Genomic DNA, 57184 nt, shown 5'->3' with positions numbered 1-57184 from the left:
CGGTCAGAAAAGCCAGTGAAGCCGGGGGCCACCCAGCACCCCGGCAAACGGGAGCGGTCTGTGAGCGGGGCAAGCGAACAGACTCTGGCGGTGGGTATGTGCAAAACTCCGTCTCTTCTGCTGCATATATCCCCGCCTTGTTTCTGTTGAAGATTTCTGGACTCTCCTTTATGATCCCCCTGTTCTATCGTTGTCGATGACAACAGCCAATGCTTCAGCGCAAGGAGTGCGCAGGTGATCTGAGAGAAGCGCCCTAGGGTGATCACATAGCCAAAGTCATATGGAGAGAAGCGTGGTCTGAGACTGACGCTTTCGAGCGACCACAGCCAATGCGACCTTAACCTGAAAGGACGCGCTTTAGAGCGGTAACCCCCCTGAACCTTTGAGAGCGGGGATCGCGGTCCACTGCGATGAAGGTGCACTTATCCACTCACAGACAGTCAGTTTCATCACGACAACTGACACCCCAGCGGGAAACTTCCCGGCGGGGTCGTTTCTCCATTACCAGGAGAACATCACGTCTACGCCCCTATCTTTTTGGACCGACGTCCAGCAATCCCGGCAACATTTGCGGCGTTCTGCTATGCCAATTGGAACATTTGGCATCTGCAGAAGCAGCATTTGGCGCGGGAGTTGCGCAGCGCGTCACTTGTGTAATTGCGAAGCATATACCAAGTGACGCGCAAAGCGCATAACGGACAAACCCACGTAATACGGGCTTTACCAACGTCTTCTACGCTCTGACCGACACGTAGTACCCTGGCCGAACCACGGACTATGGACCATTCAGCGCATGTAAAATGACATTTTTTTTAACCATCGCGTCGTAAAAACGGGATAACCCATGAAGGCGCTTATTTATGAAATGAAGGAGAACAATCGACTCGGTAACGATGGCAACATCAGCGAAAGCTGATGGATGGAGGTGACCTGGCAGTAGTCAGGTACCGGCGCAAGCCGCAAGCAGCTCAGCGAGCTGTGGATACCTCACAAGAACTCAACATTTTGCCACCCCGATGCACAGTTACCAGTCGAGCCGCAGGAAGCGCAAATCATACCGTGTCGTCGGGGCCAGGATGTATCACCATCATGCTGAACGTTGTTCAGACTTATTGCGTACATCAAAAATGCAGTTCGGTACGTCCTTCATCCTTCGGGACGAAGGCGGTAATGTCGTGCGTTTTTCAGGACGAAAGGAGGGAGGGATGTCGAGAGCCAATAAGCAGTTAAGTAAGCAATTAATCACACTGGCCCGAAAATCAGGCGGGAGTTTTAAAACTGTTTCAGATCGCGCCAGAATAGCGTCGCGTTTCGCCGATAGTATGTTGAAGTTAAATATCCAAATTCGCGATATCAGTAATATAAAAACCAATCATGTTGAGCTGTATATAAAAAGTCGTCAGTCTGAAGGTATATCAAAACGGACGATGCAAAATGAAATGGCGGCTATTCGGTCGATGTTTTCTACTGCTGGCAGGACGAAACTCGCCGATCCAAATCATGAACGATTAAGTAATTCGGCTCTCGGCCTGTCTGGGGCCAGTCGTGACGGATCTAAAATTGCTATTTCAGACGAGCGCTATCACGCAGCGCTCGTCCAGATCCGTGATAAAGACGAAGGTGTTGCCGCTGCAATACAATTAGCCCGTTATTTAGGATTAAGAACAGAAGAGACGGTTCAATCCGTCAAGTCATTAAAAACCTGGCGGCAGGCATTAAATAAAGGTGATGAGCGTATACGGATTGTATTCGGAACCAAAGGTGGCCGTCCGAGGGATACCACGGTTGTAGATCGTGATACGGTTATTCGCGCAGTCAATGAGGCGATAAAGTATGCTGATAAACACAATGGGCGATTAATAGATAAGTCCAATCTGCACTCTGCTATTGAACGGTATCGAAATACGCTCAAAGAGGCCGGGTTAACGGGGAAAGAATCTCCGCACAGTCTGCGCTATGCCTATTCCAAAGAGGCGACGGACTATCATATGAGTAAAGGATTGAGCCGAAAAGAGGCGGAAGCCATGGTGTCAATGGATCTGGGGCATGGCGATGGACGTGGTCATTATGTTGCCAGGGTTTATAACAAAGTGAGTACTGATGAGTCTTGAGGTGAGGTTATTTTGCAGAAAGAGGCTTGTCGGGTAGGGTTGAATTGTGTACGATTTTAGGTGCTAACGCGTTGTCTCTGACAACAGCCAATGTCCTGGTGATTTGAGAAGGACGCCTTCGGGCAATCACAAGCCAAAGCGACCATAACCTGAGAGGACGCGCTTTAGAGCGGTAACCCCCCTGAACCTTTGAAAGCGGGGATCGCAGTTCACTGCGATGAAGGTGCACTTATCCAACGTGCCTTGATTGGCACCCTATCTGATTGACTCACCCTCAAGGGAACACGCTTCCCTTCAGGGGATAGGTGTTCCCTTATTTTATTGCGTAAGGAGACATCTATGGACTCACACAAAGACAAAGAACTGGCTTTTTTACCGATATCTATCACGTTATCGGCCTGGGATCGTGCCGTAGACCGCTTCAGCATCGCTGAGTGGGAACGTCGGCAACTTGCGCTGATAAAAGCAGCGCAGGATGCCTGGAGTAAGCGGCCAGTTTCTTCTGATACGGAAGTGATATTTTCGTTAACCCTGTTTGTTCGTCTGGGGGAGGAGTCTATCGAGCTGACAGAGAGCTTCCTGGTAAAATATGACGATTACAGACTGATAATTACTTCAGCGAGCTAATGGCTCTTATAACTGCCGGGGAGATCCTTCCCTGGTCGATATCTTCTAACCTTTTTGGGGGTAGCTCCCCACAAAGGGACTGCTCCCTGTCATGTTTGATACGGAGTGACTTATGACAACCTATGTTCTTGTCGCGGAATATCGCAATGCAACGGACCGACTGTTTACCCTGGCGAATGCGCATTTTTGCGCCTGTGTTGGGAATGATGAGCGTCGTTCGTGGCGGGGTAGTGCGCAACGTCATCTTGCAGAACTGGAAAATCTGAGCTGTAAGCGGGCGAGTGAGCGTGACCGGCAATGTTTTATCCGGGCCAGTCAGCTTTTACGTGAGCGTCTGGCGATGGTGAATGAACACGGTGAGTTGTTATTACCCACGTCGGCTGTGGTGAACCGTTAATATGCAATATGAAACTCATGAGCAACATATTATCACTCAGGCTATTGGTTTGTTAGAACGACAATTACAAGCCCGTACAGTGTTACTCGCGCAACCCGATGCGGTTCGCAGCTATCTGCGGCTGCAACTGGAAAGGCAGGAGCGTGAACTGTTTATGGTGATGTACCTGGATAACCAGCACCGGTTGATTGAGTGTGAAACGCTGTTTACCGGTACGCTGGGCTCAGTCAGTGTTTATCCCAGGGAAATCGCCAGGCAGGCACTGACCTACAATGCCGCCTCATTGATCCTGGCGCACAACCACCCCTCGGGGATGGCTGAACCCAGTCAGGCGGACCGAAGCCTGACGGACAAGGTGATCGCTGCGCTGTTATTAATCGATGTGAGGGTGTTGGATCATCTTGTGATCGGTCATGGCGAGTCTGTTTCGTTTGCTGAGCGTGGTTGGATTAACTAACTGATTTTACGCAATCCTCTGCGGGGCGTGTCCCTATAATGACGGGTTGAAAACCGAGTCTACTAAGCCGATTTTTTGATTTTACTCACCCCATAGGGACTGACCTCCCTATCGGGGGTAAGTCCCTTTTTTAATTCTAGAGGACTTACCATGATGACGATAAACCAGACCAACAGCACTTTTTCTCTCGATGATTTATGTGAACTGGCAAACCTTGAAGGTGATTTACGGGAGATTGCCGCACACGAGAAATTGGGCATTGGCAAACAGCCAGATGAAGACGGTTTTACCGACAATATCTGGGCGGTTGCCTGGCTGGCACAAGAACTTGCTAGAAAATGTGGGCTGGAACCACACCGTTATACCCATAACTCATGCAAGGCTTTGTTCGGCGACGTTGTTGCTTTGGGCAGAGCGGTTTGCCCTGGAGCCTGGGACCACTTCTATAATGTGGGCCAGGAGGAAGCAAGGGCAATTTTGGAGGGATGGTAATGCATCGGTGTTACTTCTTCACTCATATCAAGACGATCCCCCATGAGGCCTGGCGTGGGCTGTGCCGTGCAGTAACTCGGGTACATCATGAGGTACGCAACGAGCCGGATTTTTGCTGGTTGGGTCAACCTTTGACTGTTTTTGAACTCAGTGGCACGAAACCGCTGAGGTATGACGACAGTCTGATTGGCATCGGCATTATCTCCTTTAACGGTGATGATGTCGCAGGCTTGTCAGGCGATCCCTTTTGCCTGCTTCGGTCGTTATCCTCCGAAAGGCCGCAAAGTCAGTGTAATACCGGCAGTCACCCATACGATTTCCTGGTGATAGCGGTGTTGCTATTGGTTAACCACTATTGTCCGACATGTTACGTCGTCCATTCGACGGTCGGGCGTGAGGAGTGGCAGCAGGTGGCTGATTGGTTAGATACCCACTTACATCTGGCGGTGACGTTACCACCAGGGCTTTAACACACTGACGCTATTATCGATTAATACGATTCTAGCATTGACAACCCTTGCGGGGATTTACTCCCGTAAGGGGGCAAGTCCCCGTTTTTTATGACGAGGACTTACCATGACAACGAAACAAACCAGGAAAAAGGCGGCATCACGTCACCAGGATAAAGTGGACCTGTTCCAGGTCGTGACGGATAAAATCGTCGCGGCGCTGGAAAAGGGAACGTCTCCTTGGCGCAAACCGTGGCGTACTGTTGCCGGTACCCGTTCTGTCAGCATGAGCGGGTTACCGGCCAACGCCATTACTGGACGGGTCTACAGCGGTATCAATGTGTTGCTGCTGTGGATTGATGCAGCGGACAAGGGGTTTACCTCACACCGCTGGCTGACGTTCAAACAGGCACTGGATGTGGGCGGTAACGTGCGTAAAGGTGAGAAATCCACACTGGTGACCCTGTTCAAGCCGTTTGAGAAGAAAGAGACGGACGAGCAGGGCAGGCCGATGTTTGACGAACAGGGGAATGCCGTTGTTTCCCAGCGGAATTTCATGACCAGTTTTCATCTGTTCAACGTGGAGCAGTGTGAGAATTTACCCGAGAAACTGCTGACGCCGGTGAGTGTGGCCGGTGACGCAGGAGAAACACCCGAGCAACACGATATTGAGCGTATCCAGCGGGCAGAGCAGGTGGTTGCCTGCAGTGGCGTACCGGTGGTACACCGGCATCAGGACCAGGCGTTCTACAGCCCTGGAGCCGACCGTATCACGATGCCGGACGCGGTGCAGTTCCATCGCCCGGCAGATTACTACAGTACGCTGTTGCATGAACTGGTGCATTCAACTGGTCACATCTCCCGCCTGGCGCGAGAAGGCATCACGTCTTCTTCACGCCGGTTTGGGGACCCGGTGTATGCGTTCGAGGAACTTGTGGCGGAAATCGGTTCGGCATTTTTGTGCGCCGAACTGGGTATTCAGGGTGACGTTCAGCATGAAAGTTACATTGCTTCCTGGCTGAAGGCACTGAAGGAAGACAAGAAGGTTATCTTCCAGGCAAGCCGTTTTGCCCGGGAGGCTTTTGAATACCTAATCTTACGTGAACAGGCCCTGGCTGCAGCCTGAGCCGCTATTGGAGGAAGACTCGATGGACACCACTGCAATTCGCGAATACCAAAAGATAGCGACGTATTTGCTGGAGAAGCATTTTGGGCTGACGTTGAACGACACCAATCTGCATGACGATGCTGTTGTACAGGAGCTGGTTGAGCTTAACGTGCCAGTGTTTGAAGCGATAAACCAACTGGTGGAGAAATACCACTTGGACCGGATAGACCAGAACGCCTGGTCTCCCCGGAGCCCGCTGTTAACCCCGAGCAACTTTATGGTTGCCGTATTGGAGCTTGTACCAGAGAAAGTCCAGCTTGTCCGTATCGATGAAACGGATGAGAAACTGATGCAGCACTGACTTTTCACTCTAGGTTAGCCAATAACCTGTCACTCCCCAGGGGAAACATTTCCCTTGGGGGATGTTTCCCTTTTTTATTTCAGGAAACATCCCTATGGCAAACGCCAATCCACATGTTGCGGAATTTATTTCATTATTTAACCAGACCGCCCGTTATCACCATCGCTATGAGGTCTTTCGGGATTTTGTTCAGATGGCTGCGTGCGCAGTCCACAATCAGGTCGCTTTTTCGCAACAGCTTGAGGATGAGTACTTTAACCTGGTCAAACGGTATGAGCGTGAAGACGTCAATCGGATGGGGAGGTTGCTGGGTATTCTCTGCTGTGGCCTGGCCCGGCAGCAGCCGATTTACGATGATATGCTTGGCAGAATATTCATGAGCCAGGAACTGGGCGATGCGCGACGTGGGCAATTTTTCACGCCTTATGGACCCATGCTAACTGTTATAATTTGTTAAATTTATAAATATCAATGTGTTATATTGATGTTTCTAACTAATTATTTTTGCTTGCTAAACATGCATGCCACTTTATATGAAAAAGATCTTTACTCATCTTCCCCATGAAAGGGAGGCCATACAGTTGTTTTTCGGGAAAGGATTAGAAGGGTGATGACATATTCATACTGCTCTGATTGTATTTTCATTTCACGAACCGAAGCGTCTTTATCTGCATGAGGGAACCAAATTGATGCAGGGATTTTCATTCCTGCTCTTTCCATTGAAATGTTCTGGTTTGCAGCGAGCGATCTTTCTGGAGTACTAACAGCATTGCGTTGTGTGCGAAAGAAGGCTCCGTTACGGCGAGCCGCGGGGCTGGAAAAGGCCCATTTCATGTACCCGTCACGAGATAAAATGAATACGGCATTTTCTTCAGTGCATTCAAGCCATTTTAATGCAGCGGCTGTCAGCGATACTCCATAACGAATCGCATACTGACGTAATACTTCAATATCAACGTCTGGCGTCAACTGTTTTCGGAAGTCATTGAATGGCATCAGTAAGTAAGAAGCAAATAAATCTGCTTCTGATTCAATATTTTTATCTTCCCAGGATAGCATATCATCACTACTACATCTGAACTCATCACGATTTAGACGATGAAGTATGTAATGTCCCAGCTCATGTGCCTGAGTGAATCGAATTCTACCAGGGGATGTTAAACCGTTATTGTAAAGTAGCATCCAACGGCTGCGGGCTTCATTGGCAATTAATGCTCCATCAAATCCTTTGATGTCAACGGGTTCTATTTTTACTATAGGGTCAGCCCATTGGAATAACTCTGCCGCTCCTAGAGATAACTCTCCAACGTTAACAGGAAATCGTTCTGTGCCGTGAATCTCACTGAAAGTATCACAAATTTTTGTTAGCCGAATGGCTGCTTTTTGAGGCGTCCATATCTCTTGTTCTGGCATAACTAGAAGTCCTTTTTAAAGGTGTCCAATATTTTTCTTAACTGTGCTTTAGCCTCAGGTTCAAGGTTTTTATAGCCACGAAAGAAAGCATCATCCAGATGCCTTTCTTCTGGTTCTCGAAGATCATCTTCTAAAAAGAAACTAGTCCCAACTCCCAGTGCATCTGCCAGGGCAGTCAGTTTTTCTGCCGAAGGGCGTTGAGACTCGCGATTTTCCAGTTCCCATAGATAGCTTTTACTGAGTCCAGCCATGTCAGCGAGTTTTTCCAGTGTCAATCCACGCTGTTTACGCAAATCGCGAAGTTTTTCGCCAAGACGGGTTGCCATTGTTACATCTCCTCATTTATCTCTTTCATCATTGTACCACTATTCCGAACAAAAAGTTTGACAAGTAAGAAAATTTCACCCATTCTTGTAAAAAGTTCGCTATACCGAACTTTGTGGCCGACGAAGATGAACATGACATGTCGTCCGGCTTGGATAGAGTGCAGACTTCTAGTGAGGATGTGATGTCAATAGAACATGTCGACCATAAAACTATAGCGCGATTTGCTGAAGATAAGGTAAATCTTCCAAAAGTAAAGGCTGATGAATTCAGGGAACAGGCCAAGCGATTACAGAACAAACTGGAAGGGTATCTTTCTGATCATCCTGACTTTTCATTAAAGCGAATGATTCCATCAGGTAGTCTGGCTAAAGGAACTGCTCTTCGCTCGTTAAACGACATTGATGTGGCTGTGTATATCAGTGGATCTGATGCACCACAGGATTTACGTGAGTTACTTGACTATCTTGCTGATAGGTTGCGTAAAGCATTTCCTAACTTTAGCCCTGATCAGGTTAAACCCCAGACATACTCAGTAACGGTTTCCTTCCGGGGCTCAGGCTTAGATGTCGATATTGTCCCTGTATTGTATTCGGGGTTACCTGACTGGCGAGGTCATTTGATAAGTCAGGAAGATGGCTCGTTCCTTGAAACCAGCATTCCTCTGCACCTTGATTTCATCAAAGCCCGCAAACGTGCTGCCCCGAAGCATTTCGCTCAGGTTGTTCGTTTAGCGAAATATTGGGCTCGTTTGATGAAGCAAGAGCGGCCGAATTTTCGCTTTAAATCATTCATGATTGAATTGATCCTTGCAAAATTACTGGATAATGATGTGGATTTCTCGAACTATCCGGAAGCTTTACAGGCATTTTTTACCTATCTGGTGAGCACTGAATTACGTGAACGCATTGTCTTCGAGGATAATTATCCAGCGTCAAGAATAGGCAAATTGTCAGATTTAGTGCAGATTATCGATCCCGTTAATCCTGATAATAATGTTGCTCGTTTATATACACAGTCTAATGTAGACGCCATCATCGACGCCGCAATGGATGCCGGTGACGCTATTGATGCGGCGTTCTATGCACCAACCAAGCAATTAACCGTAACCTATTGGCAGAAAGTTTTCGGTTCTTCATTCCAGGGGTGAAATCATTATGTCTTCTTATAGTTATTCGGTAGCAGAGACACAAACTTTCAGCGTAACCCACGCTCGTCACATGGCTGCTAAAGTTGCAACTGACTTGCGAAGGATGCAGCGTTTTTATGGTTACCCCAGTGATGCCGACATTGAAGCATACGAAGAAGAATTGGTTGTGTTTCTTAAGGCAGGATATTTAGGAGAGGTGTCTTACGGTTTTCAGCGATATAATAACTGGATCGAGCCGACTCTTCGATATACCGCAGGTGACTTGCTTGGTTTCGGTACAGATGATGACCCCGGAAAAATCCGTCCAGGAAAAGATGTATCGGGTGCATCATTCTATAGTTTTATGACTTATAGCTCGAAATATCTGAATGCTACTCAATCGGAAAAAGATACTGCGTTGAAAGATCTACCATTTAAACGGGTTGGTGCCCAGTCTCCGGGGATTAATGGCTACCTCGAAAATGATAAGACTTACTCGGCCGGTGGTCGCTCCCTCAATCGCACTAGCGTAAGGAATTTTGTATGAACGTAAAACCAGCACTTGATGAATTGTTTGAGCGGCGCATTAACTTCCCTGACTTTGAGCCTCAGGAGCGTCTGGCTCGTTTAGTTGGTCTTGATGAGCACAAAGATCAATTATCAAAAATATTAGGCTTGCTTGTAAATCCTTATGGGATTCAGGAATGGGCCAAAAAATATCACCCAGATGCTCGTGCGGCTGTTGATACAGTACTCAGACGACCACCTTTAGTTGTATTGGCTGGGGACGTGGGCTCAGGTAAAACAGAGCTGGCGGAAACCATTGGGGATGCTGTTGCCCGGCAGGAAGATATTGATATTACATTGTATCCTTTGAGCCTTGCTACCCGAGGGCAGGGTAGAGTTGGCGAAATGACTCAGCTGGTTTCAGCTGCATTTGATTATACCATTGAGGCCGCAGATAAATTAAAAAGCACGAATGGAAAAGCTCGTGGTGCGGTTTTGCTGTTGATTGATGAAGCTGATGCATTGGCTCAATCTCGGGAAAATGCTCAGATGCACCATGAGGATCGTGCTGGTGTAAACGCTTTTATTCGCGGAATAGACCGGATCGCCAATCAGAAACTACCAGCGGCAGTTCTTATGTGTACTAACCGTCTGAAAGCTCTCGATCCGGCTGTCCAGCGTCGTGCTGCTGAAGTTTTAACTTTTTCCCGGCCAAATGATGAACAACGAAACTATTTGTTGCATTCAAAACTTACGGGGTTGGGATTAAATTCTACGGCGATAGAAGAATTAGTCAGGTTAACCGGTCCAAGGGACACTAATTCTCCTGGATTTACTTTCTCAGATATTACCCAGCGGCTAATTCCATCAATAATTCTTGCGGCCTACCCATATAACGCAGTGTCAGCCCATACTGCACTACAGGTAGTCAATAAAATGACACCAACACCTGCATTTATTGACCGCTAGTAATATAGAAAAGATAAATTTTCATAAATAGTATTATGGGCCATGCATGCTTATGCAACGTATGAGTACTACTGAATAAAGGAATCTATTATGTCAGATTGGTCACTTTCTCAACTATTTGCATCGTTACATGAAGACATTCAACTTCGACTGGGAACTGCACGTAAAGCTTTCCATCATCCAGGGGCTAAAGGGGATGCCAGTGAAGGAGTATGGATTGAAATGCTTGATACATATCTTCCCAAACGTTACCAGGCAGCTAATGCTTTTGTAGTTGATAGTTTAGGCAATTTTAGTGATCAGATTGATGTGGTTGTTTTTGACAGGCAGTACTCACCATTTATTTTTAAATTTAATGAGCAAATAATTGTTCCAGCTGAAAGTGTCTATGCGGTTTTTGAAGCGAAGCAATCAGCGTCAGCAGAGCTTGTTGCTTATGCACAGCGAAAAGTTGCAAGTGTTCGCAGACTTCATCGTACCAGCCTTCCAATTCCGCATGCTGGCGGGACATATCCAGCAAAACCACTCATTCCAATTTTGGGAGGGTTACTTACTTTTGAAAGTGACTGGAGTCCTGCATTGGGGGCGTCGTTTGACAAAGCTCTCAATGGGGATTTATCAGACGGACGACTTGATATGGGTTGTGTTGCATCACATGGGCATTTTTACTTCAATAACATTGATGTCAAATTCAATTTTGAACCAGGAAATAAGCCAGCTACCGCTTTTCTTTTCAGGCTTATTGCACAGCTTCAATTTAGTGGCACCGTGCCAATGATTGATATTGATGCCTATGGAAAATGGTTGGCTAAGTGAGTGCTGGTTTGTTTTTTTTATTTATTTCGAGAAGGTTTTTTTAGATTGTAATTCAGCATTTCATTGATGGTTGCCAGCTTTGACATTCTAAGCTGAAGTTGTTGGACCTCATCCCATAAAACTTTGTTTTTGGCATTTGCATCATTTAACTTTTCACGTAATGTCGCCCGAGAGCTGCGGGGGGCATTATCTGCTATCCTCCTGATTTCATCTGGGATATCTGGATAAATAGTTGTGGTTCAATGAAGTGTTAACGCTCGCTTCCCGAGCTGCGCGAGAAATATTCACGGGTTTCTTTAAAGCCATAAGCTTCCTGATAATATTCATGAATTTCTCCTGGGGAATATTTTCTGGAGACGTGCATGTTGGTAATAAAAAATAAACTTCGATTTTTTACGGAGTGGTGATTATTAAAGAAGGGTCAGTGGCATAATATTCATCTTAGCGCCCCGACTGTATCGGAGCGTTTATTTCGGAGAACTAGGTATCTTTGAATTGATGCTAATCAGGCAATCCCAGTTGTTCTATTTCAAGTTCGTCGATTGATTTGAGGCGTTTTTTCTCGGAAAGATGTCTATGCAATCGGTCAATCAAGGCTGAATCTCCTTCCCAGAAGTAACCCCCTTTCTGACCTCTTCTCTCAAGCATTTCAGCATGCCAGATATCTTCCCACCAAACGGACTCTTGGCATCCATGTTTGATGAGATAAAGCGGATGGTAGTGGCCCTCACGGTAATGATACGTTAAATCATTTTCTCTCAGATTATAACTTTTGACGGAGAAGCCACCTTTGATATAACGGGAATACAATTCTTGCAGGATAACTAGGAAATCGGCGAGATCGTGAAAACCACCATTTCCAATTTCTTCGCTCAAATGGAGATTGGTATAGAAAAAGTCAGTGGTTAATGTGTCTTTGAATTCACGTAAAATTAGAATATTACCGGCATCGTTGGATAATCGGATGATACGGATATAACTAACGGGATTCCCTTTGGAGTCTGGGGCTAATAGGGCGTCAACATCCGCGGCATTCCCACCTTTCCAGTTGATTCGTGCTTGTGAATTCATCGGGAATGGTGCCTGCTCTCCAAATTTCAGCCATCGGGCTGAACAACCGAATAATTCGCTTAGGTTGTTGAGGTCGGAAAACCCCGGAACCGCATTTCCCGTAAACCAGTTTTCTGTGGCTACGGCATCGTGGTGCCCTAACTGTTCAGCCACTTTTGCAGGGGTCAACGCGGGGCCAGTGCGGACTTTATTCACCGCTGGCAGCACTTGGTTTAGTCGGTCAGATATTTCACTCTGGTAGCGTTCGCCGCCTGAGATAGCACGTTGGTTCTCCACAGACTGTGTTAAAACGTATCTAGCATGGCCTTCCATAGATCGTTCTGCGCGATTGGCAGCTGTTTCAAGAGCCTGGTAGATGTGATCTGGTATGAGGCGGACGAGTAATTTTTTCATGACGTTTCCCTGTGAGTGATGACTTTCTTAACTTGAACTCAAATAGACCTCAATGGGAGTTCTTTTTTAAAAATAAATGTAACAAAATGTAAATATCATTTTTCAATGAATGTGATGGTGATTATATATCATTATAATATCAATGTATTACATGGTTTTTTGACAAGTAATCGGTCTAAGAGACTATTCCAATATGATTTTATTCCACACAATAAGTCCACAAGCAAAGTGCAGCATACCCAGATAGTTTTCGGGCTTTTTCTTCCAGCGAACTAATAAACGACGGTAACCGTCTCAGGCTACTCTGCGAGCTTGTGTTTATCTTTTTCTCCTCGCGTCGCTCGGTTTTCGGTTAATGTCCCACTTGCTTGGTCGGTTCCTGTAATTTTAGCTCAGCGGGAGGGAGCATCGGCGACCCTTAATCACTCCACCCTATAGAAGTCATTTTTGTCGCCTTTATGCGTAAACGCATAACTGAGAATTCTTTTAAGATATAAAATCATGCATAACCAAGGCAGATCACATCTGGTAGGTACTTATCGGTTGTACTGTTTTTTCATATGCATTAATATTTTTTATGTATATATACGATTTTATTTTCATTTAACGAAAATATATTCACGCCATAAATAAGGAAGGCGGATGGCAAGCATGAGCAGGGAAGCCAGTGGGCTTCGCTTTACGTTGAGTGTGGGTAGCCTGGAAACAGAAACTTTCGTGGTAGCGGGTTTTTCGTTGCACGAACAGCTCTCTACCTCCTTTATGCTTGAACTTGAGGTGGCCAGTGCCAATCCCAGCATAGAATTCGGAGCGATTCTAGATAGAAGTGCCACGCTGACTATCTGGCGTGATACCGAGGTACAGCGGATCGTCAACGGCATCGTGATTGAAGTGGAACAGGGAGACACAGGACTCCATCAGACACATTACCGCCTAAGTATACGCCCCGCACTCTGGCGCGCTGGATTAGTCAGAAATTCGCGTATTTTTCAGCAACGGAATGTTCAAGAAATCCTGAAGACCTTGTTGAAAGAACACCACATCAGTGACTATGCCTTTGCCTTACGTAATACCCATGCTTCCCGTGAATTTTGTGTCCAGTACCAGGAAAGTGACGCTGAGTTTATGGCTCGCTTGGCCGCTGAGGAAGGGATTTTCTATTTCTTTGAGCATACAAAAAACAAACACACGTTGGTGTTTGCCGATGACTGCGCCGCACTGAATACAGGCCCTACGCTTCCCTACCACCCTGCTAAAAGGGCCGATTCGGACACGTTGTGTATCAGTACCTTTCGCCGTAAAGAAAGTCTGCGCCCGTCTGAAGTCTTGTTGAAAGATTACACCTTTAAGAATCCGAGTTGGCAGGCCGAATCCAGTGAGTCTGCCAATGACCTGGAGCACCAGGCGTTCGATTATCGGCATTATGATTATCCTGGCCGCTTTAAGTCAGGTCCTACAGGGGATCAATTTGCCCGTTGGCGCGTCCAGGCGCTGCGTAACGACGCGCACCAGGGACTGGGGGCAACCAATAGCCCGGCGCTCCAACCCGGCGTGTGGTTTACATTGGAAAATCATCCGCTGGATACTCATAACGCCCGTTGGCAAATCACTGGGACTACGCACACCGGCAGACAACCGGATGCGCTGGAAGAGGCCACCGGGGAACAGGGCACCACGTTGGACTGCCAATTTACCTTTATTCCCCATAACCAGACCTGGCGTCCTCTTTCATTGCCAAAACCGCGCATCGATGGCGCACAGGTGGCGATCGTTACGGGAGCAGGCTCGGAGGAAATCTATTGCGATGAGTACGGTCGGGTCAGGGTACGTTTTCCCTGGGATCGCTCTGGCATAACGGATGACCGCAGTTCGTGCTGGGTCAGGGTATCGCATCCGTGGGCGGGGGATGGCTGGGGCATGTTAGCTATTCCGCGAGTGGGTCATGAGGTCATTGTCGAGTTTCTCAATGGTGACCCCGATCAGCCGGTGATTATTGGGCGTACTTATCACGCCAACAATCTGCCGCCCGGTAATTTGCCGGCCACCAAAACCCAGATGACCCTCCGCTCAAAAACCCATAAAGGCGACGGCTTCAATGAGCTGCGGTTTGAGGATTTTAAGGGCGGCGAGGAAATTTATATTCATGCACAGCAAGACATGAATACCGACGTGCTGCGGGATCAGACGACCACCATCAACCGGGATATGACACTGACGGTCGATAATCACCGCACCTCGGTGATCAAAGTCGATGATGATGAGTCCGTAGGGGGATATCAGACGCTCGCGGTGGCGAAGGATCAAACCGTCACCATTGATGGCCAGCAGACTACGGTCGTGAAGAAAAGCCGTTTTCTTGAGGTCACCGACAATGACTCGCTGAAAGTGGGTAGACATATCTCAATCCACTCTGCCAGCGGACAGATTGAGATTGGCAACGCCGGGGGCCGCATTGTCATTGATCCTATGGGCCATATCCGCATTGAAGGGGTGAGTATCACACTGGCCGAACATGCTGCCGGGGTCATGCCCGAAACCCCACTGTTTAATTACTCGGCCCGTTATACATTGCTGCATGAGCGCACCGGTGCCCCACTGATCAATACGCCCTACACCATCAAGGGGGCAAATGGCCAAGTGGTTTCAGGCAAGACCGACGCCCTGGGCAGAACGTTGATGGTGCGATCCGAAAAAGAAGACAACTTGGAACTTGGCCTGCCGGAAACCCAAAAACCGGCAAAAGAAACCTATTACCAGGCCAGTGATAATGCCCAGGTAGAACGTGTCATGGAATTCAAGGAGTAAGATGATGAGCAATCCTGGTAACCTCTGTCCGGCAGTCACCTCCATTACCTGCACAATGGAACGCGGCAGATTCCCTGGCGATGAAGACCCTTGTTACCTGGCACAGAAAGCCGAAGTAGCCATGCGCCTCCCACGGCGTATTATCACCAATGGCGGCTTGGTACGCTTTTTAAACCAGTTGGTCATGAGCAGCCTTATCCAGAAGGAGGAAGAAAAGGAAGAATATCACTGGGCTTATAAAGCTGAAGTCGTATTTGCTATCATGCACCCTGTCCCTCTCCCCATGCTGGCCACTAGTGCCGCCTCGAAAGAGAAATACGGCGAAGATTTGCCACAATCCTCCAATCCGTTTGCCCGGCCTTCGCGCGAGGATTGGATAAAGCATAACGTAGAAGGGAGACGTCGCCCCGACATCATTCTGGTAAAAAAAGCGGATAAGCGCTGGCCCGGACGTGCAGCAAAATATTTTGATGGCAAGGTTCATGGCGATAACTTGAAGATGCTGATCGAAGTGAAGTTTCCGGGCGATACCTTGTCAGAAGATCAGGACCGCGATTATACACTCATTGCGACAGAAACCCGGTTTGGTGTTCTGCGCGTTGATGATAACCGTACAGAAAAGCAGAAAGAGTACGACAAACAATACAATGCCGCTTTCAGCCCCAGTGCAAAAAAGTATACTTTACCGTCACCGGACGATTTGCCGTCCCCAATTCCCGTGCCGCCCCCCGAAGGGGTACCGGGAACCATTCCGCAGCCGTTACATAAAAACCTGCCGTTATTAAGCACATCCCCTTGGGGGTCTATACCCTCGGTGGAGGACTGGGTGATGTTAGGCCATGAAGTTTCCAGTCTGGCGGAACAGGGTTGGGAATATGTCAGTGAGGCTACCCGGCAGAAGTTTCATCAGTTTGGTGCCTGGGTATCCGGGAAAGGGGAGTGGTTCTGCGAGAACGTTCTGGACCCCCTCACCCAGCAAACCCACTATGTGTTCTCCTGGATGAGCGAAAAAACCGGTGAAATCATCACCTGGAGTGTTGCACAGTGCCAGGACTTATGGCGAACCGTGCTGTTAGGGTCGGAGATAACCCTGGAGTATTTAAAACAAATCGACTGGGTACAGGTGCTGTCCGATATTGGTAATGGCACGGTGCAACTGGCTATCCAGGCCGCAGAGGCGGTGGCGGTCATTATCGTAGGCATCGCCGTGGCCGCCGCCGTGGTGGCTCTGGTGGCCATCGTCGCTGCGGCCATAGCGGCAGGCGGAGCCGCAGCAGCCGCGTTGTTTGCTGCACTGGCGGCGGTAGGCGGCGGTACCCTGGTCGCAGCGCAATAATTTATAAGGAATGACGATGCAACACCATGAATATACGGCATTACTGGAACAGCGGGTACCGGAATTTACCTTTACCGACAATAATAATGTGGTCATTAGTCGGTTGGGTCTGTCGATTACGCTGTTTTTTAAACGGGGTTACACCGTGGAAAAGCGGGAAAGGATACTGGCTTGTTTTAGCCGTTTTCGAGAGGAATTCGGTACTCATTTGCGTTTTCATGCACATTCCTTTAAAGGAATGAAAAAATACAGCCCAGAAAACATAACCAAAGTAGAAGACAGCATCCGAAATAAAGGCATCTATGACTACGGTGGTTGGACTATCAGCGATGCGAAAAATATGTTTGAAGCCCCTAACTGCCTGATGCGCTACCTCGACACCCGCGAAGCCGGTGGAGATAACCAGAACTCCTATCTGAGCCTGGTTTTACCCTGGTTTTACCTTAAAGAAACCCAGGGCATGGCACGTTTTAATGACTGGCTAACGTTCCTGTGCGAACAACTGGAACCTGACAGTGGGGACTGTGGGTATTGCTTGATATTACCGAGAGATTATCACGATTATTTTTCTGTTGAGTATGAACTCGCCAAACGCTATCCCCCGATGCAGGTCAATTCAGCCGTACATACTGCGTCAATGCAGTACACAAACAGTATTCGTGGTGCTAACTGGATCACTGTATTAAATAATTGCTATATCAAACGATTAGGCGGCGAAGACTGGGTACGCCAGGTACTCTCCCGTGACCCGGAAATCGGCATCGAACACTATCCTGGTGGACTGTTAATTCGCGCCGGGCAATACCCGGACTTGACCCCGTTGACGGCAGGGTTATCCCCGCAATATCTGGCCGTCAATCAGTTGATCCGCCCGATACGTGTCAAGCACCAGGAAGGCCATTCCCTGCACTTCTACGGGGTCAATCATTTTGATGAGCTATCTACCCAAGCTTGGTACGCCCGTTATGACCTGGGGCCATTATCACTATCGCCATTAGAATCGGGTACCCCGGCGTTGGTGAGCGGTAACTGGACGACCCCCTCGTTCCCTCACACCATGCGAATTATCAAGCAAGGTGAAATGGCCCCGGCCGGAAAAGCGGGAGAGATCATTTGGTGGGATCTGGCCAGTGAAGCGGAAGATGACGGTAATGTCCAGGCTCCACGGGCATGAGAACGGTCATACAGGGGAAAAAGGTTATCCTGGTTGGGGATACCACTACCACCGGGGGGAAAGTGCTCAGTGGCTCCCCCTTGGCCAATCAAACTCAGGCGCTCGCCCGCAAGGGCGATCCGGTTTTCTGCCCGGCCTGTAAGGTAACCGGCATGATCAGTGAAGGTAGCACGTTGGCCAATATTGCCGGTGTGGAGATCGCCCTTGAAGGACACAAAGTCATCTGTGGTTGCCCTGGTGGATGCAAGTTGGTGGCATCAGCATAGATGTGCGACGGCGGTAACGAGGGCGTTGCTGACCGTCTTGCTCCTTTCTTAATTACTGAGTTTTTCATTTTTTAATAATGTACATTTTTCTAATATTAGATTGATATTTTTTTTGTAATCACTTTCATCCATAGCATTACTTATCGTTGGTATTAGGTAAGACAATTTCAATCTGGAACTGTGCTTAGTTGCTATTTCATAAAAACCATCATTTTCGCAAAATCTAACAATTTCTTTAAAATGTAAGTTCGTCTTGGTATGGGTTGGCCCGATAATTGTTAAGTATTCATTTTTCACTTTTATTCGATGCACCCCTTTTAGTTGAGATAGTTTTTTTACTTTTAACTGGGTTGTTATATCAATTAGCGTATTGCTAATGGCTTTAGTAAGTCGATTGTTGATGACGTATTGAGAGAATGTTCTCGTAAATGAATCACCGTAGCGGCACCATAAAAAAACATATAATGCTAAAAAAATGCACCATGAAGTTATTTTGGTGGGTAGGTTAATGTGATCTTTTATAAACGGCATGTAAGATGCAATAAAAATTGCAAGAAATGGCGTAATGAATTTCAAGGTAAATAATGCGTATTTCTCTATGGTTTTGTTTGTTTTTTCTAATTGACACTTCCTTTTCAAGTTAATCCTTTGTTTTAATTTGTTGATGTGTTCCTCATTAATGCTAAATTGTAATTCCATTTACCCTCCAATCAGGATTTTAGTGTTTAGTAAAATAATTAGCATAAAATTACGCCATTGTAGTTCCATTTACCACAATTTTTTCGTTCCGGTGTTGGGGGCTGAAGCCCAACCGTACAATGATTTCCGACCTTCAAACTGACCCCTGTTACAGAACTGGATGGCCAGTATGCTGAGTGGAGTATGGAGTCGGAGTTACAGGAACGGCAGCGGATCGCCACCTTGCTTCAGGTGCCTTTGGGGACGATGATATGCTTGGCTAGATATTCATGAACTTGGAACTGTACGTTTGATAAGTAATGAAAAAATCAGCGGCATAATACTGGGTTCAGCGCCCTGGCAACATTGGGGCGTTTTTCATGGGGTCTAATTTTAAATTTTCATATTAGAGTTGTTTGTTGCTGCAGCATTTCGTTTTTATAGAGTGGGGCTCCTATTTCCCAAGAAAACAGGACCATGCTATGCGACTTCCTTTCAAACTCAACCAGCAGATTATTCAGACTGATATCGCCGAACAAGAGGTTTTGGAGATGCAAGAGCAGCAGCGGATTGCAGCCCTGCTGCAGGTGCCTTTGGAGATGATTATGGGTGATGCGTTGTACTGGATGATGGGGGAAAATGAAGCAGCGATACATCAATATTGGGTAGAAAAACCGTGGGAAAAAGGCATGGAAGATGACTTATGCTGAAGTCTCTCATGAAGTATCTGCCCGTTCCGTCAGCCAAGGTTGTTAATGGTGAGAAATCTATCGCACCACAATCGCTATCAGCCTCGGTGCCGGATGGCTATCATGCGCCGTTGTCGGCTCGTGAGCAGTTGGCAATCCCCCGTCGCGAACAATGGCTGCAGATGTTGTGGGATTATTCGTCACTGCCAAAAAACCTGTATCAGCGGTATTACCTGCAGCCGCTGGAACACTGCGTCACGCTGATGCAGCAGTTTCCTGCCACGGAGAACGGTCATCATGCCTATTTGGGGGGGATGGTGGATCATCTGCTTGAAACAGTGGCCTATGCTGCCCGGCTATCAAAAAACTACCTGTTGCCCGTTGGTGCACAACCAGAAGAGCAGGCCTCGCAGAGTGCCGCCTGGAATGCAGTGATTGTTTATGCCGCCATGCTGCAGTCGCTCGACAGGCTATGCCAGATTGAGGTTGAGTTAGAAAGTGGACAGCGTTGGATGCCACTGAATGCCATGCCGGGCGAGCCCTACCGTTTTCGTTTCAAGCCTGTTGCTGATGCGATACAAGTGCAGAGTTTGAGTGCAATGCTTGCCTGGAAGGTCATTCCTGACGAGGCATTGCTCTGGTTGAGTACCTGGCCGGGGGGGCTTAACGCGCTATCGTTATATTTGACGGGATTTCGCAATGAGTCAGGGATAGTCAATGCCATCGTCTCGGAAGCCAGCAGTAAATCAATAGGAAAACCGGTATCTGACATTGCCAATACCGCTTTGGCCCCAGCATCACCTGTTTCACTTGAGGTGATGTTGCCAGTAGCGAAAGGGGATCTTGACTCAGTATCTTCCCTGCCGCTGCAATTTACCTCCCAACTCGTTGAGGAGGCTCTGCCCGAATCACCTGCTTTCACTTTGGATAGTGCCGCAACTGATGAAAAGGATATAGCGCCCGCTTTGCTGAATGAGGATGTGACTGGAGATTTATTGGCCGTGATGGGGTTTTCTGAGCCGACTAATTTGGTACTGGGCGAGGGGGCTGCATCGGCCCAGTCAATAGGAACAATAACGGGATCAATGAACATACCCCTTCCAGATGCAGATGGAGTTGGGGAAGGCTTTTGGCAATGGCTGAAGGAAGGGTGTTGCTCAGGGAGATTTTCAATAAATACGGCCAACTCTCGAATCCATATTATCGCAGGTTATGTCTTTATCCGCGCGCCAAACATTTTTCATCAGTTTTTAGCGGAGAATCACGAATATTCCGCAGATAAAACTACATTACAAAGTGCATTTGAACGATTAGGCAGGCATAGACAGGATAAAGGCGTGATGTATACCTGTCATGCATATAAAGATAAGGCTAAGGAGGGACAATTTCAGAAAATGACAGGTTATCTAATCGTTGCTAAGAAGCTTTATGAAGCTCATAGAATCCCAGAGGATAACCCGTTTATGGTAGTAAAATCTTAACGCTCATGAAACTGTGGGCTTGCGTCTGGAACAAAGCGCTCCATAGGCAAGCCCCGTTTCTCCGTTTCATCATCAGGAGCATTCTTTTTAACTGTTTTCATTCTCTGCCAAAGCTTGGCGCAGCATTAATTTTGTCCCCCAGACGGTGAGATTGGTGATCTCATCTTTGTTTAAGCCAAAACTGTCTTTGAGCACGGTTAACGCCTCCGTCCCGTAGAGAAGCGACATTAACATCACCAGTTTTTGGCGAGTTTCTTCTGGAAGTTGATCCTCAAGTGGCGACAGGGCTTCAGACAAGGCAGCCTTTCGGTTACTCTTTTTGAGGGATCCTATTTCTTCGCTTTCCGAATTGCTTGAAACTGAGGCTTGCCATCGTTGCTGGGAAATACGCATGGCGTCACGCATCAGTGCTTCATGCGTATCCAGTTCGCCGAATCCCCATGTGAGCAGTTTTTCTACATTTTCTTCAGCTGTGTTGTCCATTGCGGGTTTATCAAATGAGTTGATCACCTGCTTGACCACGTACTCAACGAACTCACTGTGTGTCGAGAAATAGCTTTTGAGCGTGACTTTGGCGTACTCGGCTTCTCGCGTGATTTCTTCTGGTGAGGGGAATTTTTGCTCTTGGTAAAGCTTGAGTGCCGCGCTGGTCAAACGTTCTAGCGTTCTGCGTCGTACTGGCGAGAGGTTGTTCTCATCAAACAGAATCATCGTGATGCCTCATTTTGCAACAAAAAATATCCCTTGAGTTAAAAATATCTTGCGAGATACAAAATATTAGCCTAGCTTTATATTGCACTATCTCAACACATCTTTCACGTCTTACATGGAGTGAGTCGTCTTATGGCTAAATTTGTGTACATCATAGGGACCGCAGATACCAAGCTGGAAGAGTTACTCTGGCTGAAATCGTGCCTGCGTTCTGCAAGGGTAGATTCTCATATTATTGATGTTTCTACCGGCTCATCCAATGCCTTTCATGAAAATAATCAAGTAGATATCAATACGACGCAGATTGCAGCTTACCACCCTGATGGTATAGACGCTGTTTTCTGTGGTGAGCGTGGAAGGGCTGTCACAGCCATGTCTGTCGCGCTGACCTATTTTTTACAGAACACGGTGGATGATATTTCCGGTCTTCTCGGTATTGGGGGGTCAGGAGGGACGGCATTGATAACGTCCGCCATGCAGGCAATGCCTATCGGTATTCCCAAGTTAATGGTGTCCACGATGGCATCGGGCAATGTTGGGGGATATGTCGGTGGTGTCGATATCGCCATGTTGTATACCGTTACCGACCTTAGTGGTTTGAACTACTTGTCACGCACTATTCTGGCAAATGCGGCCAATATGATAGCCGGTGCCGTTAACAATGCTGTTGAATATAATCACGCAAGAAAACCGGTTTTAGGCCTGACGATGTTTGGTGTAACAACACCCTGCATCAATCAGTTGATTGCATCGTTAGGTGAGGAATTCGATCCGTTGGTCTTCCATGCTACGGGAAATGGTGGAACCAGTATGGAGCGATTGGTTGAAAACCGTGAAATTGTCGGTGTTCTTGATATCACGTTGACCGAAGCGGCGGATTTGCTGTTTGGTGGTGTTCTTGCCTGCCCTGAAACACGTCTTGACTGTATCGCACAAACGCAGACGCCGTGGGTAGGGAGTGCCGGGGCACTCGACATGATTAATTTCAGCGGTCGGGACAGCATACCTGAGCGTTATGCTCATCGGCAGTTTGTAGAGCATAACGCTCAGGTGACGCTGATGCGCACAACACCAGAGGAAAACTACCAGCTCGGCGTCTGGATTGGCAACAAGCTTAATCACTGCAACGGGCCGGTACGTTTCATCATTCCAGAGGGCGGATTTTCGGCATTAGATGCTCCAGGGCAACCGTTTTTTGATCCGCAGGCAAGGCAGGCTTTTGCTGAAGGATTGGAGTCAACGGTTACCCAGACGGCACAACGCCAGATTATCAAAACGCCCCACCATATCAACGCACCTGAATTTAGCTCGCTTGTGATTGCGCAGTTCCAGGACGTCATGCAACACCAGAGAACTGTTCATGATTCAACACCAGGGAAATCCTTATGAAAAATTACAATACAATGAAAGAAACGCTGCAACAGAAGGTTCAGCGAAAAGAGCCGATCATCGGTGCCGGGGCCGGAACCGGCCTGTCTGCACGTTGCGAAGAAGCTGGCGGTGTCGATTTGATAGTGATCTACAACAGTGGCCGTTTTCGGATGGCTGGACGTGGTTCGCTGGCGGGGTTGATGCCATACGGTAACGCCAATCAGATTGTGCGCGAGATGGGCAATGAAGTGCTTCCGGTGGTAAAGGAAACGCCCGTGCTGGCTGGTGTTTGTGGAACAGACCCCTTCTGTAATATTCCGTTGTTCCTGGACGAACTGAAAGCGCAGGGATTTGCCGGTGTGCAGAACTTCCCTACCGTCGGGCTGATTGATGGGAATTTCCGCAAGAACCTGGAGGAAACGGGGATGGGTTATGGCCTGGAGGTGGAGATGATCCGCCAGGCGCACGATAAAGGGATGCTGACCACGCCGTATGTCTTCAGTACGGAAGATGCAGTGGTGATGACCGAGGCCGGTGCAGATATTATAGTGGTACATCTGGGATTAACGACTGGGGGCGATATTGGTGCGGACACGGCACATGATCTGGAGTCTTGTATCCCGGTGGTCAATGCCTGCGCAGCAGCGGCAAAAGCTGTACGTGATGATGTTATCGTGTTATGCCACGGCGGGCCCATCGCCGAGCCGGATGACGCCGCCTATATTCTATCGCATTGTCCAGACTGCCACGGGTTTTACGGTGCCAGTTCGATGGAGCGTTTACCGACAGAAGTGGCGATTAAAAATACCGTTAACGCGTTTAAGCAAATAAAAAGTAAGTAATACTCAATGTATTAATTCTGCCAATATTTGAAGAACGTTCAATATAACGCCCCGGCAGTTATGGGGCGTTTTCTATGGGAGAAATTTTTAAATATCCAAATAGAGTTTTTTATTGTGGTCGCCATTTTCCTTCCTAGAGTGGAGCGCCTGTAACTATCGGGATACCCCAGGCTATGCACTCTTTTGAAGGATACTACCTTGCTTCTCAACCGTTTGACGCAGTCTATGTTCGTAACAGGCCGCCAGCATCAGTCTGGCAAATGGATATTGCTGAAATGCTTTTGCATTTCTGGTAGGTAGCTCTTTGATTATTCAGGGATATATTCTGGAGGACATCTGGTGACTTGTGAACAGTTATTAACATTTGATGAGCTGTTAGACCATTATTTTTTCAGTAATGCGGTCCGTAATGACACCGAGTGGAGTTATCGAAAGGTGGTGAGGACTTTTTTGCGATTTACCGCTAAAACGCCGAGTGAGGTGGATAACAGGCTGGTACTCGAGTGGCGTAGGCATGTCTTGAAAGAGCAACAATTACAGGCAACAACCTGGAATAACAAAGTGACGCACATGAGGGCTCTGTTTAATTTCGGAATGAAGTGTGGGCTGTTGCAGCATCAAGATAATCCCTTTAACAAGGCGGTGGTCCGGGCGGGGAAGAAAAAGAAGAAGACCCTGACCGAGGGGCAGACGGCGGCGGTATACCGACTGATGGCACAGTATGAAGAGTGTGAACGGTTACAGGCCAGCAGTCTGGCGGTGAACTGGCGGGTTCATGCCTGTAAGCCTGCCTGGTTCTGGTTGACGGTGCTCGATACTCTCAGTTACACCGCGATACGTCAAAACCAACTTCGTCACATACGTATCTGTGATGTCAACCTTGAGGAGCGATGGCTGGATTTGGTTATCGCCGGTGCGAAGAATCACCGAGAACTGCGTATTCCTATCATTGGCGAGTTGTATCCCCGACTGGAGAGACTGGTGACCCGTTCACTCGAGGCTGGTGCCGAACCGGAAGAGCAGTTGTTCAACGTGAACCGTTTTGACGTCGGGCGCAGGGTGAAACAAGAAGGGGAAATGACAGATATGGGTATCTACCCTATCCGGGCCTTTTTTCGGCGACTCTCGAGAGAGTGCCGGTTTGTTGTGAGCCCCCATCGTTTTCGGCATACGGTAGCGACCAACATGATGAAATCCCCGGATCGCAATATTCAGGCGGTAAAGCGCCTCTTGGGACATTCTAGTTTGCGCTCTACGCTGGAGTACATTGATGAAGATGTGGAGAGCTTGCGGGATATTATGGAGCAGGAGTTTAAGCGTTAGGTCAGCAAGGCAAAGGGGCAAGGTATCTCCTTGACACAGTTTGACATTTGCATACGAAATCTGTAAAAATTGTAAGCGAATAGTCCCGCCTACTGACATAGGCGGGACTATCAAGAGCCTTTTTACAACAACCGGGTTGTGATATCACAGGATGAAATCATTCAACACCTTGGGTTATTGCGTGTTCTGGCCCATTTTCGTACCTGTCAGGCTTTCTTCCTGAAATCTTGACAAGCGCTTCTGAATATGGTGCCCGGACTCGGAATCGAACCAAGGACACGGGGATTTTCAATCCCCTGCTCTACCGACTGAGCTATCCGGGCAACGGGGCGCATTAAACCGTATTTGGCCCTGTGTCGTCAATGGGTTTCTGTCACAAAGCCGAGCGATTGCTCTAATTTCAAGCAAGGGCAGGGCTACCTTCCTGCGCCAGCATTCTCCCTTCTCCCCCAAAACGCCCGATACCAGAGATCGAAAAACTCACCCCAACAATGTTTACCCTTGCCTATTCCCTATTCAAGTTAATGTTAGTGATAAGTACAACATGTTACATATATGTATTTTAAGGCTATTGTCATTTTTAAATGTGATCGATGTAACTTTAATAACATATTGTCTGTGTTATGTTTCGATAATAACATCATTAGTTCCCGGCAAACGCCAGGGTACAAGGCTCGGCAACGGAACGTAAAAGTTCACAGATAATTTTGGGGAAAAGATGAAATATATCATAGGGATAGTGTGTATCGTTACTATCTGTATTTTGGCACTTTTAGTGAGCAACGATCGCAAAAACATTCGCTATCGTCCGATTTTCGTCATGCTGGCCTGCCAGTTTTTGATGACCGCACTGCTGCTTAAGACCGACGTAGGCAATAAAGTGATTGGTGTGATCGCCGAGGTATTTGGCAATTTGCTCTCCTATGCCAACGAAGGGGTTAACTTCGTCTTTGGTGGTTTGGTGAATCACGGCGAGATCTCTTTCTTCCTGTCCGTTTTGCTGCCCATCGTGTTTATCTCCGCGCTGATCGGCATCCTGCAGCACTGGCGCATCCTGGGCTTTATCATCAAGTACATCGGCCTGGCGCTGAGCAAGGTCAACGGCATGGGGCGCTTAGAGTCCTATAACGCAGTGGCTTCGGCGATCCTCGGTCAGTCTGAAGTGTTCATCTCGGTGAAAAAACAGCTCGGCCTGCTGCCGGAGCATCGCCTGTATACGTTGTGTACCTCTGCCATGTCGACGGTCTCAATGGCGATTGTGGGCGCTTACATGGTGATGCTTGATCCGCGCTACGTGGTGACTGCTTTGGTGCTGAACCTGTTTGGTGGCTTTATCATGGCGTCGCTGATCAACCCTTATCAGGTCAAGCCTGAGGAAGATATTCTGGATGTCGTTGAAGGGGAGAAGCAGAGCTTCTTCGAAGTCCTGAGCGAATACATCCTCGATGGCTTCAAGGTAGCGATTATCGTTGGTGCGATGCTGATCGGCTTTATAGCGCTGATCACCATGGCTAACGCGCTATTCACCGCTGCATTTGGCATTTCCTTCCAAGGGGTATTGGGTTATGTGTTCTCACCACTGGCTTTCCTGGTGGGTGTGCCGTGGCACGAAGCGGTGCAGGCCGGTGGCCTGATGGCAACCAAGATCGTCAGCAACGAATTTGTTGCCATGCTCAACCTGTCACAGGGTGATTACAACTTCTCTGAACGTACCATGGCGATTATCTCGGTGTTCCTGGTGTCGTTCGCCAACTTCTCCTCTATCGGCATTATTGTCGGTGCCATCAAGGCGTTGGACTCCAAGCAAGGTAATGCCGCAGCCCGCTTTGGCCTGAAGCTGCTTTACGGCTCCACGCTGGTCAGCTTCCTGAACGCCGCCGTCGTAGGTTTCTTCTTTTAATTAGCTCAAGGCCACATCAAGAGGTTGTGGCCTGCTACTGCTATAACAATAAGGAATATGTGATGAAAATGACTTCTCCCCTCAAGCTATCGTTATTGGCCCTGTTGGTTGCAGGCGCTGCGCATGCCGCAACGGTGGATCTCCGCATCATGGAAACCACCGACGTTCACGGCAACATGATGGATTATGACTATTACAAAGATAAAGCCACCGCTCAGTACGGTTTGGTGAGAGCGGCCACCTTGATTGATGCTGCCCGCGCAGAAGCGACCAACAGCGTGCTGGTCGATAACGGCGATATCATCCAGGGTAGCCCGATGGCGGACTATGCCGCTGCCAACCTGAAGAAAGGCGATGTGCATCCGGTTTATCAGGCGATGAACACCCTCGATTATGCAGTCGGCAGCCTGGGCAACCACGAATTCAACTACGGGCTGGATTACCTGAAAATGGCGATTAGCGGGGCCAAATTCCCGTACATCAACGCCAACGTCTATGACGCCAAGACCAACAAGCCTTATTTCAAACAGTACCTGATCGTGGACACGCCGGTAAAAGATACCGAGGGTAAAGAGCATAAGCTGCGCATCGGTTATATCGGCTTCGTACCGCCGCAGATTGTGCTGTGGGACAAGGACAAGCTGTCGGGCAAGGTGATCGCCAAAGATATTACCGAAACTGCCAGGGAACTGGTGCCACAGATGCGTAAAGAAGGGGCGGATATCGTGATTGCTATCGCCCACTCAGGCATCTCTGCGGATCCTTACAAGGCGCTGGCAGAAAACTCGGTCTACTACCTCACGCAGGTTCCAGGCATCGATGCCATTACCTTTGGCCACTCTCACGGTATTTTCCCAAGCAAGGATTTCGCCGCTATTCCTGGGGTAGATCTTGAAAAGGGTACGGTTAATGGCGTACCCGCAGTCATGCCGGGCCACTGGGCGGATAACCTGGGGGTGATCGACCTGGTGCTGGAAGGGGAAACCAATAAGTGGAAGGTGGTCTCCAGCCGTGCAGAAGCCCGCCCAATTTTTGATAAGAAGAATGACAAATCGCTGGTCGAGGCCAAGGCTACGCTGGTGAAAACGCTGGAGCAGGCGCATAACGACACCCGTGAATTCGTTAACAAGCCGATTGGCACCATTGCCGAAGACACCAATACCTATCTGTCTTTAGTGCAGGACTCCTCGGCCATCCAGATCATCCGTGCGGCGCAGAAAGCCTACGTTGAACACTTTATTCAGGGCGATCCGGATCTGGCTGATATCCCAGTTCTTTCTGCTGCGGCACCGTTCAAGGCGGGTGGCCGGAAGAACGACCCGGCGGCCTTCGTTGATATGCGTAAAGGGCCTCTGAGCTTCCGTAACGCGGCCGATCTTTACCAGTATTCCAACACGCTGGCGGCAGTGAAAGTGAAAGGCAGCGATCTGAAAGAGTGGTTGGAGTGCTCTGCGGGCATGTACAACCAGATCGACGTGAAAAGCGATAAGCCACAGTCACTGCTCAACTGGAACGGTTTCCGGGCTTACAACTTCGATATGTTTGACGATTTGAGCTATCAGATCGACGTGACCCAGCCTGCGCGTTATGACGTGGATTGCAACGTGATCAATCCACAGGCCCAGCGTATCAAGTCGCTGACCTATAAAGGTAAGCCGGTGGTAGCAGACGCGCCATTCCTGGTTGCCGTGAACAATTACCGGGCATTTACCGGCAAGTTCGCCGGCACGGGTGAAAAAAATATCGTTATTTCCTCGCCGGATGAAGTGCGCACTATCGTGGCCAACTACATCTCCGAGCAGACCAAACAGCATGGCGCATATAAGCCAGAGGTAAAAAACAACTGGCGGATCGCGAAAATTACTGCGGATAAGCCGTTGGATATCCGCATCGAGACCTCACCAAGCCAGAATGCGGCCGATTACATCAAACAGGCTGCTCAGCATCCAATGGCGCTGGTAGGAAAAGACGATATCGGTTTTGCCGTTTACAAGATCGACTTACAGAAATAAAGATCCGGGGAATGACAATGAGAATGGTTGATATCATCGCCAAAAAGCGCGATGGAAAAGAGCTGACTACGCAAGAGATCGAGTTTTTTGTTAACGGCTACACCCGGGGAGATATTCCGGATTACCAGGCCAGTGCGCTGGCGATGGCGATCTTCTTCCAGGATATGAATGACCGTGAGCGTGCCGATCTGACGATGTCGATGGTGAACTCCGGTGACGTAATCGATCTCTCGGCGATCGAAGGCGTCAAGGTAGACAAGCACTCCACCGGCGGCGTGGGTGATACCACCACGCTGGTGCTGGCACCGCTGGTAGCGGCGCTGGATATCCCGGTGGCGAAGATGTCTGGCCGTGGCCTGGGGCATACCGGCGGCACTATCGATAAGCTGGAAGCGGTGGCCGGTTTCCATGTGGAAATCTCCAGCAAACAGTTTATCGAGCTGGTGAACCGCGACAAGGTGGCGGTGATTGGTCAGACCGGTAACCTGACCCCGGCGGATAAGAAGCTGTATGCGCTGCGTGATGTGACCGGTACGGTGAACTCCATTCCGCTGATCGCCGGTTCGATCATGAGCAAGAAGATTGCGGCGGGTGCCGATGCCATCGTGTTGGACGTGAAAACCGGTGCCGGTGCGTTTATGAAAACCACTGAAGATGCCGTCGAGTTGGCCACGGCGATGGTGCGCATTGGTAACCACGTGGGCCGTAATACCATGGCGGTGATCTCCGATATGTCGCAGCCCTTGGGCTACGCCATCGGTAATGCGCTGGAAGTGAAGGAAGCCATCGATACGCTGCGTGGCGAAGGCCCGGAAGATCTGACCGAACTGGTCATGCAGTTGGGTAGCCAAATGGTCGTGCTGGCGAAGAAGGCCGATTCGTTACCGGCTGCGCGCGCCATGCTGCAAGAGGTGATCGATAACGGCAAGGCGTTGGCCAAGTTCCGTGACTTCCTGGCCAACCAGGGCGGCGATGCTTCAATGGTGGATCATCCAGAGAAGCTGCCGCAGGCTAAATACCTGATTGAGGTTCCGGCCAAGCAGGCGGGTGTGGTAGCCAATATTGTGGCCGATGAAATCGGCGTGGCAGCCATGTTGCTCGGTGCCGGTCGTGCCACCAAGGAAGATGACATCGATCTGGCCGTGGGCCTGATGATGCATAAAAAAGTCGGCGATCGGGTCGCCATCGGTGACTCACTGGTGACGATCCATGCCAACCGCCCGGATGTGGCGAACGTCATGGCGAAAATCTATGACAGCATCACCCTTGCCGATAAGGCGCAAGCACCAAAACTGATCCATACCATTATTACAGAATAATAATATTAGCCGTGTTTCACCCTGGTTGCGGGGTGAAACATTTCCAACATTATCTAGAAATCATTTAATTAAAATAGTTCTGGGTGAGTAGATAGAAAACAGGATTTTTCTATGTATCAAATCAATAAATTTAAAATAAAAAAGCCTCTTGCATTGTTTGCACTGATGTTCTCTTTATCCCTCAGCGCAGAGGAAATAAAGGTAAGCGATCATCTCTTCTCAAGTTTTATTAATGATAGCCACGCAGATCTTTCTTTCCGTAACGTGTTTAAAAATTTAAGCACCGAGGATTATGGGGAACGCTCCATCCAAACGGCTTGGGGGCAGGGGATCACGCTTGATTATCAGTCCGGCTATTTTGCAGATATGTTGGGAGTAGACGCTTCTTATTATGGCGTGATTAAACTGGCCGCCAGCGATGATTTCTGGGGCCGTAGCGTGTTGTATAACGACAACGGCCAGGCGAAAGGTTTCAACAAGATGGGGCAGCTCTACCTGAAAGGGCGTTTGGGTGATGATGACACCTATCTGCACCTTTATTCCGGTTGGCAGCAGATTAAAAAATGGGGCGCACTTAACAACTCCACGCGCGCTATTCCAAGTACCTATCTGGGATTGCGTGGTGAAGCGGCTACCGGGCCAGTACGGGTACGCGGTGCTTATGTGACCCGTTATAGCGACAGGGATTCTCCGGATAAGATCCATTTCCTCACTGCGGATAAAAAGGAGATCAGCAGCATTGCGACCGGTGAATTGAGCTATAGCGATCACGGCTATAGCGCACTCTATTTCCTGGGTGAAAGCCATAACTATATGCAACGCCACGGGGTGGAACTGGGGTGGCAACCGGCGTCCTGGGCGGAAAATCGCCTCAAGCTTGCCAGCCAGCTGTATTACAACCATGGTCTGCAAGATTGGACCCGCATGTCCACCCGTCACAAGACGTTCGATGACGATGCTTACCATTATGCGATGTACGCCGAATGGCGCGCCGAGCGTTGGAAGCACAAGGTTGGGGCTTCATACACCCATGCCTCACTCGATAATGGCAACGGGTTAGGGCGCTTTGAGTGGCACCTGGCCAAGCACAGCCGCGGCACCTTTAACTCCATGGCCGACAGTTGGGGTAACGACTATGTGGGCGATAAGGAAAAGATGCTGGCCTGGACCTTCGGCTATGCCGTTACGCCAGAAGTTGAGCTGGGGATGGTCACCAACTATGGCTGGGGGATGAAGTACCGAGGCCATAGCATTGAGCGTGGTGAAACCCTGGTTTACTCCCGCTGGACGCCGTCACAGCCTGCACTGAAAAACCTGGCAGTGCAGCTGTCCGGTGGCCCATCCTGGAACTACCAGAGCCAGAGCAACCAGCCGAAGCTGACCTCGGATGGCAAGCCGATGCGCGCTCAGAACCACTCGATCGAACTGCAGGTGGATTACAAGTTCAACCTGTTCTAATCAACGCCTGCCTGGCCGTGTGGGGAAACCCACACGGTATCAATAAATAATTATGCATTAATAGTAACTATTAACCGGCTTGAACCCTCGAAAAAAACGTGTAATCATTGCGCGAATTCCCCATTTCATCACAGAGGAGTACAGGCATGACGGGTTTAACCACCTCAGCGCAGCTGCGCTCCAGACGTCTGATGATGCCATCACTCCATGTATCCTTAACGCCATTTATGCGAACACCGCTGCCCGTTATGCGGTAAAGCTAGCCAATGCTCGCTGTTAGGCATGATTAAAAATAGAGCTGCGGCTCTGATTTTACTGATGTCTATCGGACGCTGCCGATCCCAGTCCCCGATAGTTGTCTGATGCCTACCCGCATCGGCCGGTCATGGTTGCGCCTTGGCTCATCACTTTGCCGGGATAACCAGGGTTATCTCATTATGTGCCCAGTGGCACACCCTCATCCTTAACCGTTTGAGACTCAGCATGATGAAAGAATTGAAGATAGCAACCAGCGCCAGCCTGGTAGCCAGCATTGAAACCCTGCGCGAAATTGTGCGCGTGGGGCAGACTGACTATACCGATGTGGCGGCGGCCGTGGTCTCCGTTAGCGATGTGGATGCCGGTATTCTGGCAACGCTTAAAGCGACCGGCTTTGAGATCCCGACGTTTGTTGCCGTTGAGGGGGATGAACAGCTTTCCCCGGATCACCTACCGTTGATTACTGGCGTATTTGCCTTGGCTGCAGCGACCAAAGCGTTTTACATGGCGCAGTTGGAGGCCGCCGCCGATGCCTACGAGCAGGCGCTGTTACCGCCGTTCTTCAAAACGCTGAAAACCTACGTGGAAATGGAGAACTCAACCTTTGCCTGCCCGGGCCATCAGGGCGGCGAGTTTTTCCGTAAACACCCGGCAGGGCGCAAGTTTTTCGAGTTTTACGGCGAAACGATTTTCCGTTCGGACATGTGCAACGCCGATGTGAAGCTGGGCGATCTGCTGATCCACGAAGGCTCGGCCAAGGATGCGCAAAAACACGCGGCGAAAGTGTTCAACGCCGATAAAACCTACTTCGTGCTGAACGGCACTTCGGCATCCAATAAAGTGGTGACCAACGCGCTGCTGACGCGTGGCGATCTGGTGCTGTTCGATCGCAATAACCATAAATCCAATCACCACGGCGCGTTGATCCAGGCCGGAGCGACGCCGGTGTATCTCGAAACCGCGCGTAACCCGTTTGGTTTTATCGGCGGCATCGATTCCCAATGCTTTGATGAGGCTTACCTGCGCGAGCAGATCCGCCATGTTGCCCCGGAAAAAGCCGCTGCGGCACGGCCTTTCCGCCTGGCGATCATCCAGCTCGGCACCTATGACGGTACCATTTACAACGCCCGTCAGGTGATCGACACCATCGGCCATCTGTGTGATTACATCCTGTTTGATTCGGCCTGGGTGGGGTATGAAGGCTTTATCCCGATGCTGAAAGAGTGCTCGCCGCTGCTGTTGGAACTGGATGAGCACGATCCGGGTATTTTTGTCACGCAATCGGTGCATAAGCAGCAGGCCGGATTCTCGCAGACTTCGCAGATCCATAAGAAAGACGATCACATCAAAGGCCAGAAGCGCCACTGCAACCATAAGCATCTCAACAATGCGTTTATGCTGCATGCCTCAACCAGCCCGTTTTATCCGCTGTTTGCCGCGCTGGACGTCAACGCCAAGATGCATGCCGGTGCCGCTGGCCGCCGCATGTGGATGGAGTGCGTCAAGCTGGGGATCGACACGCGTAAACAACTGTTGGCACGCTGCTCGCAGCTGCGGCCCTTTATTCCACCGCAGGTGGCAGGCAAGAACTGGCAGGATTACGATACTGACCTGATCGCCAACGACGCACGCTTCTTCAACTTTGTACCGGGTGAGCAATGGCACGGCTTTGCCGGTTATGCGCAGGGGCAGTATCTGGTCGATCCTTGCAAGTTGCTGCTGACCACGCCGGGGATTGATGCGGCCACTGGTCAGTACACCGAGTTCGGTATCCCGGCGACTATTCTGGCCAACTTCCTGCGTGAGAACGGCATCGTGCCGGAGAAGTGCGATCTCAACTCGATCCTGTTCCTGCTCACCCCGGCGGAGAACCCGGCGAAAATGGAGCATTTGGTGGATATGCTGGTGCAGTTCGAGCGATACGTCGAGGCAGATGCGCCACTGAGTGAGGTCTTGCCGACGGTTTATCGCAAGAATCAGCAGCGTTATGCAGGCTACACCATTCGTCAACTTTGCCAGGAGATGCACGATTTGTACGTCAGCTTCGACGTGAAGCAGTTGCAAAAAGAGATGTTCCGTCAGGATCATTTCCCGCCGGTGATGATGAATCCGCAGGATGCCAACGTCGAGTTTATCCGTGACAACGTTGAGCTGGTGCCGATCGCTCAGGCTACAGGGCGCATCGCGGCGGAAGGTGCCTTACCTTATCCACCGGGCGTGCTGTGCGTGGTGCCAGGCGAAGTGTGGGGCGGTGCGGTACAGCGTTACTTCCTGGCGCTGGAGGAGGGCATCAACCGCTTGCCTGGCTTCTCACCAGAGCTGCAGGGCGTGTATATCGAGAAGAAAGATCACGGCTGGAAACGGATTTTTGGCTATATGATCAAGCAATGAAGCTCGTTATTTGGCCCCAGCTCGGCGTTCGCCATTGCACCGTACCCAGGTGTGGAAGTTAATCTGTAACAAGGTGATGTTGAGGATGAATGCCGTAGCTAAGATCTAGCACGGTAGGTCCCCTCTCCCTGTGGGAGAGGGTTAGGGTGAGGGAACGAATCATCGCTCCCCAGCCCTGTATTTTCCCACCAACGATTACTTCCGCCGATAGTTTTTCTGCGCGTTATTCACCTTCACCAGATAACGGCGTGATTCACCCGCCGGATGCTTGGTGGTCAGAGTCTGATAAATATCACCAGGCTGCATGCTGTTGATGATAGTTACCGCCTTCGCCTTGTCACTATTGAACACCCGCAACACGCTACCAGCCCCTCCGTTGTAAGCGGTGATCACCGCATAACGGCGTGAGGTCGGGTTCTGAATGCCGCCCAGGTAGTTGTTCTGCAAGATCGCCAGATAGGCAGTACCGGTATCGATGTTGTTCTCCGGATCAAACAGGTAGCTGCGGCTTGGTGTGCCCCATTTACCTTTGCTCTGGAACACGTCTTTACCGGCGGTATGCTGCACCACCTGCATCAGGCCCAGCGCGTCGGAACCGCTTACCGCATACGGGTTGAAGCTGGATTCGGTCTGCATAATCGCCAGGATCAGCGATTCTTCGACGCCGTATTTCTCAGACGCCTGGCGAACCATCGGCAGATATTTGTGTGCACGTTTATCCAGGTGGTTAGGCACCAGTTGCATCGTCACCGAGTAGATCACATGCAAGCCCGATGTGCGTCTTTTTAGCTTGTTTTGCAGCAGATAGTCGGCGAAGTGCGCCGCCCGCCATTCCCAGCGGATGGGTTGGCCCTTGTTATCCAGCACCTGGCCGTACAGGAACGGCTCTTTGCTGATCTGGATATCATTGGCGTCGGAATAGAGGTCGATCGAGCCTGGATCGTCACCCATCAACAGGGTGCTGATCACCGCCTGGCGCAGATGAGCAGCAGGATCGGTGGTGGCGATGGTTTCGATAGTGATGGTGCCCGAATCAAAGTTGATGTGGCTACGGGTCTGATATTGATCGGTATATTTGACGTAGTCCTTTGGCCCGGCAATCAGAACTTCGCTCAGCCCCCAGATGTTCTCGATATTGTGGGCAAATTGGCCCATCAAAATATCAAAGGCGTTGGTGTCTTTGACATAGGCTTCACTGACCACATCGTTTTTTTTGCCAGAACAGGAGATCAGCAAAGGCGCTATCACTAGCAAAGCTAACATTTTCTTCATCTTGTTAAAGCCGTATACGCGAAGAATTAAACAGGGGGAAAGGGCCAGCGCCTGGCCCGGAAAATCTTATTCGCTCGGTGGCGTATAGCCTTCGATGTGGACCTCATGCCCTTCGAACAGGAAACGGACCATCTCTTGTTCCAGCAGTTTGCGGTCATCCACGTTCATCATGTTGAGCTTTTTCTCGTTGATCAGCATGGTCTGCTTCTTCATCCATTCTCCCCAGGCTTCCTTGGAGATTTCGTTGTAGATGCGTTTGCCGACTTCCCCCGGATAGAGCTGAAAGTCTTGCCCATCGGCGTCACGCTGCAGGAAGGTACAAAAAATGGTTCTGCTCATGCTAATTCCTCGTCAATGGCGCTGTTGCCAAATAAACCGGGTTGGGTCGGGGACTGTTTGGCCAACTGCTGTAGCAGGCGCTCAACCGGCGCGGCCAGCCCGACCGAAGGGGGCTGCGTTAAGTTATACCAGAGACCGGAACCCGCATCCATGGCGCTACCCGCTTTGTCGATGTTCAGCCACATAGGCACAATATCCAGATGGAAATGGCTGAAGGTGTGGCGGAAGGCGGTCATTTGCTCTAAACGGCTACCTTGCAGGCCGCGTTGTTGCAGCCAGAGTTCAAGATCGATCCGCGCGCTAAACTGTGGAAAGCAGAACAGTCCTCCCCACAGGCCAGTTCCTGGGCGCTGTTCCAGCCAGACGCCATCACCCTGTTGTAGCATCAGGAAGTAGGTGGTTTTTTCCGGCAGGGTTTGCTTGGGTTTTTTACCTGGGTAGTTGGCCCAGCTGCTGTTGCCGTTGGCGATGCAGCCGATATTGAGCGGGCATAGCTCACATTTGGGTTTGCTACGGGTGCAGACCATCGCTCCCAGATCCATCATCGCCTGATTGAACTGGCCAACCCCTTTTGCCGGTGTGACCTCTTCGCTGATCTCCCACAGGCGATTTTCCACCTCTTTCTTGCCCGGCCAGCCAGCTATGGCATAGCAACGGGCCAGTACGCGCTTGACGTTGCCGTCTAGGATCGGGTAGTGCTGCCCCTGGGACAGAGAGAGAATGGCGCCAGCAGTTGAACGGCCTACGCCAGGCAGCGCAACAATTTCTTCAAAGGTTGTCGGGAACTCACCGCCGTGCTGTGCGACAATGGTCTGCGCCGCTTTATGCAGGTTTCTGGCGCGGGCATAATAGCCAAGCCCGGTCCACAGATGCAGGACTTCATCCTGCGGCGCTTCGGCCAAGGCTCGCACGTTCGGAAAGCGTGCCATAAAGCGCTGAAAATAAGGAATAACGGTGGCAACCTGAGTTTGTTGCAGCATCACCTCAGAGAGCCATACTTGATAAGGCGTTTTATCGAGTTGCCACGGCAGCGTTTTGCGGCCATAGCGTTGGTACCAGTCAAGCACTACGTGCGAGAACTGTTGTGCTTGCATCATGAGCGAGTTCGCTATCCGGCAGATAAATAATGATGCGCGATTGCAGCATAGAGTGATGGTGCTGTAAACCGGAACTTTCCGCAGTAGCACATCCGGTATGATGATGAACGCTTGCTAAAGCAAGGTATCTTTGCATAATGCGCGTTCCCCTAATTGGCAGCCAAATAGACAGAAAGCACTATGATTAATGACGTCATCTCCCCAGAATTTGATGAGAACGGCCGCGCGATGCGCCGTATCCGCAGTTTTGTTCGCCGCCAGGGGCGGTTGACCAAAGGCCAGCAGCAGGCGCTGGACAACTATTGGCCGGTGATGGGCGTGGAATATCAGGCTGAACCTGTCGATATCGCCGCGCTGTTTGGCCGTGAAGCGCCAACCGTGCTGGAGATTGGTTTTGGCATGGGGGCTTCGCTGGTCACCATGGCGGGCAATAACCCGCAGCAGAATTTCCTGGGGATCGAGGTCCACTCGCCGGGCGTGGGTGCCTGTCTGGCCGATGCCCATGAGGCGGAGTTGGCCAACCTGCGGGTGATGTGCCACGATGCGGTAGAAGTCTTGCAGAATATGATCCCGGACGCTTCACTGGATATGGTGCAGTTGTTCTTCCCGGATCCGTGGCACAAGGCGCGCCACAACAAACGCCGCATCGTACAGACGCCGTTTGTTGAGCTGGTGCAGCGCAAATTAAAAGTCGGTGGCGTATTCCATATGGCCACCGACTGGCAACCCTATGCGGAACACATGCTGGAAGTCATGAGCAGCAGCGCAGGCTACCGTAATCTCTCCGAGAGCAATGATTACGTACCGCGTCCGGACTCGCGTCCGCTGACAAAATTTGAATTACGTGGCCAGCGTCTGGGACATGGCGTTTGGGATTTGATGTTTGAGAGGATGGAATAATGGCTAAGAACCGTAGTCGTCGTTTACGTAAAAAGTTACATATCGAAGAGTTTCAGGAACTGGGCTTCTCCGTCGCCTGGCGTTTTGCCGAAGGGACTGCCGTTGAAGATATCGACAGCACCCTGGACGCGTTTATCGAGGAAGTGATCGAGCCGAACGGCCTGGCGTTTGACGGCAGTGGCTATCTGCAGTGGGAAGGTTTGATCTGCCTGCAGACGATTGGTCATTGCACCGAAGAACACCGTGAGCTGATCAAAAACTGGCTGGAAGCACGCAAGCTGAGCGATGTGAAAACCAGCGATCTGTTCGACATCTGGTGGGATTGATCCCGTCCGATTAGCATTGCCGAAGGTGCCTTAATGGCACCTTTGTTTTATCTGGTGTCCTTTCTGGAGTAGTGAGCGCGGTGGTAACAACATTAGATAACGCGTTGCTGGAGGAGATCCTGCAACAGGTACGCCCGTTGATTGGGCAAGGCAAGGTTGCAGACTATATTCCCGCGCTGGCGGAAGTTGCTGCCGATCGGCTGGCGATCGCCGTCTGTACCGTTGACGGCGAGCTGTTTCAGGCCGGGGACGCGACGGAGCGCTTTTCCATCCAGTCGATCTCCAAGGTATTGAGCCTGACGCTGGCGCTAACGCGTTATCCGGAAGGGGAAATCTGGCAGCGGGTGGGGAAAGAGCCCTCTGGCCTGCCGTTTAATTCGCTGCTGCAGTTGGAGATGGAACAGGGAAAACCGCGCAACCCGTTCATCAACCCCGGAGCGCTGGTGGTATGCGATATGCTGCAAACCCGGCTGAGTGCTCCCAAGCAGCGGATGTTGGAAGTGGTGCGCCAACTGGCAGGCGTTGATGATCTGTCGTATGACATTCGCGTGGCGCGTTCCGAATTTGAGCATTCCGATCGCAATGCTGCCATCGCCTATCTGATGAAATCGTTCGGTAACTTCGACAATGATGTGCTGACCGTGCTGCAAACCTATTTTCACTACTGCGCGTTACGGATGAGCTGCGTTGAACTGGCACGCAGCTTTGTCTACCTGGCTAACCAGGGCCGGACGCTTGATGGTGAAGAAGTGATCAGCCCGTTACAGGCCCGGCAGATTAATGCCTTGATGATGACCAGCGGTATGTATGATGGCGCAGGTGAATTTGCTTACCGGGTTGGCATGCCGGGCAAGTCTGGAGTGGGCGGCGGTATTATCGCCATCGTCCCTGATGAACTGTCGATTGTCGTCTGGTCGCCGGAGCTGGATGCATCCGGTAACTCATTGGCGGGAACTGCGGCACTAGAACTGTTGTCTCAACGCATTAGCCGTTCGATTTTTTAACTCCATCGCACATGCGGTTGGAAGGGAGTCAGGAGAAACTATGTTAAAGAGAACCGGATTGGCCTTGCTGTTGTTAACGGCTTCACAGGCGCATGCCGAGTATCAGTGCAGCGTCAGGCCACAGGACGACGTGATTATCAGCCCACAGACCGTGCAGGTGGTGGGGGCTGGCGGTAACCTGCAAATCACCGCCGACGGCGACGTCACTCGTGATGGCAAAGCATTGAGCCTGAACGATAACCAGCGCCAGAAGGCGTTCAGCTACCAGAACGCATTGCGCAAAGATTTACCTTGGATCGATCAGGGCGCGCAGCAGCATCTGGAAAAGGCGCGGGTAGCGCTGGATAAAGTCATCGTTCAGGAGTTGGGTACTGACAGCAACGTGCGTAACCGCCTGACCACGCTCAACGATCAGTTGAAGCAGCAGATGAACCGTATCATCGAACATCGCAGCGACGGTCTCACGTTCCACCACAAGGCGATCGCTCAGGTGGAGCAGGATGGCCGCAATATCGTGCAGCAGAGCATGGGCGGCGTATTGCAGGACAGCCTGAACGAAATGGGCGTCAAGCAGGTCGCCAACAGCAATGGCAACCCGTTGCAGGCGATCATGGGCAATCTGGGTGGGCTACAGCAGGCCATCAAGAACGAATGGAATAATCAGGAGCAGGACTTCCAGAACTTTGGTCGCGACGTGTGCAAGCGCGTAACGGCTCTGGAAACCCAGCGTAAGGATCTGGTCAAGGCGTTGAACTAAGGTTTGACGTCAACAGGTTCCGTTGTTTTAAGCGTTGCACTCTTAACTCGACGGAACCTATTATCCCTGCCAGATAAGCGTGTGACAGTTGAGCCTGCAATTCTACCTAAGCTATTCTTCCGGCAAGAAAAGTTCCAACAGCGAATTAAGGAACAGTTTGCCATGCTCGGTGATCTGCCAATACTCTGGCGTCTCTTGCAGATAGCCTTTGGCTAGCGCTTCGTCCAATGGTGCGCGGATCACGCTCTCATCCAGCCCGGTATATTGGGCGAACTCGGCGCGTGGCGCCGCTTCCAGCAGGCGGAAGCGGTTCATAAAGAACTCGAATGGCCGATCGTGCGCCTCGACTTCATGCAGCTTGTCCCGATAGTCACCCCGCATAAACCCCCGCGGATGCTTGGTTTTGGCGGTGCGCAGAATGCGGCCATCGGCAAAGGTCAGCTTGCCGTGTGCGCCACAACCAATCCCCAGATAGTCGCCAAAGCGCCAGTAGTTGAGGTTGTGCTGACACTGATAACCCGGTTTGGCGTAGGCAGAGGTCTCGTACTGCTGATAACCGGCGGCACTCAACAGCTCATGCCCTTGTTCAAAGATATTCCACAGCGCGTCATCATCCGGCAATACCGGCGGGCGTGAGCTGAACAGGGTATTTGGCTCGATGGTGAGTTGATACCACGACAGATGCGGCGGATTAAGAGCGATAGCTTGACGCAGGTCGTCCAGCGCTTCTTCCAGTGACTGATCCGGCAGGCCATGCATCAGGTCCAGATTGAAACTACGTAAACCTAGGCCGGTTGCCAGATGTGCCGCGCGTTTGGCCTCATCCGGGCCATGAATGCGCCCCAGACGGGTTAACTTCTCGGCGCTAAAGCTTTGTACGCCAATCGAGATGCGGTTCACCCCGGCGCGCTGGTAGCCACTGAAGCGATCGGCCTCCACGGTGCCTGGGTTGGCTTCCATGGTGATCTCGGCGTCATCCTCGACGTGAATGCGCGCCCGCACGCCATCCAGCAGCGCTTGCATGGCTTCAGCACTCAACAGGCTCGGCGTACCACCACCGATAAAGATAGTGTTGATTGCACGACCACTGGCGAGCGGCAAATCTGCATCCAGATCCGCCAGCAGATGATCGACATATTCCTGGTGCGGGACTTCGCCCTTCAAGGCATGCGAGTTGAAATCACAGTATGGGCACTTTTGTACGCACCAGGGAATATGGATGTACAGGCTGAGCGGGGGCAGTTGTACGCTGTTAGCTGGCATTACGCATCGCTTCCAACATCAACTTCAACGCCTTGCCACGGTGGGAAATGGCAATTTTCTCTTCCCGCGTCAGCTCTGCTGCTGTGCAGCCCAAATCTGGTACGTAGAAGATCGGATCGTAACCGAAGCCGCCAACGCCGGCCGCTTCAAAAGTGATCTCACCGTTCCAGCAACCGTGGAATACCAGCGGGGTGGGATCTTCTGCATGGCGCATATACACCAGCACGCAATGGAATTGAGCACCGCGCTTGCCCGCAGGCACGTCTTTCAGCGTCACCAGCAGCTTGTCCAGATTCTGCTGGTCGCTGGCCTCTAAACCGGCGTAGCGGGCAGAGTAGATACCCGGAGCGCCGCCCAAGGCATCGACTGCCAGGCCAGAGTCGTCGGCAATCGCTGGCAGGCCGGTGATTTGCGCAGCATGGCGGGCTTTGAGAATAGCGTTTTCAATAAACGTCAGGCCGGTTTCTTCGGCGGAGTCTACGCCAAGATCGGTTTGTGCTACCACGTCAAAGCCGAAATCGGCCAGCAGTTCGGCGAGTTCACGCACTTTGCCGGGGTTGCCGGTGGCAAGAACGATTTTTTGCATATATAGATACCTTGAAATTATTCGATCAGCGCCGAGATGACGTCCGGGATCTGTTGCGGGTTGAGGATGCGCAGTTGCTTGTGCCGCCCCAGTTCGCCTTTCTCTATGAGCACGTTGCTTTTCGCCACTTTGAACTGCTTGGCGATAAACTTGATGAGATGAGCATTGGCCTGGCCATCAACCGGCGGTGCGGTGATGGCGACTTTTATCTCGTCGCCATGCAGGCCAATAATCTGATCGCGGCTGGCTTTGGGCTGAATATATAGCCTGACCACCAGCCCGTCCAGGTGCGTGGTGACTGCGCTCACAGCAGGAACCAGAGCTCGCCAAACAGATCCATTCCCAGGTAGTTGATAAGATACAGGATCAGGATCACTACCATCGCGGAGAAATCAATGCCGCCCATCGCCGGGATCACGCGGCGGATAGGGGCCATCAACGGCTCGGTAAGCTGGAACATCACATAGTCAATCGGGCTGCGGCCCTGGCTGATCCAACTCATCAAGGCGCGAATGATCATCACCCAGAAGATCAGGTAGCCGACGGATTTGATCAGAGAAATCAGGCCAAACAGCAAGTTGTACAGGCTGAGTGACAGGGTACCGCTCTGGATCAGCAGCAGTAGCGGATATTTGATGGTCATCAGCAGGAATGCCAACAGCAATGAGGCGCTATCTACCGGCCCCATCGAAGGAACGATGCGGCGCAGTGGGCCGACGATCGGCTGGGTGATTTTCACCACAAACTGCGAAAACGGGTTATAAAAGTCAGTGCGCGTTAGTTGCATCCAGATGCGCAACAGCAGCACCATCACGTAAATATCAACGACGGTTTTGACCAGGAAAGTCAGCGTTAGCATGTAAGTTACCCTTCTCCTTAACTTCTGGGTTATCCCCTTGGTTTTCAGACCACCTTGGCGGCCTGAAACTCATCGGGCATAGTTAAAATGATTTTTCCATTTCCTGCGCACGGGAAACAGCGGCCTGCATGGCTTTGGCAACGGTCTCTGGCAACCGTTGTTCGTTGAATACCCGCAACGCCTCGGCGGTAGTGCCCCCTTTGGAGGTCACTTGCTCACGCAGAGTGGCTAGCGAAATCTCCGGATTAGCGGCGGCCAATGCCGCAGCCCCGATAGCGGCTTGCTGCACCAGATCGCGCGCGGCCTGGCTGCTGAACCCCATACGCTCGGCCTCCTGTTGCATGGCATCCATAAACAGGAAGAAATAGGCCGGTGCGCTGCCTGCCGCGGCGATCACGCCATTAATGCCGTTTTCGTCATCGACCCAGCAGACTTTACCCACCGAACTCATCAGATCGCGGGTGTAATCACGATCCTGTTGGCTAACCTGCTCGGGAGCATACAGCCCGCTCATCCCTTTACCCACTAATGAAGGGGTATTGGGCATGATGCGCACGATATTCAAGCCTTCACCAAGCATTTGATAGAAACGGCTCACCAGAATACCCGCAGCGATCGACAGCACCAGTTTACCGGAGAAATCGACCTGTTCCTGTAAAGGTAAGCAAACCTGCGCCATCATTTGCGGTTTCACCGCCAGGACCACGACGTCGGCCTGTTTTGCACAGGTGATGTTGTCTGCGCTGCTGTTGATGCCATATTCGGCGGCCAGGGCGTCACGGTTTTTTGCTGACGGCGCACAAACGCTGATGGCGGCTGCCGGATAGCCACCGGCGACCAGGCCCGCAATGATAGCGCGAGCCATATTACCGGCACCAATAAAGGTAATTTTGCGATGTTGCATCAAATCCTCGTTATACGGTGGTGTGCGAGTAGTCACGGGCACCAAAAATTGCGGTGCCGATACGAACCATCGTGCTGCCAGCGGCGATCGCTGCCTGCATATCATCTGTCATGCCCATCGACAGCGTATCCACCTGCGGATAGCGCTGCTTGAGCTCCTGGAAAGCGTCGTTCATCTGGCCGAATGTCGCCAGTTGGCGCTGATAGTCGTGTTCCGGTGCTGGGATGGCCATTAACCCACGCAAGCACAGGTTAGGCAATGCGGCTACCGCCTCGGCCAGCGCTGGCAGCTCACTCAATACAATGCCAGATTTACTCTGCTCGTCACTGATATTTATCTGGATCAGCACGTTTAACGGCGGCATTTCTGCGGGGCGCTGATCGCTCAGGCGCAGGGCAATACGCAAGCGGTCAACGGTGTGGCACCAGGCAAAGTGCTCTGCCACCAGCCTGCTTTTATTGGATTGCAGCGGGCCGATAAAGTGCCATTCCAATCCAGCCCCTTCAGGCCGCTGGGCAAAATACTGGATCTTGTCTACCCCTTCCTGCACGTAATTCTCGCCGAACGCGTGCTGGCCTGCGGCGATGGCTTGTGCGATCGCCTCCGCAGGTTTGGTTTTGCTGACTGCAAGCAATGTCACTTCTTCTGGAATGCGTGCGCAGTCTTGAGCGGCCGCGGCAATACGGCTCCTGACATCCTGCAGATTCTGTTGGATAGTGCTCATGATTAACCCGGGAGATTGATATGGATATCGATGAATTTGTGGCTCTTAGTGTAAAGCATAATGCCTCCGATCTGCACCTTTGTACCGGCCATCTGCCAATGTTACGTATCGATGGTGAACTCCAGGCCGTGGAAAGTGGGGAAATCCTTACCCAACAGCAGATGGAGGCATGGTGCCAAGCGCAGTTGTCGAAGACGATGTGGCAGCAACTCCAGCAGGTGGGGCAGCTCGATCTGGCGTTAGCCCTTGCTGGTGGCACCCGGCTGCGTGCCAATTTCTTTTTGCAGAATACCGGGGTCTCCGTGGCGTTACGCAGGATCGCCAGCCAGTGCCCCACGTTGGCCGAACTGACCACCCCGGAAATTATTCCGGCGCTGCTGCAGCGCGAAGATGGCTTGATACTCGTCACCGGCGCTACCGGCAGTGGCAAGTCGACCACGTTGGCGGCGATGATCGACTTTATTAATCGGCATCAGCGCCGCCATATCCTCACGCTGGAAGATCCGATCGAGTTTATCCATCGTAGCCAGCGTTCCCTGATTCAGCAGCGCGAGTTAGGGCGGGATACCCACAGTTTTGACGATGCGTTGCGGGCCGCACTGCGTGAGGATCCAGACGTGATCCTGCTGGGGGAACTGCGTGATACCACCACCGTTCGGCTGGCGTTGACCGCGGCAGAAACCGGCCATTTAGTCTTGGCTACCTTGCATACCCGCAGCGCGCCACAGGCGGTGGAACGGCTGGTGGATATTTTCCCGGCGGAAGAGAAAGCCTATGTTCGGGCTCAGTTGGCCAGTAGCCTGCAGGCGGTGATCGCGCAAAAGCTGCTGAGCAAGCCCGGGGGAGGGCGTGTTGCCATTTACGAGATCCTCACGGCCACGGCGGCGGTGAGCAGCATGATCCGCGAAGGGAAAACTCATCAGTTGGTCAGCGTATTGCAAACCGGTGCGCAGTCAGGCATGCAAACTTTTGAACAGGGCTTGCAACAGCGTGTTGCGCAGGGAATATTATAATGCCACAATCAATTAACTATTCTCCCCCTTATTTTTAATTGCAATCAATAGCACAGAGGTTGTGTGCGAGAGCGAAGTATATTGGTAACTTAAGTGCGAACCCCGTTGCACTATTAAGCAGCTATCTTTGCGCTGTTATTTTTAGGATTAGTATTAGGATAAGGATATTCTTATGAGTTCCTGGCTGATTGTTGACGATCACCCTGCAATTTGTTTCGCTGTGAAAGCAATTTTATCTTCATTAGGTAATGACTCGATCTTTACCGCAACTAACGGTCTGGATGCCATGGCGCAAATAAGGGAAAATACGCCTAAGCTGGTAATCCTTGATATCATGCTGAACAAAATGGATGGGCTGCAGATCCTACAGCATATTCGCCAGGTAGACAGCGCTATTAAAGTAGTGGTCTATACCAGCCTGCCCACGGGGAGCTACGCAGAAAGAGCGTTGCGTGCCGGAGCTAGCGGCTTTTTCAACAAGGATCAGGATATCAGCCAATTGGCTCCATTGTGCCAGTTGGTGCTGCAAGGCTATGCCTGTTTTCCACAGATTACTCTGATGCCTTTGCTAAACGCACCGCAAAAAAGCAAGAATAATCTTACGAATCTTTCCGATCGTGAACTGACCGTGTTACGGTATTTTTCAGAGGGCCTTAGCAATAAGGAAATAGCCGATCGTCTGATTTTGAGTAATAAAACCATCAGCACTTATAAGACACGTCTGATGGAAAAACTAAAAGTTAGCAGTACAGAAGATTTAGTGGCTTTTTTTCATCATCAGAGCGAACGACCTGACGATGAATAAATTCCTTTTGATACTTTTGTTTTTTTGCTTTGGTGTTTCCGCTGGGGAAGTTCCAGAATTTCGTGAAACTAATTTGCTTAGCCGTAGCCAGGTTCAATTATCCGAACCCGAGCTAACCAGTGATGATTGGCAATGGTTGCGCCGTAAACGTGTGCTGGTTTTCGGCATTGCGGCCCCCAATTATTCTCCTTTTGATATCATCAGTGGCACCCGGGATTATGGGGGTATCAATGCTGATTACCTGGGGATCATCGGCTATAACCTTAACGTACAGATAAAGGTGCGTTACTACGAAGATGCCTCAGCCCTGCGGCGTAGTCTGGATAAGGGAGAAGTCGATCTGATCGGCAATGTCGCTGCAAAAAACGTAGCCGATCCCAACATGCTGCTTTCTACGCCTTATGTCTCTGCCTCACCGGCATTGGTGGTGCGCACCGACAGTCTGCTGCAACAGAATCCCCCCAAGCGCATTGCTATCGAACGCCTATACAGTGGTAATCAGAGCTTGGTAGCAAGCTTTCCGGCGGATTATCAGGTTTTTGACATACCGCGTCGGGCGCTGGAGGCGTTGTCGTTCAAGAAGCTGGACGCTTTTATTGGTGATGCCACGGTGGCTCGCTATTTAATCAATCAGGGCAACCTGAACAATCTGCGTTTGCAATTGCTGCCACAGCAGGACATCAAAGGTTTCTCCTTTGGCATGGCCAGCGGGAATGTGCGTTTACAGCGAATACTGAACGCTGTTTTAGCGAGCATTCCGGAAAGCACCCATGCAGAGATCCAGAGCCGCTGGAATGGCGGGATCCCCATGTCACAAAGCGATGAACACCTGCTGCTGACCTCACTGGAAAGAAAGTGGGTGGAAGAACATCCCAGGGTGCGCTTGGCCGTTAATGGCGATTTTGCCCCTCTGGGCTTCTTCGACGTTCAGGGGGAGTTCCGCGGTCTGACAGCCGATGTGATGGAGGCTATCTCTAGCCGTATAGGGCTCAAGTTTGACATCATCCGCGCGCAATCACTGCAAGACTCCCTGGATGCGGTGAAAACCGGCAGGGCGGACATTGTCGCTGGCGTGACGTTAGATGCAATCTGGCCTAACGGGTTGCTGACGACTCGATCTTATTTATTCAACTCTTGGGTATTGCTGGGGATCCAGGATCAGATTAGCCATGATCCTCCGCAGTTGATTGCTCTGGTGGCAGGGCACCCTCTGCAGGTTCTTTTGCGGGAACAGTACCCCGATAGCCGGATCATTACCGTGCCTTCACCCCAAGCCGGTATTGAGGCGCTAAAAGCGGGAAAGGCAGAAGCACTCGTGTTGCCGATGATTAGCGCCGATTACTTCCTGGCTCGGGAGCCCTCCTCGGGGTTAAGTATTCTGAGTGCTCTGGATATTGAACCGGCGCGTTTTGTGATTGGTGTCTCTGGCAATGAGTATCCCCTGGCAACTATCCTCGACAAGGCATTGCTGAATATCCCCCCAGAGGATATCCATGCGATGACCAGCAATTGGTATAACAATACCTATCTGCTTGAAGGGACCCCGGGTGATGGAAAATTGCTTGCCCACTGTTATTCCACAGCGTGGTTACTGATCGTTCTGTTGCTGGCAATGCTGGTGATAGTCTTGGTTATCAGCCGGTTGCGCAATAATCGCCGCCTGGTGCAGCGTTGCCAGGCGGTCATCGATAGCGTGCCCTTGCCGATTTACATCACTAATCTGAAAGACCAGATAGTGATGGCGAATACGCCGTTTTTTAATGCCATCAATGTTCCAGCAGAGACGGTGATCGGTAGCTCACTGGAGAACTACTCACTGCAGTTACCTGTTGCGTTGGATATTGGCCGGGGCGGTGAGCAGGAACCGGTTTTATCTGTTATGCAGTTTGGGGGCCAGTCGCGCATTTTGCAGCAGTGGGGCCAATTGCTGATTACTGAAGATCAGCGTGCTGAAGGAAAAATTGGCGGGTGGTTCGATGTGACCGAACGCGATCGCCTGATTGCTCAGTTACAGCAGGCGAAGGAGCGTGCTGACAGTGCCAACCGGGCTAAAACCACCTTCCTGGCCACCATGAGCCATGAGATCCGCACTCCGCTCAATGCCATTATCGGCATGTTGGAACTGTTGCTGAACCGCCCGCAGCGGGAGGAAGCTTTAGATCGAGAACTGCTGAGCGTTGCACATGAGTCCGCCCATTCTCTGCTGGCCTTGATTGGTGACATTCTTGATATCTCACGCATTGAGGCGGACCGTCTGATCCTGCATCCACAGCGTGCAGATATCCGTCGCCTGATTGAAGCCGTGGCGATGTTATTTGACGGTGTGGCACGCCAAAAAGGGTTAGCGTTCAGGTTGGATATTGACGCGGAGATCACCGGCGATGTGTTAGTTGATCCCATGCGTTTCAAGCAGGTGCTATCCAATCTGGTGAGTAATGCCATCAAGTTTACCGAGCAGGGACAGGTCACACTCAGTGTCGCGGTCGATCAGATTAGTGAAGAACGAGCTGATCTGCGGCTACGTGTTTCTGATACTGGCAAGGGGATTGATGCAGCCACTCAAGAGCGTCTTTTCCAACCCTTTACTCAGGGCAATGGAGAGGCTGGCGGGACAGGGCTTGGGCTGTATATTTGCCGCAAGCTGGTGGAGATGATGGGGGGAACCATCGCATTGAACAGTGAGGTTGGGATTGGCAGCGACGTCACCGTGCTGCTTTCGGTGCCGAGATTGCTGAAATTCCCCCCTCAAACACCTCTGGAGGAACCAGCCCCGATGGCACCATCCCAACTGCGGGTACTGATCGTTGAAGATCATCCAGCGGGCAGAATGTTATTGACCCAACAGTTGCAGTTTCTAGGCCATCAGCCTAGTGCGGTGGGGGATGGGGAGCAGGCGCTGCAGTTGTTGGAGCAGGAGAGCTTCAACCTGATTATCACCGACTGCCAGATGCCTGAACGCGATGGTTACAGCCTGAGCCGCCAAATCAGGCACCTCGAGCGTGAACAGCAGTCCGTTCCTACGGTGATCTGGGGGCTGACGGCCAATGCGCAAGAAAGTGCACGGGAGGCATGTCTGCAGGCGGGAATGGATGACTGCCTGTTCAAGCCGGTTAACCTGAGCATATTAAAAATGAAATTGTCTACGCTGCCACTGACTGATGCGGGACGCAGTGAAGAGGAACCTGCGTTTGTCGTGGAAGATTTGCCAGCGGAATTGCGCCAGCCAAAGGTATTGCAAGAGTTCATCCAAACGTTGCTGGATTGTTTACAGGAAGACTGCACGCAACTTGCCATGGACATGAAGCAACAACCGATGGACCTGATAAGCATACGGGCGTTGGCTCATAAATTGGCCGGTGCGGCCCGGTTGGTGAATGCTGAAAAATTGAATCAAGCTTGTCAGTCATTGCATGACAACCCCGTTCAGGCAACCGCAACGGCGGTGCAGGGGGAAGCGCAACGGCTGCTCAGCACCTTAAGTAGGCTACAACGGACTACAGGAGAATAGTCCCTTCCTACAGAGTGATTAAGGCTTCTGTGGATATTAAGGTAAGCACGATCATTTTATTCTTTGTTGCACAGGAAGGGGGGCTTTGGGGCTCCTCAAGTGTAATAACGTTTAAGGATTAAATGATGAAAAACACCACTAAATTAGCGATTCTGCCACTGGTTCTGGTTCTGGGCGCGAGCTTCTCTACCATGGCTAATGCGGCTTACGACTGTAACGCCAAGCGTGCTGCGATCGAATATCAGATCCAGCAGGCTGAGAAGTACGGTAACTACAACCGCGTAGCGGGTCTGAAGCGTGCTCTGAGCGAAGTTAATGCCCATTGCACCAACGGCAGCGTGCTGCAGGACGCGCAGAAGAAAGTTACCAAGCTGGAACAGAAACTGGCCGACAAGCAGCAAGACGTCCAGGAAATTAAAGCCGACCTGCGCGAAGCTCAGGCTAAAGGTGACGCCAAGAAAGTGGCCAAGTACCAGAAAAAACTGCAAGAAAAGCAGGCTGACGTAAAAGAAATCAAACAGGAGCTGAAGCAGGCTCGTGCTGAACTGGCCGCTGCACAGAAATAAGCAGTCATGATTTGGTAATTAAGGGGCGCAGATGCGCCTCTTTTTGTGTTGGATAAATATTGTGGTTAGCACTCAGGGAACGAATGAAACCCACTTTTCATATTGCCATTATGTCGTTAGGCCTGTTGGTTAACGGTGCCAGGGCTGAAATAAATAACGTCTATCTCATTATTAACGATAACTTTAAGGGTGAGGTGGCCGTTAACCTGGGGCTGGATGAGCAGCCGTGTATTGATGCCTCATTGCTACGTGAGTGGGGGATACGTGATGCCGTGATAGTGATGGAAACGACCTCTGAAGGTTGTATTCTGCCCGGCGTATTGAGTGCCCGAAAAATTGGGGTTTTCTATGAGCCGATAGCACAATTGCTGACGGTAGATATCCCGGCCAGCATGCTGAGTGACAGCAAGCTGGCAGGCCGCTGGGATGACGGCATCAATGCGGCATTTGTTAACTATCAGTTCAATTACGGCCATTATGCGGGCGAAAACTATCGCGATACGCAGCGGCACGACAGCCTGTATGCCGATATTACCACCGGGGTAAACGTGGGCCCTTGGCGGCTGCGTTATCAGCCTGTCTATCAGAAAGAGATCTGGGGCAACCCGACCTGGCACACCGAAAGGGCGCTAGCCTATCGGGATCTCAAAGCCTGGCGCGCTACGTTGACCTTGGGTGACAGCGTGACGCCATCAGTTTTATTCGACAACGTCCGATTCCGTGGCATCAGCCTGGTATCGGATAGCCGAATGCTACCGGATGGCCTGCGGCAGTTTTCCCCCTGGATACGCGGCTTCGCACGGAGTAATGCGGAGGTGAGGGTGCGCCAGAACGGTGAAGTCATCTATCAGACGTTTGTTTCCCCGGGAGCATTCGTGTTGAAAGATGTCTATCCGCCCGCGCTTGAGGGGGATCTTACCGTCACGATACGCGAAAGCGACAGTACCGAAACCGAACGAAAAATCCCCTACTCCTCCATGCCCAACCTGGTTTACGCCGGCCAGTGGCGCTATGACGCCTCGGTGGGTAAATACCAACCCTATTACGGCATGGAGGAGGAGCAGCCAGGCTTTGCCCAGGCCTCGCTCAGTTATGGGCTCCCAGGAAAGGTTACGCTGTATGGTGGTTTCCAGGGGGCAGATATTTATCGCAGCGTGGCGGTCGGGATTGGCAAGAGTCTTAACCACTGGGGAGCGATTTCGGCGGATTACACGTTTTCATCTGCCCGTCAGCCAAGGCGTTCAGCGCCGGACACCGGCGGCATGGCGCGTATGCGTTACGCCAAGGCTTTCCCTGCCTGGGAGTCTTCCCTCAGCCTGATGGCGCAATATTATCCGCGGCAGCGCTATCGCACGTTTGGCACGGCGATAGATCAGCAGAGCACCTATTGGTGGGACTGGGAAGACGGCATTTTTGTCGGTGACTTTGACGAGGAAAAAAAGTATCGCCTGGAAGCGCGCTATAACCAGTATCTGTCCGATTCAGACAGCCTTTACCTGACGTTGGCTCGAGAGGCCACGCGGGGTAATCAAAGAGGCGAAACCAGCGTCGAGATGGGCTTCAGCGCCAGCCTGGGTAAGGTAGACGTTGCGCTGTATGCGGAATATAACCGCCCCTCGTATGGCAAAGAACAGGCACAGTTGGGGCTCTCTGTCTCGCTGCCGTTGAACGCGCTCGGCGCACCACGTATGAAACTGAACTACGATCATACGTTGGCTAACGATCGGACCGACAGCCGGCGGATAGGCGTCAGCGGTACGCTGCTTGATGACTATAGCCTGAGCTACAATGCCAGCACTAGTCAGAGCCAACGCAATGGCAGCAGCCAGGATCTGAGCGCCAATTATCAATATAACGCAGGTGACCTGCGGGTAGGTCATTCGCAAGGGGCAGGCTATCGCCAGCAGAATCTGGAGCTTGCTGGCAGCCTGATGGCGCATCAGGAAGGCCTCACGCTTGGGCAGACGTTAGGCGAAACCGTGGCTATCGTCAGCGTGCCTGGGACGCCGGGGATCGGCATCGATAATCAGTATGGCGTCACCACCGACTGGCGGGGCTATGCGCTGATAGGCAATCTGACGCCGTACCGTATCAACAGTCTGACGCTGGACAGCCTCGAACTACCGGATACGCTTGAATTGCCTGAATCTGATCAGGAAGTGGTGCCTACCGCCGGTGCGATCATGTTCAGCCGCTTTGCTCCGGCACGGAAAATCAGCCTGGATGCTGCTCAAACCAGCTCTCCAGAATAACCACGGCGGAGGCAGAATCAACGCTGCCTTTATCCAATGCGCGGAATCCCCCATGGTCAAACAGATTGGCCCGTGCCTCAACGGTGCTCAGGCGCTCATCATGCAGGGCAATCTGCACGCCAAAGCGGCCATGCAGCCGGTTGGCAAATTTACGCGCTCGTTCGGTCAGTGGCTGCTCGGTGCCATCCATATTCAACGGTAAGCCAACCACCACCAGGTCTGGCTGCCATTCTTTCAGCAGGCGTTCGATCTTCTGCCAGTCAGGAACACCGTCCTGAGCTTTAAAGGCCGCCAGCGCCCGAGCGGTGCCGGTAATTTCCTGGCCGATAGCCGCGCCGATGCTTTTGGTGCCGAAGTCGAAGGCGATAATGGTGCGGTTAGTCATCAGGCGTGTCCTGCGTGGCTGGCAATGCTGCGAATATCGATGCCAAGGCGGTTGGCTGCTTCGCGCCAGCGGTTGGCGATCGGCGTGTGGAACAGAATGTCGGTGTCAGCCTCGGTCGTCAGCCAGGCATTCTCCAGTAGCTCTTGTTCCAACTGGCCCTTTTCCCAGCCCGCATAGCCAAGCGCCACCAGCACATCGGCGGGTTGATCTGGCGTGCCAAGCGTTTCCAGCACGTCTTTTGAGGTGGTGATCATGGTGGCCAGTGAGATTTGAATGCTGGAACCAAAGCCTTTGCGTGGGGTATGCAGAATAAAGCCGCGATCGTCAGCCAGTGGGCCGCCAGCAAACACCGGCTTATCCAGGCTGATCGCCGGATCGCGCGGTGAAGGCTTGATGTCGAGTTTATCCAGCACCGTCTCCACGGTGAAATGTTCCACGGGCTTGTTGATCACTAATCCCATGGCTCCGTCGTCATTATGTTCGCAAACGTATATCACCGAACGTTTGAAGCGCGGATCTTGCATTGCGGGCATGGCAATCAGGAAATGGTGCTGTAAATTCATGGCGTTAATTCAATTCGGAAGTAAAATGCATGCCCTCTCCCAATGAGAGAGGGCGCGTCGTCGGCCTACTTCGCGGCCAGACGTTTTTCAATGGCGTCCATCAGCATGCTGGTGACGGAAACCGGGAATGCGGCTTCGATCTCACGGGCGCAGGTTGGGCTGGTGACGTTGATCTCGGTAAGGCGATCGCCGATCACGTCCAGGCCAACAAAGATCAGCCCTTTCTCTTTTAGCGTTGGAGCAACCGCGCGGGCTATTTTCCAGTCGCTTTCGCTCAGCGGGCGCGCTTCACCACGGCCACCGGCGGCCAGGTTACCACGGGTTTCGCCCTGGGCAGGGATACGCGCCAGGCAGTAAGGCACCGGTTCGCCATCCACCACCAGAATGCGTTTGTCCCCATCCTTGATGGCTGGCAGGAAGTTTTGCGCCATGCAGAAGCGGCTACCGTGCTCGGTCAGGGTTTCGATAATCACCGACAGGTTGGGGTCGTCCTGCTTCACGCGGAAGATCGAGGCTCCGCCCATGCCATCCAACGGCTTGAGGATGATGTCGCCGTGCTGCTGGTGGAATTTGCGGATATGAGCAGCGCTGCGGCTGACCAAGGTGTCTGGCGTCAGTTCCGGAAACCAGGCGGTGAACAGCTTTTCATTACAGTCACGCAGGCTCTGTGGCTTGTTGACCATCAGCGTGCCTTTCACTTCGGCCCGTTCCAGGATGTAGGTCGCATAGATGTATTCAGTGTCGAACGGCGGATCTTTGCGCATCAGGATCACGTCCAGATCCTGTAACGCCAGGTCCTGCTCGCTGCCAAAGCTGAACCAGCTCGCTTTGTCTTCTTTCACGTTCAGCAGGCGCGTGCGGGCACGGCCATCACCGGCATGCAGATAGAGATCGTTCATCTCCATATAATGCAGTTCCCAGCCGCGGCGCTGCGCTTCGAGCAGCATGGCAAAGCTGGTGTCTTTTTTGATATTGATGGATGCGATAGGGTCCATCACGATGCCGAGCTTGATCATCTCTTCTCCTTACGAACCTGTGAAGACAGGTCCTTAGCCCAGGTCGCCGAAACGGACCTGCAAAGCGGTAATTGCGGTGAGCGCGGTGGTTTCTGTACGCAAAACGCGTGGCCCCAGCAGGATATCAGTAAATCCATAGTCTGTGGTCATGGCAATTTCTTCGGCGGATAATCCGCCCTCCGGCCCAATGAGCAGACGTACGCTCATTACCGGCAACGGCAAGGTATTGATGCTTTGGCTGGCGCGTGGATGCAGGTTCAGCTTGAGGCTATCGTCCTGCTCGGCGCACCAGTGTTCCAGAGTCATCGCTGGGCGGATTTCCGGAATGCGGTTGCGGCCGCATTGCTCGCAGGCCGCGATGGCGATTTTTTGCCACTGCTGGAGCTTTTTCTCCAGGCGCTCACCGTCGAGTTTAACGCCGCAGCGCTCGGAAAATAGCGGAGTGATCACGTTCACCCCCAACTCAATGGATTTCTGGATGGTGAATTCCATCTTTTCGCCACGGGAGATCACCTGGCCAAGATGTAAGTTGAGTGGTGATTCGCGATCTTCCAGTTGCCCGGCGTTGATCTGAACCAGCACGTTCTTTTTATCCACCCGGGTGATTTCTGCCTCAAACACCTGGTTGCTGCCATCGAACAGTTGCAGTGCCTGCCCGGCGCTCATCCGCAGCACGCGGCCGACATGATTGGCGGCATCCTCGCTCAATGCAATTTCTGCACTCGCGCTCAAGGGCTCTGGATGGTAAATGCGGGGTTTACGCATAATGATTGTCAGATCCTGGCTCAATGAAACGGCGCTGCCGATGGGCAGCGCGAAAGCACTATAGTAGGTCAGCCTTTTTGCTGCTGACAAGCTTGTTGAATATAAGGGTTGTGATTCCCTTGTACTATGGCGATGCGTGCTTCACGTTGACATTCCCAGGCGCTGACCGGATATAGGCGGTTCCAGGCTTCAAACAGTTGGGTTTGCTGGCGTGAAAGCGGCAACTGGTAGCGATCGCGCATGTAGAAGTAGGTGCGTGCGATGGCACCTCGCGCACGGGCAGGTGGCTCGGCTTGCTTGTTTTTGAAGTCCACCTTCATTTGGCACTGTCCATATTGCCCTTCGCCACCCCGCCACTGGCTGTACATAAAGTTATTACGATCACCATTGACTTCACCGATGGCGGGTTGCAGGTTGTGCAGATCGATCTCTATCTGGCGATAAACCGGATCCTTGTTGCAGTTTTTACGCCCACCCTGTTGCCAGCACTGCAACTGATGGCCGAACTGCCAGGCCGGAACCACATGTTCCCACTCGATACGCCCGGCGCGTTGGGCATTTTTACGGACCTGATAGCCGCAGCTAGCGAGATCGGGAATGCCTTTCTTACCTTGCCAGTCGATCTTGCAGCCACAATAAAAGCTGCCTGGGGCGTCCTGGTTGATTTTGGCGGCAGCAGCCTTGGCCTGGGTAAAGTTATTAATCCCCTTGGCTAGCGTGCCGCTGGAGGCCATCAATACGACTAAAAATAAAATTTTGCGATGCATATTCCAAAACAGCTCAAAATTGGAAAGGCAGGCAGGGTAACGGAAGTCACCGACAGGTGCAAATAGAGATAATAGATTGTTTTAACTTATAAATATTATTGTTAACGGCTTTGGTTAACCGGAAAATGTCAGCTTTTCACCGCACTGGCGGCAGCGGTATTCGCTCTCGCCGCGCATCACCCGATTATGGCGGCGCAGGGTCAACTGATGCTGCTGGCAATCGCAGCGGTAGGGAAAGGTTTTGCTCTGTACCGAGCGGGTCTCAAACTGGTGGGTACGGCTGGCGGGAACCTGCAATACGTTTTCCATCATCCAGCGCCATTCCCGGCCATGCGGCGGCACGCGGCCAAACTGGCGGAACACCAGCAGGTGAGCCAACTCATGGGGGACCACTTCGTCGATAAACGGCTGTTGGTTTTCCATCAGCAGCACTGGGTTGAGGCGGATTTCCCAGGCTTGCAGCCAGGCGGTGCCCGCGCTGGTGCCGCGTTGCTGATACAGGATCTTGGGCTCTGGGAACTCGACGGCAAAATGCTGCCGCGCCAGCTGCAATTTGTCTCGCAGGCAGCGCATTACCGCCTGTTGCAGCGCAATGGGGATTCTTACTCTGTTCATAATGGCGCTAGCTTAAGCAATGATGCGGCGGCTGGCAACGGGAGCAGTAAGGAAATCGTTTCTAGATGGGCGCAGCTATTTTCCCACAATGATAAGCCGATCGACTCACTTCGATTGTAATCATTGTGTTAACTGCGGGATAATAATCCGTGCATGATGAGTCTGTACCCGCAGTTCTCACCGGATGAGGTCAGAAAAACATCGCCAGCGTTAAGTCCCTACGTTAATACAGGTTATTTTGCGATTTGGCGCAATAACTG

56 protein-coding genes, 1 tRNA gene and 1 pseudogene are annotated in these 57184 nt (G+C 51.3%); 36 read left to right on the top strand and 22 right to left on the bottom strand.

Going from position 1 to position 57184, the window contains the following annotated elements:
• Positions 1-1205: 1205 nt before the first annotated feature.
• The 9 genes from A6U95_RS11555 to A6U95_RS11515 all read left to right on the top strand — a co-directional run bounded on the left by A6U95_RS11555 (position 1206) and on the right by A6U95_RS11515 (position 6459).
• Positions 1206-2111 (top strand): integrase domain-containing protein, encoded by a 906-nt coding sequence (locus A6U95_RS11555; protein ID WP_065684586.1) that lies wholly within the window; start codon positions 1206-1208, stop codon positions 2109-2111.
• Between the two features lie 339 nt (positions 2112-2450).
• Positions 2451-2738: a hypothetical protein gene (locus tag A6U95_RS11550; RefSeq protein ID WP_065684585.1), complete on the top strand. Its 288-nt coding sequence runs from the start codon at positions 2451-2453 to the stop codon at positions 2736-2738.
• A 112-nt stretch (positions 2739-2850) separates the two neighbouring features.
• A complete protein-coding gene (locus A6U95_RS11545) occupies positions 2851-3135 on the top strand; it encodes a hypothetical protein (RefSeq protein ID WP_065684584.1) in 285 nt (94 codons plus the stop codon).
• A 1-nt stretch (position 3136) separates the two neighbouring features.
• The gene (radC, locus tag A6U95_RS11540) at positions 3137-3592 is read left to right on the top strand and encodes a DNA repair protein RadC (protein ID WP_065684583.1); all 456 of its coding nucleotides are present in this window, start codon (positions 3137-3139) and stop codon (positions 3590-3592) included.
• 150 nt (positions 3593-3742) lie between these two features.
• Positions 3743-4084, top strand: a complete 342-nt coding sequence (locus tag A6U95_RS11535; RefSeq protein WP_065684582.1) for a hypothetical protein — start codon at positions 3743-3745, stop codon at positions 4082-4084.
• Positions 4084-4554 carry a hypothetical protein gene (locus tag A6U95_RS11530; protein WP_065684581.1) on the top strand — a complete coding sequence of 157 codons (471 nt, stop codon included), beginning with the start codon at positions 4084-4086 and terminating at the stop codon, positions 4552-4554. The genes A6U95_RS11535 and A6U95_RS11530 overlap by 1 nt, the downstream gene beginning before the upstream one ends.
• A 106-nt stretch (positions 4555-4660) precedes the next feature.
• Positions 4661-5659 carry a zincin-like metallopeptidase domain-containing protein gene (locus A6U95_RS11525; protein WP_065684580.1) on the top strand — a complete coding sequence of 333 codons (999 nt, stop codon included), beginning with the start codon at positions 4661-4663 and terminating at the stop codon, positions 5657-5659.
• Positions 5660-5681: 22 nt separating this feature from the next.
• Positions 5682-6002, top strand: a complete 321-nt coding sequence (locus tag A6U95_RS11520) for a TA system toxin CbtA family protein (RefSeq protein ID WP_065684579.1) — start codon at positions 5682-5684, stop codon at positions 6000-6002.
• A 94-nt stretch (positions 6003-6096) separates the two neighbouring features.
• On the top strand, positions 6097-6459 hold the full coding sequence (locus tag A6U95_RS11515) for a hypothetical protein (RefSeq protein WP_065684578.1): 363 nt from the start codon (positions 6097-6099) through the stop codon (positions 6457-6459).
• 89 nt (positions 6460-6548) lie between these two features.
• Here A6U95_RS11515 and A6U95_RS11510 read toward each other — a convergent pair whose 3' ends face one another.
• Together A6U95_RS11510 and A6U95_RS11505 are read right to left on the bottom strand one after the other, a co-directional pair.
• Positions 6549-7415 carry an ImmA/IrrE family metallo-endopeptidase gene (locus A6U95_RS11510; protein ID WP_065684577.1) on the bottom strand — a complete coding sequence of 289 codons (867 nt, stop codon included), beginning with the start codon at positions 7413-7415 and terminating at the stop codon, positions 6549-6551.
• A 2-nt stretch (positions 7416-7417) separates the two neighbouring features.
• Entirely contained in the window at positions 7418-7741 is a 324-nt protein-coding gene (locus tag A6U95_RS11505) for a helix-turn-helix transcriptional regulator (RefSeq protein WP_001515173.1), read from the bottom strand.
• 113 nt (positions 7742-7854) lie between these two features.
• Between A6U95_RS11505 and A6U95_RS11500 the strand changes: the two genes are divergently transcribed.
• From A6U95_RS11500 to nucC, 4 genes are all read left to right on the top strand, one after another.
• Positions 7855-8889 carry a CBASS oligonucleotide cyclase gene (locus tag A6U95_RS11500; RefSeq protein ID WP_241810645.1) on the top strand — a complete coding sequence of 345 codons (1035 nt, stop codon included), beginning with the start codon at positions 7855-7857 and terminating at the stop codon, positions 8887-8889.
• A gap of 7 nt (positions 8890-8896) precedes the next feature.
• Positions 8897-9415, top strand: coding sequence for a CBASS phage resistance system CD-NTase-associated protein Cap7 (cap7, locus tag A6U95_RS11495; protein ID WP_065684576.1), 519 nt, complete (start codon positions 8897-8899; stop codon positions 9413-9415).
• Positions 9412-10344 (top strand): CBASS phage resistance system CD-NTase-associated protein Cap6, encoded by a 933-nt coding sequence (gene cap6 / locus A6U95_RS11490; RefSeq protein ID WP_065684575.1) that lies wholly within the window; start codon positions 9412-9414, stop codon positions 10342-10344. Before cap7 ends, cap6 begins: the two co-directional genes overlap by 4 nt.
• A 90-nt stretch (positions 10345-10434) precedes the next feature.
• Positions 10435-11160 (top strand): CBASS effector endonuclease NucC, encoded by a 726-nt coding sequence (nucC, locus tag A6U95_RS11485; RefSeq protein ID WP_065684574.1) that lies wholly within the window; start codon positions 10435-10437, stop codon positions 11158-11160.
• 501 nt (positions 11161-11661) lie between these two features.
• Here the strand turns inward: nucC and A6U95_RS11480 are convergent.
• Positions 11662-12624, bottom strand: coding sequence for a hypothetical protein (locus A6U95_RS11480; protein ID WP_065684573.1), 963 nt, complete (start codon positions 12622-12624; stop codon positions 11662-11664).
• Between the two features lie 183 nt (positions 12625-12807).
• Positions 12808-12912 (bottom strand): annotated as a pseudogene (locus A6U95_RS30660) (IS5/IS1182 family transposase); the annotation flags it as partial.
• A gap of 354 nt (positions 12913-13266) precedes the next feature.
• On the opposite strand from A6U95_RS30660, the gene tssI reads away from it, so the two are divergent.
• The 4 genes from tssI to A6U95_RS11460 are packed head-to-tail and all read left to right on the top strand — an operon-like array spanning position 13267 to position 18205.
• Entirely contained in the window at positions 13267-15429 is a 2163-nt protein-coding gene (gene tssI / locus A6U95_RS11475; protein ID WP_065684572.1) for a type VI secretion system tip protein TssI/VgrG, read from the top strand.
• Between the two features lies 1 nt (position 15430).
• Complete coding sequence (locus A6U95_RS11470; protein ID WP_241810644.1) at positions 15431-16765, top strand: VRR-NUC domain-containing protein; 1335 nt, start codon at positions 15431-15433, stop codon at positions 16763-16765.
• Positions 16766-16781: 16 nt separating this feature from the next.
• Entirely contained in the window at positions 16782-17939 is a 1158-nt protein-coding gene (locus A6U95_RS11465; protein WP_065684571.1) for a type VI immunity family protein, read from the top strand.
• The gene (locus tag A6U95_RS11460) at positions 17936-18205 is read left to right on the top strand and encodes a PAAR domain-containing protein (protein ID WP_065684570.1); all 270 of its coding nucleotides are present in this window, start codon (positions 17936-17938) and stop codon (positions 18203-18205) included. Before A6U95_RS11465 ends, A6U95_RS11460 begins: the two co-directional genes overlap by 4 nt.
• A 48-nt stretch (positions 18206-18253) precedes the next feature.
• On the opposite strand, the gene A6U95_RS11455 is transcribed toward A6U95_RS11460, so the two are convergent.
• Entirely contained in the window at positions 18254-18904 is a 651-nt protein-coding gene (locus A6U95_RS11455) for a hypothetical protein (RefSeq protein WP_065684569.1), read from the bottom strand.
• A gap of 461 nt (positions 18905-19365) precedes the next feature.
• Between A6U95_RS11455 and A6U95_RS11450 the strand changes: the two genes are divergently transcribed.
• A complete protein-coding gene (locus A6U95_RS11450; RefSeq protein WP_065684568.1) occupies positions 19366-19593 on the top strand; it encodes a hypothetical protein in 228 nt (75 codons plus the stop codon).
• Entirely contained in the window at positions 19587-21053 is a 1467-nt protein-coding gene (locus tag A6U95_RS11445) for a TraI domain-containing protein (protein WP_241810643.1), read from the top strand. Before A6U95_RS11450 ends, A6U95_RS11445 begins: the two co-directional genes overlap by 7 nt.
• A gap of 87 nt (positions 21054-21140) precedes the next feature.
• Here A6U95_RS11445 and A6U95_RS11440 read toward each other — a convergent pair whose 3' ends face one another.
• Positions 21141-21764, bottom strand: coding sequence for a hypothetical protein (locus A6U95_RS11440; RefSeq protein ID WP_065684567.1), 624 nt, complete (start codon positions 21762-21764; stop codon positions 21141-21143).
• Between the two features lie 132 nt (positions 21765-21896).
• Here A6U95_RS11440 and A6U95_RS11435 point away from each other — a divergent pair, with 132 nt between their 5' ends.
• The 3 genes from A6U95_RS11435 to A6U95_RS11425 all read left to right on the top strand — a co-directional run bounded on the left by A6U95_RS11435 (position 21897) and on the right by A6U95_RS11425 (position 25300).
• Entirely contained in the window at positions 21897-23153 is a 1257-nt protein-coding gene (locus tag A6U95_RS11435; RefSeq protein ID WP_065684566.1) for a Tm-1-like ATP-binding domain-containing protein, read from the top strand.
• Positions 23150-23977 (top strand): phosphoenolpyruvate hydrolase family protein, encoded by an 828-nt coding sequence (locus A6U95_RS11430; RefSeq protein ID WP_065684565.1) that lies wholly within the window; start codon positions 23150-23152, stop codon positions 23975-23977. Before A6U95_RS11435 ends, A6U95_RS11430 begins: the two co-directional genes overlap by 4 nt.
• Before the next feature lie 339 nt (positions 23978-24316).
• Complete coding sequence (locus A6U95_RS11425) at positions 24317-25300, top strand: tyrosine-type recombinase/integrase (protein ID WP_065684564.1); 984 nt, start codon at positions 24317-24319, stop codon at positions 25298-25300.
• Between the two features lie 247 nt (positions 25301-25547).
• Here A6U95_RS11425 and A6U95_RS11420 read toward each other — a convergent pair.
• Positions 25548-25623, bottom strand: a tRNA-Phe gene (locus A6U95_RS11420).
• Positions 25624-26018: 395 nt separating this feature from the next.
• Here A6U95_RS11420 and A6U95_RS11415 point away from each other — a divergent pair.
• From A6U95_RS11415 to speF, 5 genes are all read left to right on the top strand, one after another.
• Complete coding sequence (locus A6U95_RS11415; RefSeq protein WP_065684563.1) at positions 26019-27200, top strand: nucleoside transporter C-terminal domain-containing protein; 1182 nt, start codon at positions 26019-26021, stop codon at positions 27198-27200.
• A gap of 62 nt (positions 27201-27262) precedes the next feature.
• Positions 27263-29212 carry a bifunctional 2',3'-cyclic-nucleotide 2'-phosphodiesterase/3'-nucleotidase gene (locus A6U95_RS11410; protein ID WP_083196362.1) on the top strand — a complete coding sequence of 650 codons (1950 nt, stop codon included), beginning with the start codon at positions 27263-27265 and terminating at the stop codon, positions 29210-29212.
• Between the two features lie 17 nt (positions 29213-29229).
• Positions 29230-30531, top strand: coding sequence for a pyrimidine-nucleoside phosphorylase (locus A6U95_RS11405; RefSeq protein WP_024528372.1), 1302 nt, complete (start codon positions 29230-29232; stop codon positions 30529-30531).
• 111 nt (positions 30532-30642) lie between these two features.
• A complete protein-coding gene (locus tag A6U95_RS11400; RefSeq protein ID WP_065684562.1) occupies positions 30643-31989 on the top strand; it encodes an OprD family outer membrane porin in 1347 nt (448 codons plus the stop codon).
• A gap of 486 nt (positions 31990-32475) precedes the next feature.
• Entirely contained in the window at positions 32476-34638 is a 2163-nt protein-coding gene (gene speF, locus A6U95_RS11395) for an ornithine decarboxylase SpeF (RefSeq protein WP_065684802.1), read from the top strand.
• A gap of 195 nt (positions 34639-34833) precedes the next feature.
• On the opposite strand, the gene mltC is transcribed toward speF, so the two are convergent.
• The 3 genes from mltC to mutY form a co-directional block, all read right to left on the bottom strand.
• On the bottom strand, positions 34834-35910 hold the full coding sequence (mltC, locus tag A6U95_RS11390) for a membrane-bound lytic murein transglycosylase MltC (RefSeq protein WP_021806301.1): 1077 nt from the start codon (positions 35908-35910) through the stop codon (positions 34834-34836).
• A gap of 66 nt (positions 35911-35976) precedes the next feature.
• The gene (locus A6U95_RS11385; RefSeq protein ID WP_024484083.1) at positions 35977-36249 is read right to left on the bottom strand and encodes an oxidative damage protection protein; all 273 of its coding nucleotides are present in this window, start codon (positions 36247-36249) and stop codon (positions 35977-35979) included.
• Positions 36246-37346, bottom strand: a complete 1101-nt coding sequence (gene mutY / locus A6U95_RS11380) for an A/G-specific adenine glycosylase (RefSeq protein WP_065684561.1) — start codon at positions 37344-37346, stop codon at positions 36246-36248. Before mutY ends, A6U95_RS11385 begins: the two co-directional genes overlap by 4 nt.
• Positions 37347-37526: 180 nt before the next feature.
• Here mutY and trmB point away from each other — a divergent pair, with 180 nt between their 5' ends.
• The 4 genes from trmB to A6U95_RS11360 all read left to right on the top strand — a co-directional run bounded on the left by trmB (position 37527) and on the right by A6U95_RS11360 (position 40333).
• Positions 37527-38246 (top strand): tRNA (guanosine(46)-N7)-methyltransferase TrmB, encoded by a 720-nt coding sequence (gene trmB / locus A6U95_RS11375; RefSeq protein ID WP_021806299.1) that lies wholly within the window; start codon positions 37527-37529, stop codon positions 38244-38246.
• Entirely contained in the window at positions 38246-38572 is a 327-nt protein-coding gene (locus A6U95_RS11370) for a YggL family protein (RefSeq protein WP_065684560.1), read from the top strand. The genes trmB and A6U95_RS11370 overlap by 1 nt, the downstream gene beginning before the upstream one ends.
• 80 nt (positions 38573-38652) lie before the next feature.
• Positions 38653-39576, top strand: coding sequence for a glutaminase B (gene glsB, locus A6U95_RS11365; protein WP_065684801.1), 924 nt, complete (start codon positions 38653-38655; stop codon positions 39574-39576).
• Between the two features lie 40 nt (positions 39577-39616).
• Positions 39617-40333, top strand: a complete 717-nt coding sequence (locus A6U95_RS11360; RefSeq protein WP_065684559.1) for a DUF2884 domain-containing protein — start codon at positions 39617-39619, stop codon at positions 40331-40333.
• Positions 40334-40444: 111 nt separating this feature from the next.
• On the opposite strand, the gene hemW is transcribed toward A6U95_RS11360, so the two are convergent.
• The 6 genes from hemW to A6U95_RS11330 all read right to left on the bottom strand — a co-directional run bounded on the left by hemW (position 40445) and on the right by A6U95_RS11330 (position 44669).
• Positions 40445-41596 carry a radical SAM family heme chaperone HemW gene (gene hemW, locus A6U95_RS11355; protein ID WP_065684558.1) on the bottom strand — a complete coding sequence of 384 codons (1152 nt, stop codon included), beginning with the start codon at positions 41594-41596 and terminating at the stop codon, positions 40445-40447.
• Positions 41586-42182 carry an RdgB/HAM1 family non-canonical purine NTP pyrophosphatase gene (gene rdgB, locus A6U95_RS11350; protein ID WP_024528364.1) on the bottom strand — a complete coding sequence of 199 codons (597 nt, stop codon included), beginning with the start codon at positions 42180-42182 and terminating at the stop codon, positions 41586-41588. The genes hemW and rdgB overlap by 11 nt, the downstream gene beginning before the upstream one ends.
• Before the next feature lie 17 nt (positions 42183-42199).
• Positions 42200-42490 carry a DUF167 family protein YggU gene (yggU, locus tag A6U95_RS11345; protein WP_024528363.1) on the bottom strand — a complete coding sequence of 97 codons (291 nt, stop codon included), beginning with the start codon at positions 42488-42490 and terminating at the stop codon, positions 42200-42202.
• Positions 42487-43041 carry a YggT family protein gene (locus A6U95_RS11340; protein WP_021179666.1) on the bottom strand — a complete coding sequence of 185 codons (555 nt, stop codon included), beginning with the start codon at positions 43039-43041 and terminating at the stop codon, positions 42487-42489. The genes yggU and A6U95_RS11340 overlap by 4 nt, the downstream gene beginning before the upstream one ends.
• 82 nt (positions 43042-43123) lie before the next feature.
• A complete protein-coding gene (gene proC, locus A6U95_RS11335; protein WP_065684557.1) occupies positions 43124-43945 on the bottom strand; it encodes a pyrroline-5-carboxylate reductase in 822 nt (273 codons plus the stop codon).
• 10 nt (positions 43946-43955) lie between these two features.
• A complete protein-coding gene (locus A6U95_RS11330; protein ID WP_024528361.1) occupies positions 43956-44669 on the bottom strand; it encodes a YggS family pyridoxal phosphate-dependent enzyme in 714 nt (237 codons plus the stop codon).
• Between the two features lie 20 nt (positions 44670-44689).
• Between A6U95_RS11330 and A6U95_RS11325 the strand changes: the two genes are divergently transcribed.
• The 5 genes from A6U95_RS11325 (at position 44690) to A6U95_RS11305 (ending at position 52813) form a co-directional block, all read left to right on the top strand.
• Entirely contained in the window at positions 44690-45682 is a 993-nt protein-coding gene (locus tag A6U95_RS11325; protein WP_065684556.1) for a type IV pilus twitching motility protein PilT, read from the top strand.
• Between the two features lie 172 nt (positions 45683-45854).
• Positions 45855-46487, top strand: coding sequence for a response regulator transcription factor (locus tag A6U95_RS11320; protein WP_065684555.1), 633 nt, complete (start codon positions 45855-45857; stop codon positions 46485-46487).
• Positions 46480-49995, top strand: coding sequence for a transporter substrate-binding domain-containing protein (locus A6U95_RS11315; RefSeq protein ID WP_065684554.1), 3516 nt, complete (start codon positions 46480-46482; stop codon positions 49993-49995). Before A6U95_RS11320 ends, A6U95_RS11315 begins: the two co-directional genes overlap by 8 nt.
• A gap of 122 nt (positions 49996-50117) precedes the next feature.
• Positions 50118-50561, top strand: coding sequence for a DUF1090 domain-containing protein (locus A6U95_RS11310; RefSeq protein ID WP_021806288.1), 444 nt, complete (start codon positions 50118-50120; stop codon positions 50559-50561).
• Between the two features lie 83 nt (positions 50562-50644).
• Positions 50645-52813: a fimbria/pilus outer membrane usher protein gene (locus A6U95_RS11305; protein WP_065684553.1), complete on the top strand. Its 2169-nt coding sequence runs from the start codon at positions 50645-50647 to the stop codon at positions 52811-52813.
• On the opposite strand, the gene ruvX is transcribed toward A6U95_RS11305, so the two are convergent.
• The 6 genes from ruvX to A6U95_RS11275 form a co-directional block, all read right to left on the bottom strand.
• Positions 52776-53198: a Holliday junction resolvase RuvX gene (ruvX, locus tag A6U95_RS11300; RefSeq protein WP_021179674.1), complete on the bottom strand. Its 423-nt coding sequence runs from the start codon at positions 53196-53198 to the stop codon at positions 52776-52778. The genes A6U95_RS11305 and ruvX overlap by 38 nt on opposite strands.
• Positions 53198-53761 carry a YqgE/AlgH family protein gene (locus A6U95_RS11295; RefSeq protein ID WP_065684552.1) on the bottom strand — a complete coding sequence of 188 codons (564 nt, stop codon included), beginning with the start codon at positions 53759-53761 and terminating at the stop codon, positions 53198-53200. Before A6U95_RS11295 ends, ruvX begins: the two co-directional genes overlap by 1 nt.
• Positions 53762-53826: 65 nt before the next feature.
• Positions 53827-54777: a glutathione synthase gene (gshB, locus tag A6U95_RS11290; protein ID WP_065684551.1), complete on the bottom strand. Its 951-nt coding sequence runs from the start codon at positions 54775-54777 to the stop codon at positions 53827-53829.
• A gap of 33 nt (positions 54778-54810) precedes the next feature.
• The gene (gene rsmE / locus A6U95_RS11285) at positions 54811-55542 is read right to left on the bottom strand and encodes a 16S rRNA (uracil(1498)-N(3))-methyltransferase (RefSeq protein ID WP_065684800.1); all 732 of its coding nucleotides are present in this window, start codon (positions 55540-55542) and stop codon (positions 54811-54813) included.
• Positions 55543-55610: 68 nt separating this feature from the next.
• Positions 55611-56309 carry a deoxyribonuclease I gene (gene endA, locus A6U95_RS11280; protein ID WP_065684550.1) on the bottom strand — a complete coding sequence of 233 codons (699 nt, stop codon included), beginning with the start codon at positions 56307-56309 and terminating at the stop codon, positions 55611-55613.
• Between the two features lie 114 nt (positions 56310-56423).
• On the bottom strand, positions 56424-56924 hold the full coding sequence (locus tag A6U95_RS11275) for a SprT family zinc-dependent metalloprotease (protein ID WP_021806282.1): 501 nt from the start codon (positions 56922-56924) through the stop codon (positions 56424-56426).
• Positions 56925-57184 lie beyond the last annotated feature (260 nt).

The sequence above is a fragment of the Serratia sp. 14-2641 genome (assembly GCF_001692375.1).
In the GTDB taxonomy this organism is placed as follows: domain Bacteria; phylum Pseudomonadota; class Gammaproteobacteria; order Enterobacterales; family Enterobacteriaceae; genus Chania; species Chania fonticola_C.
The sequence above is the reverse complement of the archived record's forward strand: the minus strand, read 5'-3'. Positions and strand labels throughout refer to the sequence as shown.

Bases quoted from the DNA above. Each gene is read 5' to 3' on its own strand.
- A6U95_RS11555 (WP_065684586.1), top strand. From the start codon at position 1,206: ATGTCGAGAGCCAATAAGCAGTTAAGTAAGCAATTAATCACACTGGCC.
- A6U95_RS11550 (WP_065684585.1), top strand. From the start codon at position 2,451: ATGGACTCACACAAAGACAAAGAACTGGCTTTTTTACCGATATCTATC.
- A6U95_RS11545 (WP_065684584.1), top strand. From the start codon at position 2,851: ATGACAACCTATGTTCTTGTCGCGGAATATCGCAATGCAACGGACCGA.
- radC (WP_065684583.1), top strand. From the start codon at position 3,137: ATGCAATATGAAACTCATGAGCAACATATTATCACTCAGGCTATTGGT.
- A6U95_RS11535 (WP_065684582.1), top strand. From the start codon at position 3,743: ATGATGACGATAAACCAGACCAACAGCACTTTTTCTCTCGATGATTTA.
- A6U95_RS11530 (WP_065684581.1), top strand. From the start codon at position 4,084: ATGCATCGGTGTTACTTCTTCACTCATATCAAGACGATCCCCCATGAG.
- A6U95_RS11525 (WP_065684580.1), top strand. From the start codon at position 4,661: ATGACAACGAAACAAACCAGGAAAAAGGCGGCATCACGTCACCAGGAT.
- A6U95_RS11520 (WP_065684579.1), top strand. From the start codon at position 5,682: ATGGACACCACTGCAATTCGCGAATACCAAAAGATAGCGACGTATTTG.
- A6U95_RS11515 (WP_065684578.1), top strand. From the start codon at position 6,097: ATGGCAAACGCCAATCCACATGTTGCGGAATTTATTTCATTATTTAAC.
- A6U95_RS11510 (WP_065684577.1), bottom strand. From the start codon at position 7,415: ATGCCAGAACAAGAGATATGGACGCCTCAAAAAGCAGCCATTCGGCTA.
- A6U95_RS11505 (WP_001515173.1), bottom strand. From the start codon at position 7,741: ATGGCAACCCGTCTTGGCGAAAAACTTCGCGATTTGCGTAAACAGCGT.
- cap7 (WP_065684576.1), top strand. From the start codon at position 8,897: ATGTCTTCTTATAGTTATTCGGTAGCAGAGACACAAACTTTCAGCGTA.
- cap6 (WP_065684575.1), top strand. From the start codon at position 9,412: ATGAACGTAAAACCAGCACTTGATGAATTGTTTGAGCGGCGCATTAAC.
- nucC (WP_065684574.1), top strand. From the start codon at position 10,435: ATGTCAGATTGGTCACTTTCTCAACTATTTGCATCGTTACATGAAGAC.
- A6U95_RS11480 (WP_065684573.1), bottom strand. From the start codon at position 12,624: ATGAAAAAATTACTCGTCCGCCTCATACCAGATCACATCTACCAGGCT.
- tssI (WP_065684572.1), top strand. From the start codon at position 13,267: ATGGCAAGCATGAGCAGGGAAGCCAGTGGGCTTCGCTTTACGTTGAGT.
- A6U95_RS11470 (WP_241810644.1), top strand. From the start codon at position 15,431: ATGATGAGCAATCCTGGTAACCTCTGTCCGGCAGTCACCTCCATTACC.
- A6U95_RS11465 (WP_065684571.1), top strand. From the start codon at position 16,782: ATGCAACACCATGAATATACGGCATTACTGGAACAGCGGGTACCGGAA.
- A6U95_RS11460 (WP_065684570.1), top strand. From the start codon at position 17,936: ATGAGAACGGTCATACAGGGGAAAAAGGTTATCCTGGTTGGGGATACC.
- A6U95_RS11455 (WP_065684569.1), bottom strand. From the start codon at position 18,904: ATGGAATTACAATTTAGCATTAATGAGGAACACATCAACAAATTAAAA.
- A6U95_RS11450 (WP_065684568.1), top strand. From the start codon at position 19,366: ATGCGACTTCCTTTCAAACTCAACCAGCAGATTATTCAGACTGATATC.
- A6U95_RS11445 (WP_241810643.1), top strand. From the start codon at position 19,587: ATGCTGAAGTCTCTCATGAAGTATCTGCCCGTTCCGTCAGCCAAGGTT.
- A6U95_RS11440 (WP_065684567.1), bottom strand. From the start codon at position 21,764: ATGATTCTGTTTGATGAGAACAACCTCTCGCCAGTACGACGCAGAACG.
- A6U95_RS11435 (WP_065684566.1), top strand. From the start codon at position 21,897: ATGGCTAAATTTGTGTACATCATAGGGACCGCAGATACCAAGCTGGAA.
- A6U95_RS11430 (WP_065684565.1), top strand. From the start codon at position 23,150: ATGAAAAATTACAATACAATGAAAGAAACGCTGCAACAGAAGGTTCAG.
- A6U95_RS11415 (WP_065684563.1), top strand. From the start codon at position 26,019: ATGAAATATATCATAGGGATAGTGTGTATCGTTACTATCTGTATTTTG.
- A6U95_RS11410 (WP_083196362.1), top strand. From the start codon at position 27,263: ATGAAAATGACTTCTCCCCTCAAGCTATCGTTATTGGCCCTGTTGGTT.
- A6U95_RS11405 (WP_024528372.1), top strand. From the start codon at position 29,230: ATGAGAATGGTTGATATCATCGCCAAAAAGCGCGATGGAAAAGAGCTG.
- A6U95_RS11400 (WP_065684562.1), top strand. From the start codon at position 30,643: ATGTATCAAATCAATAAATTTAAAATAAAAAAGCCTCTTGCATTGTTT.
- speF (WP_065684802.1), top strand. From the start codon at position 32,476: ATGAAAGAATTGAAGATAGCAACCAGCGCCAGCCTGGTAGCCAGCATT.
- mltC (WP_021806301.1), bottom strand. From the start codon at position 35,910: ATGAAGAAAATGTTAGCTTTGCTAGTGATAGCGCCTTTGCTGATCTCC.
- A6U95_RS11385 (WP_024484083.1), bottom strand. From the start codon at position 36,249: ATGAGCAGAACCATTTTTTGTACCTTCCTGCAGCGTGACGCCGATGGG.
- mutY (WP_065684561.1), bottom strand. From the start codon at position 37,346: ATGATGCAAGCACAACAGTTCTCGCACGTAGTGCTTGACTGGTACCAA.
- trmB (WP_021806299.1), top strand. From the start codon at position 37,527: ATGATTAATGACGTCATCTCCCCAGAATTTGATGAGAACGGCCGCGCG.
- A6U95_RS11370 (WP_065684560.1), top strand. From the start codon at position 38,246: ATGGCTAAGAACCGTAGTCGTCGTTTACGTAAAAAGTTACATATCGAA.
- A6U95_RS11360 (WP_065684559.1), top strand. From the start codon at position 39,617: ATGTTAAAGAGAACCGGATTGGCCTTGCTGTTGTTAACGGCTTCACAG.
- hemW (WP_065684558.1), bottom strand. From the start codon at position 41,596: ATGCCAGCTAACAGCGTACAACTGCCCCCGCTCAGCCTGTACATCCAT.
- rdgB (WP_024528364.1), bottom strand. From the start codon at position 42,182: ATGCAAAAAATCGTTCTTGCCACCGGCAACCCCGGCAAAGTGCGTGAA.
- A6U95_RS11340 (WP_021179666.1), bottom strand. From the start codon at position 43,041: ATGCTAACGCTGACTTTCCTGGTCAAAACCGTCGTTGATATTTACGTG.
- proC (WP_065684557.1), bottom strand. From the start codon at position 43,945: ATGCAACATCGCAAAATTACCTTTATTGGTGCCGGTAATATGGCTCGC.
- A6U95_RS11330 (WP_024528361.1), bottom strand. From the start codon at position 44,669: ATGAGCACTATCCAACAGAATCTGCAGGATGTCAGGAGCCGTATTGCC.
- A6U95_RS11325 (WP_065684556.1), top strand. From the start codon at position 44,690: ATGGATATCGATGAATTTGTGGCTCTTAGTGTAAAGCATAATGCCTCC.
- A6U95_RS11320 (WP_065684555.1), top strand. From the start codon at position 45,855: ATGAGTTCCTGGCTGATTGTTGACGATCACCCTGCAATTTGTTTCGCT.
- A6U95_RS11315 (WP_065684554.1), top strand. From the start codon at position 46,480: ATGAATAAATTCCTTTTGATACTTTTGTTTTTTTGCTTTGGTGTTTCC.
- A6U95_RS11310 (WP_021806288.1), top strand. From the start codon at position 50,118: ATGATGAAAAACACCACTAAATTAGCGATTCTGCCACTGGTTCTGGTT.
- A6U95_RS11305 (WP_065684553.1), top strand. From the start codon at position 50,645: ATGAAACCCACTTTTCATATTGCCATTATGTCGTTAGGCCTGTTGGTT.
- ruvX (WP_021179674.1), bottom strand. From the start codon at position 53,198: ATGACTAACCGCACCATTATCGCCTTCGACTTCGGCACCAAAAGCATC.
- A6U95_RS11295 (WP_065684552.1), bottom strand. From the start codon at position 53,761: ATGAATTTACAGCACCATTTCCTGATTGCCATGCCCGCAATGCAAGAT.
- gshB (WP_065684551.1), bottom strand. From the start codon at position 54,777: ATGATCAAGCTCGGCATCGTGATGGACCCTATCGCATCCATCAATATC.
- rsmE (WP_065684800.1), bottom strand. From the start codon at position 55,542: ATGCGTAAACCCCGCATTTACCATCCAGAGCCCTTGAGCGCGAGTGCA.
- endA (WP_065684550.1), bottom strand. From the start codon at position 56,309: ATGCATCGCAAAATTTTATTTTTAGTCGTATTGATGGCCTCCAGCGGC.
- A6U95_RS11275 (WP_021806282.1), bottom strand. From the start codon at position 56,924: ATGAACAGAGTAAGAATCCCCATTGCGCTGCAACAGGCGGTAATGCGC.